Genomic DNA, 56,384 nt, shown 5'->3' on the forward strand with positions numbered 1-56,384 from the left:
GGGTGAGCTGGTCGACCATCCGCAGCTACGCCGAGCAGGTCATCCCGGTGATCCGGGCCAACGACCCGGACGCCGTGGTCATCGTCGGCACCCGGGGCTGGTCCTCGCTCGGCGTGTCCGACGGCGGCAACTCGGACGAGGTCGTCAACAACCCGGTGCGGGCCGAGAACATCATGTACACGTTCCACTTCTACGCCGCGTCGCACAAGGACAACTACCGCAACGAGGTGCAGCGTGCGGCCTCCCGGCTCCCGCTGTTCGTCACCGAGTTCGGCACGGTGACCTACACCGGTGACGGCGCGGTCGACACGGCCAGCAGCAACGCCTGGCTCGACCTGCTCGACCGGTTGAAGATCAGCTACGCGAACTGGACGTTCTCGGACGCGGCCGAGGGCAGCGCGGCGCTGCGGCCGGGCACCTGCGCGGCCGGCAACTTCTCCGGCACGTCGATGCTCACCGAGTCCGGCGCGTACATGCGTAACCGGATCCGCACCCCGGACAACTTCCCCACCTCCTGACCGGGCGGCCGGCGGCGGCCCTTCCCCCCTCGGGTCGCCGCCGGCCCGCCCTCCCCGAAGGAGGGGCCCCTTTTTAACAGACGTCTGTTAAAAAGGGGCCCCTCCTCACCTCTGTCAGGGGTAGCTCACCACGTTCACCGGCACCGTGTTCGTGCCCTGCGCGGTGGCGCCGGTGTCGTTGATGACGTGGGTGATCGACCCGTTGCCGCCAAGCGACACGGTGAGCAGGTCGTGGAACCGTACGCCGGCCCGGGTAGGCGCCTCGAAGCTGTGGTAGGCCGCGATGCTCGGATCGACGTTGAAGTAGCAGTAGCTGCCCATCCCCCAGCCCTCGAACGAGGTGACCGCGTCCGCGACCTTGAACGCCGCGTAGCCGACCCGGGAGCCGTTCATCCACGCCGCCGCGTTCGGCGGGTCGTACGGCAGCTCGTTCTGGAAGAAGATGGTCCGCCCGTTCTCGCCGTTCCAGATCACCTCGTGTTTCTGGTAGTGCTCGACGAAGAGCCCGAGCGCGGTGACCCGGTCGCCGTTGACGATCAGGCCGGTGTCGGCGGTGTTCACGGTCCAGCCGATGCCGGTGCCGTGGTCGCCCCGCCAGGCCCAGATGTGGTCGATCAGCGCGTCGTCCTGGTTGACCACCAGGCTGGTGGTGGCCTTCCCGGCGTGCGCGCCGCCGATGCGGAAGAAGACGTCCTGCACGGAGGTGGGGTTGGTGGCGTGACTCGCGGTCGAGCCGGCCGGGCCGACCTGCAACAGCACCGGCGAGTTGACCGCACCGGCGTCGAACAGCAGCCCGGCGAGGCGGACCCCGTCGACGTCGGCGACGGTCATCGGCACCACGCCGTTCTGCGGCACCAGCGTCGGGTAGCCGACGCCGAGCACCACCGTGCCGGCCCGGTTGACCGCGATGGTCTGGTCGACGGTGTAGACGCCCGGGGTGAAGAGCAGGTTCAGTCCCTGGGCCAGCGCGCTGTTGATGGTGGCGGCCGAGTCGCCGGGCTTCGCGACGTAGAACTGGCTCAGCGGGATCGACGTGCCCGGGGTGGAGCCGCCCAGCCAGGACGCCCCGCTGGCGTTGGTCCGGGTGGACGGCACGAAGACCTGGTAGGCGCCGGCGCTGTCGAGGTAGAGGTAGGGCACGTCGCGGCTGACCGGGGTCTGCGCGAGCGTGGTGTACGGCGGGTTCGGGAAGCTGGTGGCGGGCGCGCCCACCACCCCGGAGTTGGTGACGTTCCAGACCGCGTTGAGGTAGCCGCCCACGTTGCTGTCCCGGGTGTACCACTGCTGCTGCGAGTACGGCTGGACCACGCCGGTCACCCGGCTGTCCGCGATGTAGCCGCCGCTGGCCCAGCCGTAGCCGTTGGGGGCCAGGTTGAGGTCGCCCTGGATGTCCATCCGGCGGAACGGCGCGGCCTGCGACACCGCCCAGCGGGTGAACCCGGCGGACGGGAAGACCTGCATGTTCGACGCCGAGCGCCAGAAGTTCTGGGTGGCGTTGCCGCCGAACCAGCCGGCGTCGACCGTGACGTCGCCGTGGATGCGCACGTCGCCGGGGTTCCGGCCGAGTCCCATGATCGAGGTGTAGAAGCCGATCTGCGCGTTGATGCCGGAGTAGTCGCCCGGCTTGAACATCAGCGCGTACCGCTGGGTGCCGAACTGGTTCGACTCCTGCGTGCGGAAGACGGCGTCGAGTTGGGCCTGGATGCTGGCGGCGGACATCGACGGGTCGAACGTGATGACGTTGGGTCCGAGCGACCCGCCGCCGGGCACGGTGCCGCCGCCTGTGGTGTTGACGGCGACCTCCCACAGTGAGTAGCCGTAGCCGGTGGCCCGCACGGTGCCGTACACCCGCAGGTAGCGGCCGGAGCCGTTGACGGTGAGCGCGTCGGTCCCGCCGTCGCCGCTCGTCGTGCTGGACACGGTGGTCCAGGTGGTCCCGTCGGTCGAGGTCTGCACCTGGTACGCCCGCGCGTACGCGGCCTCCCAGCTCAGCACCACCCGGCAGATGGTCCGGACGCTGCCCAGGTCGACCCGGAGCCACTGCGGGTCGGCGGCGGCGCTGGCCCAGCGGGTGCCCGGGTCGCCGTCGACCGCCGCCGAGGCGGGGGTGCCGGCGTTCTCCGTCGACGAGGCGGTGGCCGGTCGTCCCCGGGCGGCGTTCGTCGTGGTGTCACAGCCGCCGCCGGCGCCGGCGCTGCCGTAGACCTGGAACTCCCAGAGCGAGTAGCCGTAGGCGGTGCCCCGCGCGGTGCCGTACACCCGCACGTAGCGGCCGGAGCCGCTGACGGCCAGGTCGTCGGTGCCCCCGTCGCCGTTCGTCGTGCTGAACACGGTGGTCCAGGTGGTTCCGTCGGTCGAGGTCTGCACCTGGTACGCCCGGGCGTACGCGCCCTCCCAGGTCAGGTTGACCCGGGAGACGGTGGCGGTGGCGCCGAGGTCGACCTGGATCCACTGCGGGTCGGCGAAGGCGCTCGACCAGCGGGTGCCGGTGTTGCCGTCGGTGGCGTTGGACGCCGGGGTGCCGGCGTTCTCGGTCGAGGAGGCGGTGGTGGGGCGGCCTTGGGAAATCAACGGGTCGGCGGCCCTGGCCGGGCCGGGTGGCGCGACGAGCGCCACGGTGGCGAGCAGGGCGGCCAGCGCGGCGAGCAGTCGCCGTGGGGTCCACGACATCGGTACGGGTGACATGGGCATCTCCGGGACGGGTGGAGTGCGGGGCGGGGGAACGGGTCCGGACGGGTCGGCGTGCCGACCCGTGCGGTGGACCCTCCCCGGGCGCAGTGGCGTGTGTCAATTCCCGAGCCCGCCTCGGAGGGCTTTTTTCGCGCCTTGTGAAAAGTCCGGAACAAAGCGTAAGCCGGGGTGCCCCGCCGGGCGGCGGGGTCGGCGTCAGTCCGGCGGCACCGCCGCCGCCGTCCGGCGGACCCGGCCCGAACGGGTGAGCACATCGTGCGCCGACGCCGCCCCCGCCGCGTACGCCGGTTTCCCGCAGGGTGCCGCCTTCCCCAGATCGTCAGAGGGGTGTGCCACGCTGGGCGGCGTGGCACACCGACGTCCGATCCTGCTGATCGACTCCCCCAGCCTCTACTTCCGCGCCTACTTCGGCATCCCCGAGTCGGCCGCGAAGACGGCCGACGGCCAGCCGGTCAACGCCGTCCGCGGCTTCCTCGACATGCTCGCCCAACTGGTGCGCACCCGGCGGCCCGACCGGATGATCTGCGCGCTCGACCACGACTGGCGGCCGGCGTGGCGGGTGGAGCTGCTCCCCTCGTACAAGGCGCACCGGGTGGCGCCGGAGGGCGGCGAGGTCGTGCCGGACACGTTGTCCCCGCAGGTGCCGATGATCCTGGAGGTCCTCGACGCGCTCGGCGTCCCGGCGGTCGGCGCCACCGGCTACGAGGCCGACGACGTGCTCGGCACGCTCTCGGTGACCCAGCCCGGCCCGGTCGAGGTGGTCTCCGGCGACCGCGACCTGTTCCAACTGGTCGACGACGCCCACCCGACGCGCCTGCTCTACGTCGGCCGGGGCGTGGCCAAGCTGGACGACTGCGACGACGCCGCGGTGCGGGCCCGCTACGGCGTCCCCGCCGACCGCTACGCCGACTTCGCCGCGCTGCGCGGCGACCCGAGCGACGGCCTGCCCGGGGTGCCCGGGGTGGGCGAGAAGACGGCCGCCCGGCTGATCGAGCGCTACGGCGGGCTCGACGGCATCCTCGCCGCGCTCGACGACCCCGCTTCCGGCTTCGCCCCCGGGCTGCGCGGCAAGCTCGACGGCGCCCGCGACTACCTGGCCGTGGCGCCCAAGGTGGTCCGGGTCGCCACCGACGTGCCGCTGCCCGAGCTGGACCCGGCACTGCCGACGTCCCCGGCCGATCCCGACCGGTTGCTCGAGCTGGCGCAGCGCTGGAACCTGGCCGGCTCGTGCCGCCGCCTGGTCGACGCGCTCGCCACCCCCCGCACCTGACGGGTGGCGCCGCCGGCCGTCGGACACCCCGGTTCCACCAGGCCGCCGGCCGATGAGCACGCGCTCGCCACCGGGTCCAGCCATGAGCCTGTTGGAACGCGTCACCGTCACGCCACGCCTCGCCTCCCTCCGGCGCGGAAGCAGGACCGACTGCTCCGGCCCAAACGGGCGGCAGTTTCCCCAACGTGCCCGGACCCATCGGTCGAGGATCAAGGCAGCGGCAGATCTTGGTACGAAATGGCCCCCACGGGGGCACTTTCGTACCAAGATCTCTGGCGCTTCCACAGATTGGAAGATCGATCTCGGAGTGCGGGAGCACCATGATCACGCCGCTACATCGCCACGCCGCACCATCGGCGCGGCGACGGACAGCGCAACGCGCGGATGGCCTAGCGACGGGGGTCGGTCCCACGGCGGGAGGGGAACTGCGCGCCGGGCTGCGCCAGCGTCGAGCGCGCCCGCAGCCCCACCGGGTCCGGCAAAGAGGAGTCCGACGCCGAGCGGGCACGCAGGCCCACCGGGTCCGGTGCCGGCTCGGCCTCGGCCGCCGGGGACACGCCGTCGAGCCGCGATGCCACGTAGGCGGCACCGGCACGGTCGTCGTCCGACGGTGCGGCGAGCAGCGCGTAGACCAGCCCCACCACGCCGAAGACCACGGCGAGCACGATCGGCACCAGCAGGCCGCTGACCTCGGTACCGGTGTTGGGGGGGCCGGCACCGTCGTGCAGGTGCACCGACAGCGCGCTCATGCCGGTGAAGTGCATGCCGTTCACGGCGACGCCCATGACCAGTGCCGACGCCATGATCGCGACACCCCGCCGGACGGTCATCGCCAGCCACAGCGCCACGGTGGCGGCCACCAGCGCGACGACGACGGAGAGCGTCACCCGCAGCCGGTCGTAGCCGAGTGTGCCGTCCAGCCGCATGGCCGCCATCCCGGTGTAGTGCATGGCGGCGACCCCAGCGCCGGTGAAGAGGCCGCCGGCGAGCAGCCGGGGCGCGGTGAGCCGGCCGGTGCCCACGATGGCCAGGCCGACGCCGACGGCGCCCACGGCGATCACCGTGCTGGCGGCGGTCAGTGGCACGTCGTAGCGGATCCGGGTGCCGCTGACGGCGAAGCCGAGCATGGCCATGAAGTGCATCGCCCAGATGGCGGTGCCGCCCAGCGCCCAGGCCGCGAGCAGACCCCACCACATCCGCTGACCGGCGCCGGCGGCGGTCCGGATCCGCCCGGCACAGACCAGACCGAGCACGGAACCGAGCACGGACAGCGCGTAGCTGAGCGCGGGTGTGATCCACCCGTACTCAAAGTGATTGATCTCGCCCACGGTGACCATCCTCGATCCGCTACCGACGCGTAGACATCGCGCCCCGCAATGATCCGGCAACGCCTGATCAGGCACGACACCGCCCCCCGGGTATCCGGGCGGTGGTGTCGTGATGACGCAAAGCTGCGTCGATTCTTGACGGATGGTGACCGAAAGTGATCGTCAGGCGGAGGCGTGGTAGGCCAGCACGCCCCGGTTGACGGCCGAGATCGCCTGCCGCGCGGTGGCGCGCAGCTCGGTGGAGGCGCCACCGGAGTCGGCGAGCTGGCCGAGCAGGTCGACCACCTGCCGCGACCAGCGGACGAAGTCACCGGCCGGCATCTCGCCGTCGATCTGGTGCCCACTGGCGAGCACCTTGGCGAGCGCCTCCCCACGCGCCCACCGGTAGATCGGCCAGGCGAAGCCGAGGTCCGGCTCCCGGGTGGCGGTCAGGCCCCGCGCCGCCTCGTCCGCCTCGATGTCGCCCCACAGCTTGAGCGTCTCGTCGACCGCGTCGCCGACCGCGCCGCGCGGCAGCGACGCCCGCTCGTCGACGTCCCGCCGGGCCTCGAAGACCACCACCGACACGGCGGCGGCCAGCTCGGCCGGGGAGAGCCCGTCCCACACCCGGCGCCGCAGGCACTCGGCGACGAGCAGGTCGGCCTCGGTCCAGATCCGCGCCAGCATCCGGCCCGCGTCGGTGACCTCACCGTCGGGGGCCAGGTAGCCGCGCGCGGTCAACAACGCGACGATCCGGTCGAAGGTACGCGCGAGGGAGCCCGTCCGCCCGCTCACCCGCTGCCGCAGCTCCTCGGTGTCGCGCTCCAGCCGGCGACGGCGCTCGGCCCAGCGGGCGTGTTCCTCCCGGTCCGGGCAGGCGTGGCAGGGGTGCCCGCGCATCTCGACGCGGAGCTGGCTGAGCCGGTGGTCCTCCCCGACCGCCTGGCGGGACCGCCCGCCGCGCCGGCCGCCGTGCCGGTCCAGCCCGGTGCCGCTGACCGCGGCGGCCAGGTCGCGCCGCGCCGCCGGCGACCGGTGGTTGAAGTGCTTCGGCACCCGGATCCGGGCGAGCACCTCGGCCGGGGTGGTGAAGTCGCCGGGGCTGACCCGGCCGGCCCAGCGGTCCTGGGTGAGCACCAGCGGGCGGGGCTCGCCGAAACCGCCGGTCGCCGGGTCGAGCACCACGGCCAGGCCGGCCCGCCGCCCCGACGGCACCCGGATCACGTCGCCGACCCGCAGCCGCTCCAGCGAGGTGACGGCCGCCGCCTTGCGCTGGGTCTGCCCCTGCCGGGCGATGGCCCGTTCCCGGTCGGCGATGGCCACCCGCAGCGCGAAGTATTCGTCGAAGTCGCCGTGGTGGCAGGCGGCCTCCGCGCCGTACGCCTCGATCGTCTCGGTGTTGCGCTGCACCTGCCGGGCCAGCCCGACCACCGACCGGTCCGCCTGGAACTGCGCGAAGGAGGACTCCAGCAGCGCCCGGGCCGGCTCCGCGCCGACGCTGCCGACCAGGTTGACGGCCATGTTGTAGGACGGCCGGAAGCTGGACCGCAGCGGATAGGTGCGGGTGGAGGCCAGGCCGGCCACGTGGCGGGGGTCGGTCTCCGGCGACCAGACCACCACGGCGTGGCCCTCGACGTCGATGCCGCGCCGGCCGGCGCGGCCGGTGAGCTGGGTGTATTCGCCCGGGGTGAGGTCGACGTGCGCCTCGCCGTTGAACTTCACCAGCCGCTCCAGCACCACGCAGCGGGCCGGCATGTTGATGCCCAGGGCCAGCGTCTCGGTGGCGAAGACCGCCTTGACCAGGCCGCGGACGAACAGCTCCTCGACGACCTCCTTGAACGCGGGGAGCATGCCGGCGTGGTGGGCGGCCAGGCCGCGCTCCAACCCGTCGAGCCACTCCCAGTAGCCGAGCACGGTCAGGTCCTCGCCCGGGATGGCGGTGATCCGCGCCTCGACCACCTGGCGGATCTCGGCGCGTTCCTCCGCCGAGGTCAGCCGCAGCCCGGCGGCGAGGCACTGCTGGACCGCCGCCTGGCAGCCGGCCCGGCTGAAGATGAACAGGATCGCCGGCAGCAGGTTCTCCCGGTCCAGCCGTTCGACGATGTCCGGGCGCATCGGACCGCGCCAGCGGGGACCGCGCCGCCCGCCGCCGGGGCCGGCGCCGCGCCCCTCGCCCAGCTCCAACCGGCGCACCGTGTCCCGGGTGTAACGCAGCAGCTCGGGGTGGACGTCGTGCTTGCGGGCCGCGTCGGCGTCGTGGAACAGGTCGAACATCCGCTTGCCGACGAGCATGTGCTGCCAGAGCGGCACCGGCCGGTGCTCGGAGACCACCACCGTGGTCTCGCCGCGCACGGTGACCAGCCAGTCGGCGAACTCCTCGGCGTTGGAGACGGTGGCCGACAGCGACACCAGCGTGACCGACTCCGGCAGGTGAATGATCACCTCTTCCCAGACCCCGCCACGGAACCGGTCGGCCAGGTAGTGGACCTCGTCCATCACCACGTAGGCCAGGCCCGCGAGGGTGGCCGAGCCGGCGTAGAGCATGTTGCGCAGCACCTCGGTGGTCATCACCACCACCGGCGCGTCGCCGTTGATCGCGTTGTCGCCGGTGAGCAGCCCGACCCGCTCGGCGCCGTAGCGGTCGACCAGGTCGTGGTATTTCTGGTTGGACAGCGCCTTGATCGGCGTGGTGTAGAAGCACTTGCGCCGGGTGGCCGGGGCGTCGCCGTCGACTGACCCGCCGCGCAGCGCCAGGTGCACGGCGAACTCGCCCACCACGGTCTTGCCGGCGCCGGTGGGCGCGCAGACCAGGACGCCGCTGCCCCGCTCCAGCGCCTGGCACGCCTCGCGCTGGAAGTCGTCGAGGTCGAACCCGAGATCGTGGGAGAATTCGTCCAGGGCCGGGAAGGCGGAGGCCTGCGCGGCCCGGCGGCGCGCCGCGGCGTACCGCTCGGCGGGGCTCGACATGCATCCAAGATTAATCGGTACCGCCGACGACCACCGGTCAAGGCCGTCCGGCAGGGGGGTCGGAGGGGGTCGGTAGGGTGCACCACGTGCCGGACCGTACCGAACTCCCCCACGCCTCGAACGGTGCCGACGACGCCGTCCGCCCGGGCCCGTCCCGCCGGCCGGTGGAGGCGGTGCTCTTCGACTTCCACGGCACCCTCGCCCAGGTGGAGGAGCCGCTGGCCTGGGTACGCGCCGCCGCCGCGGCCTGCGGGGTCGAGCTGGACCGCATCCGCGCCACCTCGCTCGCCGACCGGCTGCTCACCGCCGGTCGGGCGGGCGGGCCGCGGCCGACCCGCGTGCCGCCCCGGCTGGCCGAGCTGTGGGCCGACCGCGACCTCTACCCGCACGCCCACCGGGGTGCCTACACCGGGCTCGCGGAGACCGTCGACACCGGCATCGACGGGTTCGCCGACGCGCTCTACGAGCGGGTGCTGGTCCCGGAGGGCTGGTTGCCCTACCCGGACGCCGCCCCGGTGCTCGGCGCGCTGCGGGCCGCCGGGGTGAAGGTGGCGGTGGTCAGCAACATCGGCTTCGATCTACGGCCGCTCTTCGCCGCCTGGGACCTCGACGCGCTCGTCGACGCGTACGCCCTGTCGTACGAGGTGGGGCGCTGCAAACCGGACCCGGGGATCTTCCTGCGCGCCTGCGGCATGCTCGGGGTCGACCCGGAGCACACGCTGATGGTGGGCGACACCCCGGCCGACGCCGGCGCGGTGGCGGCCGGGTGCGGGGTGCTGGTGCTGCCGTGCGCCGACGCCGGCCGGCCGAACGGGTTGGGGGCGGTGCTCGACCTGGCCGGGGTCGGGTGAGCGACGGCACACCGGGACGCGCGCCGGGCCGGCTCGGTGGCGTCGCGCTGGTGCTCGGCGGCGCGCTGTCGGTGCAGTTCGGCTCCGCGCTGGCCGCGCTGCTGTTCCCGCGTACCGGGGTGGCCGGCGCGGTCACGCTGCGCCTGACCCTGGGCGCGCTGCTGATGCTCGTGGTGTGCCGGCCCCGGCTGCGCGGGCACGGGCGGGGTGACTGGGCCGCCGTGGTCGCGTTCGGGCTGGCGCTGGCCGGGATGAACTCGATCTTCTACCAGGCGATCGAGCGGATTCCACTCGGTCCGGCCGTGACGCTTGAGGTGCTCGGCCCGCTGGCGCTGTCGGTGGTCGGGGCGCGCCGGGTCGCGGCCTGGTGCTGGGCCGGGCTGGCGCTGGCCGGGGTGGCGCTGCTCGGGCAGGGCGGGTTCGACCGGCTCGACCCGGTCGGCGCCGCGCTGGCGTTGGCCGCGGGCAGCATGTGGGCCGCGTACATCGTCTGCTCGGCCCGGGTCGGCGCGCGGTTCCCCCGGGCCGACGGGCTGGCCCTCGCCCTCGCCGTGGCGGCGCTCGTCACCCTGCCGATCGGGCTGGTCGGCGCCGGTGGCCGGCTGGCCCACCCGGCGGTGCTGGGGCTCGGCGCGGGGCTGGCGCTGCTCGCCTCCGTGCTGCCGTACAGCCTGGAGTTGGCGGCGCTGCGGCGGCTGCCCACGGCGACGTTCGCGGTCCTGATGAGTCTCGGGCCGGCGATCGCCGCGCTGGCCGGCTGGCTGGTGCTCGGCCAGGCGTTGCGCCCGGTCGAGGTGCTCGCCATCGCGCTCGTGGTGGCCGCGAGCGTCGGCGCGGTCCGCGCCGCGGCGCCCCCACCGTCGACGCCGGGACCGCCGACGCCGCCCGTCCCGCCGACGGTGGTCAGCGCAGCAGCCGCAGCGCCGCCGGCACGGCGGTGACGGTCACCGGCAGGTCGAACGCCCGCTCCCCGTCGGCGTACGTGGTGATGCCCTCGGCGGCCAACTCCACCGTCCGCGCCCGGTAGGTCCGCACCAGCGGGTGCGTCACGTGGGTGCCCCGGTAGATCCGCGGCTTCACCCGCATCAGCGTGCGCCTGTCGAACCGACCCCCCACCACCACGTCCAGCAGGCCGTCGGTCGGTTCGGCGTCCGGGCAGATCCGCATGCCGCCGCCGTAGCCGGCCGTGTTGCCGACCGCGACGAGCACCGCGTCCACCTCCTGCGGCACACCGTCCAGGGACAGCCGGTAGCGACGGGGCCGCAGCCGGGCCAGCTCGACCAGGATCGCCAGGTCGTAGCGACGTGGTCCGCGCGGCCAACGCATCCGGTTGGCCCGCTCGTTGACGATCGCGTCGAAGCCGGCCGCGAGCACCGCGCCGTACCAGCGCCCGTCGCCGTCGGGCCGGGACATCCGGGCCAGGTCGACCGGACGGCTGCGACCGGCGGCCAGCGCGGCGGCGATCACGTCGGCGGCGGCGAGGGGATCGGCCGGGAAGCCGGTGTCGGCCGCGAAGTCGTTGCCGGTGCCGGCCGGGACCGGCCCGAACGGCACGGCGGTGCCGGCGACCGCCTGTATCGCACGGTGCACGGTGCCGTCCCCGCCCATTGCGACGAGCGCCCCGGCGCCGCCGGCCACCGCGGCGTGGCACGCCGCCTCCGCCTCCCCGGGGGTACGCGCGCGCAGCAGTTCCACCTGGCGACCGGCCGCGCCGAGACGCTCCAGAATCGCCGGCAGCAGACCGCGGCGCCGCCCCCGTCCGGCGACCGGGTTGGCGAGCACGGCCACGGGGCCGGACGGAACATGATCGGACGCGGTCACGGCGAGCACGGTACGACACGAGGCGCGCGACCCACCAGGGACGACGCCCGCCGGGCCGGAACTCGACCCGGTCGTCCGGGTCGCCGGGTCAGCGCACCACCAGCCGCTCGCTCATCGAGGGGACGCCGTCACCCTTGACCTTCAACGTCCAGGTGCCGGCGGCGCCGAGCGCCACCACCGTCTCGGCGGTGCCGTTCGGCTCCGCCTTCAGCTCGGCGACCCGCTTGCCGTCGGGGTTGAGCAGGTAGAGGGTCCGGGCGCCGGCGGTCTTGTTCGTCACCTTCAGCGCCAGCTTCTCGCCCGGCTCGGCGATCAGCCCGTCGACGCCGGTCAGCGTGTCACCGCTCAGCTCGATGGCGACCGCCCGGTCGTACTCCGTCTCGGCCGCGGCGCTGGCCACGGCGCCGTCGTCGGTGACGGTGATCCTGGTCCGCACCCCGTCGCCCTGCCGGCCCGGCTTGCAGGCCACCTCGTACGTGCCGGTGGCGAGCGTGGCGCGCAGGTCACCGGTGCGGCCCGGGGGCACGTCGGCCACCTCGCCCACCATCTTGGTGAACTTCTCACCCTCCCGGCCGTAGACGTAGACCCCGGTGGCCTGCTCCCCCCGGTTGGTCACGCTGAAGGTGACCGTGCCCGGCGTGAACAGCGTGGTGGTGACCTCGCAACTGGTGTCGGTGGCGGTCACCGGGACCTGCTCGCCCTTCGGCGCGGGCTCGTCGTCGCCGCAGGCGGTGAGCGCGGTGGTGGCACAGAGGACGGTCAGGACGACGGCGGTACGGCTTCTCATCGGGCTCTCCGGAGCGGAGGTCAGCGCGCTGACCGGGACGGGTGGGACTCGGCGGAGTCAGCAGAGTCTAAGCGGGCGGCCGGCCCCGACAAGGCCCGAGGGCGGTTCGGTCGTCCGGCTTCGGTGCGGCGATGATGGCGGGATGCGACTGGTCTCCCTGCTCCCCTCCGCCACCGAGATCGCGTACGCCCTGGGCCTCGGCGACGAGTTGGTCGGGGTGACGTTCGAGTGCGAGGTGCCCCCGTCGTACCGGGCCGGCACGACCGTGGTGGTGGGCGGCCGGGACACCGGTGGCATGAGTCCCGGCGAGATCGACACGTACGTGCGGGAGCGGCTGGCCGCCGGCGCGGACCTCTACACGCTGCACGCCGGCGCGCTGGCCGGGTTGGATCCGGACCTGATCCTCACCCAGGACCTGTGCCGCGTCTGCGCGCTGCCCGCCGGCCGGGTGACCGACGCCGTCGACCATCTCGGCGCCCGGGCGGACGTGGTGTCGCTCGACCCGTACACCCTCGACGACGTGCTGGGCACGATCCGCGCGGTGGGCGCGGCGGCCCGGGTGCCGGACCGCGCCGAGGCCCTGGTGGACGGGCTGCGCGCCCGGCTGGCGGCGGTCGGCGCGGCGGTGGCCGGCCGGCCCCGACGGCGGGTCGCCGTGGTCGAGTGGGTGGACCCGCCGTTCGGTGCCGGGCACTGGATCCCGGACCTGGTCGACGTGGCCGGCGGCACGCCGGTGGCCACCCACCCGGGCGCCAGGTCCACGCCGACCACCTGGGCGGACCTGCGCGCCGCGCGCCCGGAGGTGGTGCTCGTCGCGCCGTGCGGTTTCCGGCTGGAGGGCGCCGCCGGGCAGGCGGCCGAGGTGGCCTGTCACTTCCCGGGCGCGCAGGTGTGGGCGCTCGACGCGGACGGTCTGGTCGTGCGCGCCGGCCCCCGCCTGGTCGACGGCGTCGAGGCGATCGCCGCCATCCTGCACCCCGACGCCGTCCCACCCGTCTCCCCCACCGCCGCCCGCCGGGTGGCCTGACCCCCGTCTCGCCCCGGCCCGCCCTCGCCTCGTCGATCTTGGACTTGTGGTCGTTCACAAAAGTCGCCTAACCGGCATTCGAGGCGCCACAAGTTCAAGATCGACGGGGACGAGGGGGCGAGGGACGGGCCCGAGGACGGGAACGCCGCCCTCGCGAGTGCGGGGGCGGCGTTCGGGTGGAGGTGCGGGCGGGGATCAGGTCATGTCGTCGTAGCGGCGTTCGATCGGCGCCGGGGCGGCGATCGGCTCGGGCGCCTCGACCGGGGCGGACGCCTCGATCCGGGCGCCGGTCGGCACCGGCTCGTCCGACAGGTCCAGCGGCGACACCTCGTCGTCGGCGAGGCCGGCGTAGACCTCGCGGCCACGCCCGCGCCGCCGGTCGTTGAGGAACGCCAGCCCCACCGCGCCGAAGTAGAGCGCGGAGAGGCAGAACGCCAGCGCCGTCATGCCGAACGGGTCGGGCGTCGGCGTGACCACCGCGGAGAACGCGAAGAACACGAAGATCGCCACCCGCCACCAGCTCAGCAGCCGCTTGGCGCTGGCCAGGCCGACGAAGTTGAGCATCAGCACGATCAGCGGAAACTCGAACGCCACCCCGAACAGCAGGATCAGGTTGGTGACGAAGCCGATGTAGCGGGTGATGTCGAGCGTGGTGGTCACGTCGCCGCCGCCGGAGATGTCGAGCAGGAACTCCAGGCCCTTGGACGTGACGAAGAACGCCAGCACCGCGCCGGCCGCGAATAGTGGAGCGGCCAGGGCGGTGAAGAAGTAGGCGTAGCGCCGCTCGTGCCGGTGCAGGCCGGGCGCGATGAACGCCCAGAGCTGGTAGAGCCAGATCGGCGCGGCGACGATCAGGCCGACCCAGAGGGAGACCTTCATCTGCAGCAGGAACAGGTCGGCCGGGCCGAGCTGGACGAAGTTGCAGTTGCCGTTGACCAACCGCGCCTTGTCCAGGTCGCAGTAGGGCTTCTGCAACAGGTGCATCACCGGCCCGGAGAGCCAGATGCCGAAGCCGAAACCGACGAGGATCGCCAGCGACGCCCGGAAAAGGCGGTTACGCAGCTCGCGGATGTGCTCCATGAGCGTCATGGAGCCGTCCGCCGCGCGCGCGAACGTGCTCGGTCCGCGCTTCTTCAAACCCAAGGCCACGGTGGTGGAGGCCCTTTCGGATCAGTTCTCGCGGACGCGCTGCACCGGGTCGGCCGGCGGGGCGACCGGCTGCTGCGGCTGCGGGGCGAACTGCTGCTGCGGCTGGGCGTACTGCTGCTGGCCCTGGACGTACTGCTGCTGCGGCGGGAGCGGCTGGTAGCCGGCCTGCGCGTCGGCCTTCTCGGCCAGGTCACGGTCGTCGTCCTGCAGGCTCTTGGTCTCGGCCTTGATGATCCGCAGCGAGCGGCCGAGCGAGCGGGCCGCGTCGGGGAGCCGCTTCGCGCCGAAGAGCAGGATCAGCACGACCACGAGTACGGCGATGTGCCACGGCTTGAGGGCACCCATGGGAAGCTCCAGTCGCTCTGTGTCGGTGTGTGGGTGGGTCGCCGCCCATCGTACGTGCGTCGCGGCGGCTTGCCATCCCCGCCGGGCCTGCTGGTGCGGCCCGGTCGGTGAAGTCTCGACCAACCCGAAGTGTCCCGTCAACCGCCCATCGCGGCGCATTCGGGCGCGTTACCGCCCAGAGACGACGGGCGTCGATCACTCCCCGCGCTTGGCCTTGATCAACACGATCCGCTCCTGCGCCACCGCCGCCCGCTCCTGGAGCGTCTCGGCCCGCGCCTGCAACTCCTCGGCGGCCGAGCGCAGCGCCTCCGCCTCGGTCGCCCGCCGCTGCAACGCCACCGCCGCGCGGCGCAGCCGGGGCAGCCGCGCCACCACCGGGCGGACCGCCAGGGCCAGCACGACCAGCGCGAACAGGACGACCCCGAGCACGATCCAGATCACCACGGCGGTCAGCCTATCGGGTGCCGCCGGCCGCCGCCGGGTCGGCGGTGCCGGTCGGGACCGCGTACGCGTCGAGCGCCGCGACCGCTTGGGCGCGGACCTGCTCGGCCAGCTCGGCCGGGGCCACCACGGTCGCCTCCGGGCCCAGCCCGAGCACGAACCGGCGGGCCCAGCCCAGGTCGGTGACCCGCAGTGACACCAGCCAGTGCTCGCCGTCGGCCTCGACCCGCTCGCACGGATAGTATTCGGTGATCCACCGCTCGCCCCGGCCGATCCGCAGCGTGATCAGCGGCAGGTCGGCCGACGGCCGGAACACGCCGTCGCTGAGGTCGTGCGGGCGGGCCTGCGGCGGCACCACGGCCCGCTCCGGCAGCTCGGTGACCGCGTCGATCCGGTCGGCCCGGAACAGCCGGACCGCCTCGGCCCGGCGGCACCATGCCTCCACGTACGCCCGGCCGGCGACCATCAGCATCCGCAACGGGTCGATGGTGCGCTCGGTGGTCTCGTCCCGGGCCGGCGTGTAGTAGGTGATCCGCAACGCCCGGCCCCGCTCGACGGCGGCGCGCAGCTCGCGGACCCGGGCGTTGTCGCCGGGCAGCCGCACCTCCACCGGCGCGCCGGCCAGGTCGCCGGCCGCGCCCTCGATCTTCGCCAGGGCCCGCTCCACCGCCTCCCGGTTGGCCACCCCGGGCGTCTCGGCGAGCATCCGCAGCGCCACGACCAGGGCCAACGCCTCGTCCGGGGTGAGTCGCAGCGGCCGGTCGATGCCGGCGTCGTAGGTGATGGTCACCCGGTCGCCGTCGAACGCCATGTCGATCAGGTCACCCGGCCCGTAACCGGGCAGCCCGCACACCCAGAGCAGCTCCAGATCCTCCCGGAGCTGCTTGTCGGTCACGCCGAGGTCGTGCGCCGCCTCGGCGATCTCGATGCCGGGGCGGGCCAGCAGGTAGGGCACCAGGTTGAGCAGCCGGGCCAGCCGGTCGGCGGAGGCGCGGCCGGCGCGGGCCGACGGCCGGGTCACCGGGCACCCCCGGCCACCGCCAGCTCGTCGTGCCGGGTGGCGACCTCCTTCAACCGCTGGATGACCGCCTCCCGCACCTCCGGTGGCTCCAACACCCGCACGTCCGGGCCGTAGCCGACGATCTGACCGGCGAGGAAGTCGGCGTCGGCGTACGGCAGCACCAGCCGGTCGCCGTCCGGGCCGGCGTCACTCTCCACCGCCCAGCGGCGCAGCCCGGCGGCCCGGCCCGGCGCCACCAGCACGGTCGCCCGGCCGGTGCGCTCCACCGGCCCCGACCAGCGGGCCACGTGGCTGATCAGGTCCACCCCGGCGGGCGGCTCGTAGGCCCCCGGCTCCCCCGTCGACCGGACCGCGCCCACCACCCGGGACAACCGGAAGCAGCGGGTCGCCGCCCGGTCCAGGTCGTGGGCGACCACGTACCACCGGCCGCGCCAGCAGACCACGCCCCACGGCTGCACCCGGCGTCGGGTCGGCGCGTCCCGGTCCGGCACCCGGTAGTCGAAACTGACCTCCCGCCGGTCCCGCGCGGCGGCGGTCAACGGGGCGAACGCCGGGTCGACCGTCACCATCGGCTCCAGGCCGAGGGTGGCCTGCGGATCCACGTCGATGCCCGCGGCACGCAGCTTCGCCAGCCCGGACGACGCGGCGGCGGCCAGGCCGGCGTGCTGCCACAGCCGCGCCGCGATGCCCACCGCGGCGGCCTCGTCCGGTTCGAGGGGGATGTCGGGCAGCGCGTACTCCCGGTGGGCGATCCGGTAGCCCGGCTCGGCGTCGAAGACGCTTGCCGTCCCGGTCTCCAACGGCACGCCCAACTCCCGCAGCTCGGCCTTGTCCCGCTCGAACTTGCGCTGGAACGCCTCGTGGTCCTTCGCGTCGTCCGGGTCGTGCTCGTAGCCGGGCACGGTCGCGGCGATCTGGGCGGCAGTCAGGAAACGCCGCGTGGACAGCAGGCAGATCACCAGGTTGACCAGGCGTTCGGTACGGGTCCGGGACACGTACCGAACGCTAGCAGCCCGCACGTCCGACGCGGGCACCCGCGCGGGCGCGGCGCGGCTCCGGCTCGACGGGCGGCCCGCCGGGACCGGCCATAGGGTGAGGGCGTGGCGGAAGCGGAAGTCAAGACCGAGAGCGTCGGCACCGTCGTGGTGGCCGGCGCGGCGAACCTCGCCATCGCCATCGCCAAGCTGGTCGCGGGCCTGCTCTCCGGCTCCGCGGCGATGCTCTCCGAGGCCGCCCACTCGATGGCCGACACCACCACCGAGCTGCTGCTCTACCTGGCACTGCGGCGCGGCGCGCGGCCCGCCGACCCCCGGCACCCCTTCGGGTACGGCAAGGAGAGCTACGTCTGGGCGTTCCTCGCCGCGCTGTTCACGTTCGTGGCCGGCGCCGGCTTCGCCATCACCCACGGCGTCACCACCATCCTGGTGCACGAGCACACCGGCGACTACCTGGTCGCGTACGTGGTGCTGGCGGTCTCGTTCGTCATCGAGTCGGTGTCGCTGGCCCGGGCGGTGCGGCAGGTGCGCGCCGAGTCGCGACGCTGGCGTACCACCCCGCGCCGCTACCTGCGGCTCACCGCCGACACCACGGTCAAGGCGGTCTTCCTGGAGGACAGCGCCGCGCTGGTCGGCCTACTGCTCGCCGCCGCCGGGCTCACCCTGTCCCACCTCACCGGCGACGAGCTGTACGACGGGATCGCCTCGATCCTCATCGGCGTGCTGCTGCTGGTGGTCGCCGCCATCCTGGCCCGCAGCAACATCTCGCTGCTTGTCGGTCGCGCCGTCTCCGAGCGGCTGCACGGCCAGATCGAGCAGGAGCTGACGCGGCTGCCGACGGTGGACCGGATCGACACGCTGATGACCATGTTCCTCGGCCCGCAGGACATCCTGGTCGCCGCGAAGGTCGACTTCCGCGACGACGCCACCGGCGCCGAGATCGAGGCCGCCTCCGACGAGGCCGAGCGCCGGCTCACCGGGCAGTTCCCGGAGATCGCGTACGTCTTCCTCGACCCGACCCGGTCCCGCTCCACCGGCCGGCCGGCCCGGACCACCCAGGACGAGACCGGCCGGCCGGTCGACCAGGAGACCTGACCCGGCCGGCGCCCGCCCGGACGTCGGCCGATAGCGTGCCGGTCATGGTGCGATGGCGGTCCGGCACGGTCACGGCGGTACGGCGACGATGGGCCGGCGCGGTCGAACTCGACGTCGACCTGCCCGGCGGCGACCGGATGCGGGCCCTGGCCTACCCGGCGCTCGTCGGCGACCCCGAGCCCGGCGACCGGGTGCTGCTCAACGCCGGCGCCCTGCTGATGGGCCTCGGCACCGGCGGGTACGCCCTCGTCGTCGCGCTGCCCGACCGGCTCCCCGCCGACCCGCCGCAGGCCGGCGACAGCCGCGACGCCGGGCATCTGGTCAAGGCCCGCTACACCCCGCTGCAACCGATCCTGCTCGGCGTGGACGAGGAAGCCTCCCCGCACCACGCGCGGCTGGCCGCCGCCGAGTCGCTCGACGGGATGCCCGTGGTCACCGCCGACCTGCACTCCGCGCTGCCGGCGATCCTGGCCGGCGTGCACGCCGACGCCCCCCACACCCGGGTCGCCTACCTGCTCACCGACGGCGGGGCGCTGCCGGCCTGGTTCTCCCGCACCCTCGCCGGGCTCGCCGGCCACCTCGCCGGCACGGTGAGCGTCGGCCAGGCGTTCGGCGGCGACCTGGAGGCCAGCACGCTGCAAAGCGGGCTGCTCGCCGCCCGGCACGTGCTCCACGCCGACCTGGCGATCGTCGCCCAGGGACCGGGCAACCTCGGCACCGGCACCCGCTGGGGCTTCTCCGGGGTGGCCGTCGGCGAGGCCGTCAACGCCGTCGCCACGCTCGGCGGGCGCCCGGTCGGCTCGCTGCGCGTCTCCGATGCCGACCCGCGCCCCCGGCACCGCGGCGTCTCCCACCACAGCCTCACCGCGTACGGCCGGGTGGCGCTGGCCGCCGCCGACCTGGTGGTGCCGGAGGGCCTCGACCCGGAGCTGACCGCGGCCGTCACGGCGGCGCTGACGCCCCTGGCCGACCGGCACCGGATCGTCACCGTGCCCACCGACGGCCTCGACGCGGCCCTGCGCGCCAGCCCGGTCGGGCTGTCGACGATGGGCCGCGGCCTCGACGCCGACCACGCCTACTTCCTGACCGCAGCCGCCGCCGGCCGGCACGCCGCCGGCCTGCTCGGCTGACCGCCGCCGCTCAGCCCGCGCGGTAGCCGTGCGCCACGATGCGCTCGGCGGCCACCGCGTACACCTGCGGGTCCTGCGGTGCCCACGTGCCCAGCCCGTCGACGTACCGGTTGAACATGCAGAACGCGGCGGCGATCAGCACCGTGTCGTGGATCTCCAGATCGGTCGCGCCGCGCGCCCGGGCGGCGTCCACCAACTCGACGGTGACCTCCCGGCCGTCGCGCCGCACCGCCGCGGCGATGTCGAGCAGGGCGCGTAGCTTCGCGCTCACCGGCGCCGAGGACACGTCCCGCCGCACCTGATCCACGAGCGTCATCCCGGTCGGCAGCTGGGCGGCGGCGAACGCCGAGTGCGCCGCGCAGCAGAAGACGCACTCGTTGAGACTTGAGACGTACGCGGCGATCAGCTCCCGTTCGCCCGGCGTCAGCGTGGGATGCGGGGCTCGCAGCAACTGCTCGGCGAGCGCGTTGAGCGGCCCGGCCGTCTCGGGCCGGAACCGCATCGGCCCGTTGATGCCCGGATGCGCCTTCTCGTCCAGACCAAGATCGATGTGCGCCACGGCGGTGCCCTCCCTGCGTCGAACCGCCCGGCCCGGCCACCCGGCATGCCCGACCGGGCCGCGACGTCCCGCCCAAGATATCCGCGACCACCGATGCCCTCCATGGTGTGACCACGAGAAGCGCAAGCTGGAAGACCGCACGCCGACCCACCGGTCCTATCCTTTCCCTGTCCCGGACGCACCATCCCGGCACGCTTCCCCCACCCCCGCCGCGGCCCCGGGCCGCCGCGTCCCCGCAACGGAAGGTGAGGCGCCATGTCCCTGCGACAGCTTCCGGAAACAGGCCGCCGGCCGGACGTCCCGCCGCCCCGCGCCCGGCGCCGCGCGCGGGTCGTCCTGCTCAGCGCCGCGACCGGCGTCCTGCTCGCCGTCCTGTGGTCGTTCGAACTGGTCGACAAGGTCATCGGCGACAACGTCGCGAACACCGTGCTCGGCCACGACGCCAAGGGCACCGCGATCACCGGCACCGCCGCCGGGCTGCTCTTCGCGTTCGTCTCCGGCTTCGCCGGCACCTTCACCGCCTGCAACGTCGCCATGGCCGCCTCGGTCGGCCCGATGAGTCAGGCATCCGGCACCGACGCCACCACCGCGCCGCTACGGGCCCTGCTACGCCCGGTCGGATGGCTCGCCCTCGGCATGATCACCGTCTCGGCCAGCTACGGCGCCATCGGCGTCCTGCTCGGCGACCGGCTCCCCCAACTCTCCACCGCCGACGTCGACGGCATGCCGGTCCGCCTCGTCCAGTCGTCGGTCGTGTTCGGCGTCATCGGCCTGGCGCTGATCTACCTCGGGCTCGCCGCGCTCGGCCTGCTCCCCGACGTCTTCGCCCGCCGGCCCGTCGGCCGGGTCGTGACGATGGGCGCGCTCGTCGGCGGATTCCTCATCGGACGCCCCTACCCGATGTTCAACAAGCTGTTCCACTGGGCCGCCGACACCGGCAACCCGCTCTACGGCGCGCTCGCCTTCGCTCTCCAGTCGCTGGGTAACATCCTGCTCGTCACGCTGATCTTCGGCATCGTCGTCATGGCCAGCCGGGGACGCTTCCTGACCTGGATGGCCGACCCTCGCCGCGCCGCCGTGGTGACCGGCGCGCTGCTCGTCGCGCTCGGCGTCTTCACCGTCGTCTACTGGGACGTGCGCCTGCCCGCCCGCTTCGGGATCGGCTGGTTCCCCACCATGCCCTACAACTGACGCGACGGGCGGGGCGCGACCGGCGGGGCGCGACCCGGCTCAGCCGGCCAGGAAGACGAACGACAACCAGCCGACCACGATCAACACCAGCACCGCCGCCAACACCCAGGTCGGCACCCTGTGCTCGCCACGACGGTTCCGCTCGATCTCGGCGCGGATCTTCTCCCGGCGACGGTCGATCCAGTTGAGCTTCTCCGCGCCGGAATCGCGGCCAGCCGAATCGGAAGTGTTCATGGCACCGCCAGCGTACCCGTGCTCCGGTCCGCCGGAGCACGGGCCCGCCACCGGCCTCACATGCTGGCGATCAGCCGCTCCACCCGCTCGTCGTACGCCCGGAACGGGTCCTTGCACAACACCGTGCGCTGCGCCTGGTCGTTCAGCTTCAGGTGCACCCAGTCGACGGTGAAGTCGCGTCGCTTCTCCTGCGCGTGCCGGATGAACTCACCCCGTAGCCGCGCCCGGGTGGTCTGCGGCGGCGTCTCCTTCGCCTCGAAGATCTCCGGGTCGTTCGCGATCCGGTCCACCTCGCCCCGGCGCTCCAGCAGCCCGTACAGGCCCCGGCCGCGCCGCACGTCGTGATAGGCCAGATCCATCTGCGCCACCCGCGGATGCGACAGCGGCAGGTCGTGCTTGCGCTGGTAGCGCTCGATCAACTTCAGCTTCGACACCCAGTCGATCTCCCGCGCCACCGGGTCCAGGTCGCCGGTCTCCACCGCGCGCAGCACCCGCCCCCACAGCTCCACCACCCGCTTGGCGGTCTGGTCGCCGCCCCGACGCTCCACGAACTCCGTCGCCTTAGTCAGGTATTCCTGCTGGATGTCGAGCGCCGAGACCTCCTTGCCGGAGGCCAGCCGAACCTTGCGCCGACCGGTGATGTCGTGCGACACCTCACGGATCGCCCGGATCGGGTTCTCCAACGTCAGGTCCCGCATCACCACGCCGGCCTCGATCATCCGCAGCACGATGTCGGCGGTGCCGACCTTCAGCAACGTGGTGACCTCATTCATGTTCGAGTCACCGACGATCACGTGCAGCCGCCGGTAGCGCTCCGCGTCCGCGTGCGGCTCGTCCCGGGTGTTGATGATCGGCCGGCTGCGCGTCGTCGCCGAGGAGACACCCTCCCAGATGTGCTCCGCCCGCTGCGACAGGCAGTAGACCGCGCCGCGCGGCGTCTGCAACACCTTGCCCGCGCCGCAGATCAACTGCCTGGTGACCAGGAACGGGATGAGCACGTCGGCGAGACGGCCGAACTCGCCGTGCCGGGACACCAGGTAGTTCTCGTGGCAGCCGTACGAGTTGCCGGCCGAGTCGGTGTTGTTCTTGAACAGGTAGATCTCGCCCGCGATGCCCTCGTCGTGCAGCCGCTTCTCCGCGTCGACGAGCAGACCCTCCAGGATCCGTTCGCCGGCCCGGTCGTGGGCCACCAGGTCGGTCACCGAGTCGCACTCCGGCGTCGCGTATTCCGGATGCGAGCCCACGTCCAGATAGAGGCGGGCGCCGTTACGCAGAAACACGTTGCTCGACCGGCCCCACGACACCACCCGCCGGAACAGGTACCGCGCGACCTCGTCGGGGGACAGTCGGCGTTGCCCGCGATAGGTGCAGGTGACGCCGTACTCGGTTTCGAGGCCGAAGATTCGCCGCTCCATGATGAGACATTAGCCGCCCGGAGCCCGCAATGGGCAGCGCCGACGGTCAGCGTCACGCGCGAAGGCCGCCGGTACGGCGAGGTGGTGCCATCGCACAGCAGCGGACCCCGCCACTTCGGCGAAGTGGCGGGGTCCGAAAGCACGTCTCACTCGGTGGGCTTGTCCTCCGCGTGACCCTCCAGATCGGCGGAACCCGCCGAGGTGGTCGGCTTCTTCGCCTCCTCGGTCGGCACCGTCGGGGTCTTCGCCCGGCCCGGCGCCGGCGACGTGTCGGCAGCCGCGTCGCCGTCCAGCAGCCCGGACAGCGCCGCCCCGGTGATCCGCCGGAACGTCCGGCCCACCCGGGCGCGGTCCAGGACCGCCACCTCCAACTGGTTGGCGGCGATCGTGCGGGCCGCCCCACCCTCACCGCCGACGCTGCTCAACGCCTTCATCGCGGCGCGGACCGCCTCGGCCAGCGACATCTCCGGACGGTGCTCGTTCTTCAGCACGCCGGCGATCGCCTCGGACTGGCCGCCCATCGCCATCCGGCCCGGCTCGTCGTTGACCGAGCCGTCGTAGGTCACCCGGTAGAGCGAGTCGTCCTCCGCCGTCGCGCCCACCTCGGCCACGCAGATCTCCACCTCGAACGGCTTCGACTGCTCGGTGAAGATCGCACCAAGCGTCTGCGCGTACGCGTTCGCCAGGGCCAGGCCGTTGACGTCCCGCCGGTCGTAGCTCAGGCCGTTGAGGTCGGCCATCCGCACGCCCGCGCGCCGCAGGTTCTCGAACTCGTTGTACCGGCCCACGGCGGCGAAACCGATCCGGTCGTAGATCTCGCTGACCTTGTGCAGGGTGCTGGAGAGGTTCTCGGCGACGAAGAGCACCCCGCCGGCATAGCTCAGGACCACCGCGCTACGCCCCCGGGCGATGCCCTTGCGGGCCAGCTCGGAACGGTCGCGCATGATCTGCTCGGGCGAGGCGTAGAACTGCATGGCCACGGCGGCGGTTCTCCTTCTTCGGGACTGCTGGCTCGGTGACGGGTGGACGGCGTCAGCCGCCGGGATTCTCCATCCGGCCGGACACCACGCCCTCGGCGAGCGCCGCCGTCTCGGCGTCGGTGAGCCGGTGGGTGCCCTCGGCCGTCGCGGTCATCACGACCGGGTAGATCCGCCGGGTCAGGTCGGGGCCGCCGGTGGCGGTGTCGTCGTCCGCCGCGTCGTAGAGCGCCTCGACGGCCAGCCGCGTCGCGTCCTCGACCGACAGGCCCGCCCGGAAACGCTTCTTCAGCGCCGACTTGGCGAACAACGAGCCGGAGCCGATCGCGTCGTAGCCGGTCTCCTCGTACGGGCCGCCGGTCACGTCGAAGCTGAAGATCCGGCCGGCCCGCGCCGGGTCGCTCGCCGCCAGGTCGAAGCCGGCGAACAGCGGCACCACGGCCAGGCCCTGCATGGCGGCGCCCAGGTTGCCCCGGATCATCGAGGCCAGCCGGTTGGCCTTGCCGTCGAGCGAGAGCATCGCGCCCTCGATCTTCTCGTAGTGCTCCAACTCCACCTGGAACAATCGCATCAGCTCGATGCCGATGCCCGCGGTGCCCGCGATGCCGACGAGCGAGTACGCGTCGGCCGGGTGCACCTTCTCGATGTCACGCTGGGCGATCAGGTTGCCCATGGTGGCGCGGCGGTCACCGGCCATGACCACGCCGTTCGCGGCCGAGATGGCCACGATCGTGGTCGCGTGCGGCGCCATGTCGGCGGCCATGCCCGGCGGCAGCGGCCGACGGCCGGGCAGCATCTCGGGGGCCACCTTGCTCAGAAATGTGGTGAAGGAGGACGTCCCCGCGTTGGTGAACACATCTGGAAGACGCCCGGATGGATCAAAACCCGCTGCCACGTGGTTCCTCTCAGGTACGTGATCGCCCCGGCCAGGTTGTCGAGGTCATCCTTGAACTGGCCGAGACCACCGTTGCAGTTGAAGCAGAGTATCCCGCGCACCCATCCGGTGCGATGATCGTGGTCCAGGTGTTCCGGATCGGGGCGCCGGCAGATCGCGCACACGCCGCCCTGCTCGGCCAGGAGCTCCTGGAACTCCTTCTCACCGACCCCGTACCGGCGCCGCAGGTGATACTCGCGATCACCGCCGTAGAGCCGTTGCTTGGATTCCGTGGTCCGCTTGTTGTGGCAAGGCTTGCAGTAGCTGCCGCGGCCGGTGGGACGCTTGCTGCTTGCACAAAAATCTTCGAGCGGCTTGCATTCCCCGCAGTCGCGGCAACGGCGTCGGCCGTCCTGATCATCCAGCGGGAGCGCCATGTCCGTTTTAACCCGTTATATTCACTGACCTCCCTTTTGTACGTATCCTCTCACGAATTCCTCTGCGTTCTCCTCCAGGACGGAGTCGATCTCGTCGAGCAGGTCGTCGACGTCCTCGGTGATTTCGGCGTGCCGCTCGGCAACCTCGGGGTTGGCCTCAGCGGTGACCTCCTCGACCTCCTCGCGGGACTTGCCGGACTGGGTCTGCCCACCCTCTTGCGTCGCCATGGTGGTGCCTCCTCCACGATCGCCTGCGATCAACTTACCTCGCGCGGGCGACGAAAGGCCCGCCGCGCGCCGGGTTCCGGCACTCGGCGGGCCTTCCGGCATCCGGGTCAGCCGCCGGTCAGCATCTCCAACAGGTCCTTAGCGCTCTCGCACCTGTCGAAGAGCTGGCCGACGTGCGCGCGGGTGCCCCGCTCGGGCTCCATCATCGGCACCCGGACCAGCGACTCCCGGCCCACGTCGAAGATGACCGAGTCCCAGCTCGCGGCGACCACCTCGGAGGCGTACTGCGCCAGGCAGCGGCCCCGGAAGTAGGCCCGGGTGTCCTCCGGCGGCTCGGTCATCGCGGTGCGGGTCTGCTCGTCGCTGAGCAGCGTCTTCATCGAGCCACGCTGCACCAGCCGGTGGTAGAGGCCCTTCTCCGGCCGCACGTCGGAATATTGCAGGTCGACCAGTTGCAGCTTGTGCGAGCCCCAGCCGAGCTTCTCCCGCTCCCGGTAGCCCTCCAGCAGCCGCAGCTTGGCCACCCAGTCCAGCTCGTCGGCGCACTCGAAGGCGTCGCGGCCGAGCCGGTCCAGCACGCTCTCCCAACGACGCAGCACGTCGGCGGTCTGCGCGTCCACGTCCTGGCCGTAGCGGTCGTCCACGAAGGAGCCGACCCGTTCCAGGTAGGCCCACTGCACGTCGAGCGCGGTGAGCCGGCGGCCGTCGCGCAGCCGCATCAGGTGCTTCAGCGACGGGTCGTGGCTGACCGCACGCAGCTCGCCGACCGGGTCGGCGATGCCCAGGTCCGCGCCGAGCGCCTTCTCCTCGATCATGGCGAGGATCAGCGAGGTGGTGCCGACCTTGAGGAACGTGGAGATCTCGGACAGGTTGGCGTCGCCGATGATGACGTGCAGCCGGCGATATTTGTCGGCGTCGGCGTGCGGCTCGTCCCGGGTGTTGATGATGGGCCGCTTCAGCGTGGTCTCCAGGCCCACCTCGACCTCGAAGAAGTCGGCCCGCTGGGAGACCTGGAAGCCGCTCTGGCCGCCGTCCTGGCCGATGCCGACGCGGCCGGCGCCGCAGACGATCTGCCGGGTGACGAAGAACGGCGTCAGGTACGCCACGATGTCGGCGAACGGCGTCTGCCGGCGCATCAGGTAGTTCTCGTGGGCGCCGTAGCTCGCGCCCTTGTTGTCGGTGTTGTTCTTGTAGAGGTGGATCGGGTGGGTGCCCGGGATCGTGGCGGCCCGGCGGGACGCCTCGGCCATCACCCGCTCCCCCGCCTTGTCCCAGCGCACCACGTCGAGGGGGGTGGTCACCTCGGGGGTGGAGTATTCGGGGTGCGCGTGGTCGACGTAGAGCCGGGCGCCGTTGGTGAGTATCACGTTCGCGAGCCCGAGGTCCTCGTCGGCGAGCGCCTCGGCCGGGTCGTACGCCGCCCCGGAGTAGGTGAACCCGCGGGCGTCGCGCAGCGGCGACTCCTCCTCGTAGTCCCAGCGGGCCCGCCCGCCCCGGTTGAGTTCGGGTCGTGCTCCGTAGGCGTTGACCACCTGCGAGGAGGTGACCATCGGGTTGGCTCCGGCCTGGCCGGGCACGGAGATGCCGTACTCGACCTCGGTGCCCATGATCCGTCTGACGCTCATCGACCTGCCCGCTCCGCTCGCCGTCGGGGTCCCCGTCATGTCGAGCGTAGTCGGCGCGTCGACGATAGGTGGCGCGCCGGGCCCCGGGTGGGCGGTACGGTCCGGCACCGGGGGTGGCCGGAGCGGTGTCTTCCGCTCCGGCCACCCGCCGCGACAGGTCAGAAGAAGCGGTACATCTCGGCCGACGCCTCCTCGGTGTCCGACGCCTTCGGTGCGGTGATCCGGACCGGCTCGCCGAAGCTGTGCATCTTCATCTCGTTCTCGATGGTCCCGGCGGCCGTGTCGAACGTGTAGGTGAGCAGGGTGAGCCGGCCCTCGGGATCCAGGGTGGCCTCGAACGGCACCGACTTGTTCTTGAGGACCTTGAACGCGTTCCGCAGCGTCGTCCGCTCGCCCTCGGTGGAGGCCGCCGCGACGGCCTTGTCGGCGTCGGCGACGCCGGTGTAGCGGCCGTCGCCGGCCGGCTCGGCGGACTCCACGCCGCCGAGGATGCCGGCCTGCGCCCGGACGTCGAGGCCCTGGGCCAGCGGTCCGTCCGGCCGGAGCCGCTTGCGGTCGAGCTTGACCCAGGGCTTGCCGTCGGACTCGTCCTGCTTGAGGTAGAGGGCGTCGGCGGTGAGGACCATGCTGACCGGGTCGGGTGTGGTCATGTCCAGCATCATCGCGCCGGTGGCGGGTTCGATGGCGGACCGCATGGTGATGGTCTGCTCTCCCGCCTTGATGGTGACGTCCATCTTGGCCGTCTTCTCCAGGCTGCGGCCGAGGCCCTGGCGGATCGCGTCGACCGGGTCCGCGGCGGCGGTGGACGCCGACGACGGGCCGGCCGGCTCGGTGCCGCCGCCGTCGGTGGTGGTGCCGCAGGCGGCGAGCAGGGCGGCGAGGCAGACGGCCAGGAGCGGGGTAAGTGATCTACGCACCGGCAGACACTAGCGGGGATGCCGCGTTTTCGTGGCCCCGGAAACGACCGATCGGGGCGGCGCCGACGCGGCGCCGCCCCGATGGGCCGACCTCAGAGGTACTGGCCGGTGTTGCTGGCGGTCTCGATGGACCGGCCGGCCTCGGCGCCCTTGCCGCCGGAGACGAGCGTGCGGATGTAGACGATCCGTTCGCCCTTCTTGCCGGAGATGCGCGCCCAGTCGTCGGGGTTGGTGGTGTTGGGCAGGTCCTCGTTCTCGCGGAACTCGTCGACGCACGCGTCGAGCAGGTGCTGCAGCCGCAGCCCCTTGCGCCCGGAGGTGAGGAACTCCTTGATGGCCATCTTCTTGCCCCGGTCGACGATGTTCTGGATCATCGCGCCGGAGTTGAAGTCCTTGAAGTAGAGGACTTCCTTGTCCCCGTTGGCGTAGGTCACCTCGAGGAAGCGGTTCTCCTCGGTCTCCGAGTACATCCGCAGGACCACGGCGTCGATCATCGCGGCCACGGTGGCCTGGGGATCGGTGCCGTGTTCGGCCAGGTCGTCGGCGTGCAGGGGCAGGCCGGCGAGGATGTACTTGGAGAAGATGTCCTTGGCCGCCTCGGCGTCCGGCCGCTCGATCTTGATCTTGACGTCGAGTCGGCCGGGTCGCAGGATCGCCGGGTCGATCATGTCTTCCCGGTTGGAGGCGCCGATGACGATGACGTTCTCCAGGCCCTCCACGCCGTCGATCTCGCTGAGCAGCTGCGGGACGATGGTGTTCTCCACGTCCGAGGAGACGCCGGAGCCGCGGGTGCGGAAGACGGAGTCCATCTCGTCGAAGAACACGATCACCGGGGTGCCCTCGCCGGCCTTCTCCCGGGCTCGCTGGAAGATCAGCCGGATGTGCCGCTCGGTCTCGCCGACGTACTTGTTGAGCAGCTCGGGACCCTTGATGTTGAGGAAGAAGCTGGTGTGCTTTTCCTCACCGCGACGCTCAGCGATCTTCTTGGCAAGGGAGTTGGCCACCGCCTTGGCGATCAGCGTCTTGCCGCAGCCGGGCGGGCCGTAGAGCAGGATGCCCTTCGGCGGCCGGAGCTGGTGCTCGCGGAACAGGTCGGCGTGCAGGAAGGGCAGCTCCACCGCGTCGCGGATCTGCTCGATCTGCGACTGGAGGCCGCCGATGTCCTCGTAGTTGACGTCGGGCACCTCCTCCAGCACCAGCTCCTCGACCTCGCTCTTCGGGATCCGCTCGTACGCGTACGCCGAGCGGGGCTCGATCATGAGCGAGTCGCCGGCCCTGATCGTGCTGCCGATCAGGGTCTCGGCGAGGTGCACGATGCGCTCCTCGTCGGAGTGGGACACCACGAGCGCCCGGTCACCCGGGGCGCCGTCGGGACCCACCAGGATCTCCTTGAGCATCACCACCTCACCGACCCGCTCGTAGCCGAACGCGTCGACGATGTTGAGCGCGTCGTTGAGCAGGACCTCCTGGCCTCGGCGCAGCTCGTCGACCTCCAGCGAGGGCGAGACGGCGACGCGGAGCTTGCGCCCGCCGGTGAACACGTCCACCGTGCCGTCGTCGTGCCTCGCCAGGAAGACGCCGTAGCCGCTGGGCGGCTGGGCGAGCCGGTCGATCTCCTCCTTCAGCGTGACGATCTGCGCGCGAGCCTCCTTGAGGGTGCTCACGAGCCGCTCGTTGTTCTCGGTCAGCCGGGCCAACTGTGCCTGGGTGGCCGCCAGCCGCTCTTCGAGCTGCCGGACGTGTCGGGGGCTTTCGGTCAGCTTGCGTCGCACCAGAGCGAGTTCCTCCTGAAGGAACGCGACCTGCGTGGAGAGATCGTGGGCTTCCTTCTCCCACCGTGCGGCGCGCGAGTCCGCGTCGTCGCTGCGTGCCACGTCCCACCTCCCCGGGGGGCTTGAACGTTCTGAGCTAACACTAGCCGCTATGAGCCCGATTCGGTCCTCCGCAACGCGCTCGTCACCGAAGCTTGATCGCCAAGGGCTGGTTGACGGGCGGGTACGGGCGTTCGGGTACCGTCGGAGTCCGGTACGGGAGAACATGGGGGGTGCTTCGATGACCGACGTCGCGACGGACCAGGTGCAGGTCTGGGTGGACCAGGACCTCTGCACCGGCGACGGGCTGTGCGTGCAGTACGCGCCGGAGGTCTTCGAGTTCGACGTCGACGGCCTGGCGTACGTCAAGGGGCCGGACGGCGAGCTGCGGCTGAGCCCCGGCGCCCGGGTGGACGTGCCGGAGCACCTGCGCCTCGAAGTGATCGACTCGGCGAAGGAGTGCCCCGGCGAGTGCATCCACGTGGTGCGGGCCGGCGACGGCGTCGAGGTGGCCGGCCCGGAGGCCGAGGGCTGAGCGGACGAGCGGGGTGGGCCGGGGACGGGTCCCCGGCCCACCCGCGTATCAGAGCATCGGACGACCGACGACGGAGGCCACCAGCCGGGCGAACTCCTCCAACCGCCCGATCTGTCCGGCCCCGCCGTCGTCGAGCGTCTTGCCGAAGCGCAGCGCGTCGTGCCGCGGCGTGCCCGCCACCTCGTCGCTCGGCGGCGCCTCGTCCAGCGAGCTGAGCAGCAGGTAGACGTCGATGCTGTCGACCCGGACCGTGCCGTCCTCGGCGCGGGTGAGCCGGCGCCGGCAGCCGACCTCGGTGACGGTGGAGACCGGCACCACCCGCAGCGAGGAGGTCATCGCGCCGGGCGGCCCCTCCCCCGGCGGGACGTCCTCGCCGTGCCAGAGCACCAGTCGGCTGCCGTCGCAGACGACGACCTCCTGCCACACGCCGTTCACCTCGTTGACGAAGCGTTCCAGCGTGAAGCCGAGCACCGAGGCGCCCCGCAGCACCCCGCCGAGCGCCTCCAGGGCGATGTCGGGGTCACGCAGGTAGGCCCGGGCGGCCGACTCCAGGTCGGCGTAGGGCGACCAGTCGGGGAAGACGGCGGGCATCTCGCCGTTGCCGTAGCCGGGACTGCTCACGCCACCTCCCGCCCCGCTCCGCCGGGACGGGCTGCCCGCCCGTCACGCGCCCCGATCCACTCCCTCATGCTTACCGTCTCCGGTGTCGTCGTCCCCACGGGCACACATGATCCGCCCGTCCGTGGGGCTTCGCGCGGCGGGGGTCAGGGCTGTTCCGGCTCCGCCACCGACCGGGCCGCCGCCGCGGCGCGCAGGGCGTCGCGGCGCTGGGCGTACGCCTCGGCGCCCTTGCTGGGCTTGCGCCGGCGCGGCGGGGCGGTGACCCCCGGGGCGAGCTTGCGCGCGGAGACCAGGAACGCGGTGTGCGCGATCATGCGGTGGTCGGGCCGGACCGCCAGCCCCTCGGCGTGCCAGTCGCGGACCATCGACTCCCAGGCCCGCGGCTCGGTCCAGCCGCCGCGCTCGCGCAGCGCCTCGACCAGCTCGGACAATTGGGGCGTGGTGGCCACGTAGCCGATCAGCACGCCACCGGGTACGAGCGCCCGCTCGACCATGTCGAGCATCTCCCACGGGGTCAGCATGTCGAGGATGATCCGGTCGAAACCGGTCTCGGCGCACCCGGCGACGTCGCCGACGTGCAGCCGCCAGGCCGGGTGCGGGCCGTTGAAGAACGCCTCGACGTTGCGCCTGGCGATCTGGGCGAAGTCGTCGCGCAGCTCGAACGAATGCAGCTCACCGTCGGTGCCGACGGCCCGCAGCAGCGAGCAGGACAGCGCGCCGGAGCCGGCGCCGGCCTCCAGCACCTTGGCGCCGGGGAAGATGTCGCCCATCGCGACGATCTGCGCGGAGTCCTTCGGGTAGATCACCTGGGCGCCGCGCGGCATGGAGAGCACGTAGTCCGACAGCAGTGGCCGCAGCGCCAGAAAGGCGGTGCCGCCGCCGGTGGTGGTGACCACGCTGCCGTCGGGCAGGCCGATCAGGGTGTCGTGGCTGAGGATGCCCCGGTGGGTGTGGAACTCCTTGCCGGGCTCCAGCGTCACGGTGTGCATCCGGCCCTTCGGGTCGGTGAGCTGCACCCGGTCGCCGGGCCGGAACGGCCCGCGGTGCACGGGAGGCAGCGCCGGGACGGTGGAGATCTCTGCGGTCACGTGTTCGTCTTCCGTTTCGGTTCGAGGAGCTGGGCGAGATCCGCGACGTGCAGCACGCCCACCACATCTTCGCCTGCCGTCACGAGGTACTGCGCGCCCGGGTGGGCGCGCACGGTCTCCAGCACCCGCTCGCCGTCCGCGCCGACCGGCAGGACGGGCAGCGTGGCCAGGCCGCGGGCCACCTCGTCCACCGCCAGCCAGGGCCGGCGGTCCCGGGGTACGGCGGCGGCGCGGGCCGGGTCGACCAGCGCCACGGTGCGGCCGGTCGAGTCGACCACGGCCAGCGCCGCGTCCGGCGGGCCCGCCTCGTCACGGCGGCGCTGCGCCTCGGCCAGCGGAGTGCCGGTATGCACCGGCAGGAGCGGGCGGGCCAGCCGGGCCAGGTCGACCAGGTGCAGCCGGCGGCCGATCCGGGCCAGCCGGATGGACTGCCCGGCGCCCCGCCACAGGGTCAGCGCGACCAGCAGGAGCAGCGGCAGGGCCAGTGGGACGAGCGCCCGGCGCAGGGTGAGCGCCACCACCAGGGCCACCGTGCCCAGCGCGACCGCCCGGCCGACCCAGCCGGCCACCTCGGTGCCCCGGTGCCGGTCCCGGGTGAGCGCCCACACCGCCGCGCGCAGCGCCCGCCCGCCGTCCAGGGGCAGCCCGGGCAGGCTGTTGAAGATCGCCACCACCGCGTTGCCGACCGCGAGTTGGAAGGCGAGCTGATGGCCGAGCGTGCCGGCGGGCAGCGCCAGGGTGGCGGCGACCGCGCCGGCGCCGAGCACGGCGGACACCGCCGGGCCGGCCAGCGAGATCAACAGCTCCACCCGGGGAGTGGGCGCGTCGGCGTCCATCTCGGTGTAGCCGCCGAGCAGTTCCAGCGTGATTCCCCGCACTCCGATGCCGAACCGGCGGGCGGTGAGCGCGTGTCCCAGCTCGTGCAGCAGCACCGAGCCGAGCAGCGAGACGACGAAACCGAGCCCGATCAGGTAGCTGCCGGGGCCGCCGAGGTCGAGCTGGCGGCGCGCAAGCGCCGCGTAGAGCACGGTGACCACGACGGTGAGCAGCAGCATCGAGGCGTCGGCCCGCAGCGGCACCCCGAAGACCCGGCCGAGGCTCAGCCCGGGCCGGCGCGGTCGTCGGGTCCGCTGCTCCATTCCGGCGATGCTACGCGGGGGAGATCATCGACCGGTGCGGCGACGGCGGCGGTGTCACACCGGTGGCCTAACCTTCCGGGCATGACGGCGAGACCGGTGATCGACACGCAGGGCGACCCGACGGCGGAAGCGGCGCCGGTCACGGTGCGGGCGTCGCTGTCGCCGTCGCGGGCGGCCGACTTCAAGACCTGCCCGCTGCTCTACCGGTTCCGCAGCATCGACCGGCTGCCCGAGCGCCCGACGGTCGAGCAGGCCCGGGGCACGCTCGTGCACGCCGTGTTGGAGCGGCTGTTCGACCTGCCGGCGCCGGCGCGCACCCCGAAGTCGGCGGGTGACCTGGTCGCCCCGCAGTGGGACCGGCTGGTCACCGCGGAGCCGGAGCTGTCGACGCTGTTCGCCGACGACGACACGGCCGGCCTGGAGGGGTTCCTCCGCTCGGCGGCGGCGCTGCTGGAGGGCTACTTCGCGGTGGAGGACCCGCGCCGGCTGGAACCGGCCGAGCGCGAGGCGCTGATCTCCGCGGTGGTCGACGACGAGTTGCTCATCCGGGGCTACCTCGACCGGCTCGACGTGGCGCCCGACGGCGCGTTGCGGGTGGTCGACTACAAGACCGGCGGCGCGCCGCGGGAGGCGTTCGAGGCACGGGCGCTGTTCCAGCTGAAGTTCTACGCCCTGGTGCTGTGGCGCACCCGGGGCGTGGTGCCGCGGGTGCTGCGCCTGCTCTACCTCAAGGACGCCGAGGTGTGCGACTACGCCCCCGACGCCGAGGAACTGGTGCGTTTCGAGCGCACGGTGGTGGCGTTGTGGCGGGCGATCGAGCAGGCCACCGTCCGGCAGGATTTCCGGCCCCGGCCGAGTCGGCTCTGCGACTGGTGCAGCCACCAGTCGCGGTGTCCGAGCTTCGGCGGCACCCCGCCGCCGTTCCCGGTAGCCGCCGCCGCGCCCGACCCGCTCGTGGACGCCCGGTCCCGCCCCGCCACCCCGGGGGCCGACGAGTGACGCTCCTCCTCGAGGAGGAGGCCGGGTTCGGCTCCGGCGACGACGAGAGGCGCGCCGGGTCGGCCTAGCGTCTCCAGGCATGACCGACCGGCTACCGGCCCGCCGGATGCTCGACACGTTGCTCACCGCCGCGGTGGCGTACGCGGTGGGTCGGGCGGCGCGACCCCGGCCCGTCCGCGCCCGCACGGGCGCCGACGGGGACGTCCCGGCGCGGACACCGCCCGTCGCGGACGGCCCCGGGGCGCCGACGTCGACCGCCGGGGGCGCCGCCACCGGTGCGGCGACGCCGGCCGTTCGGGGCGCCGCCACCGGTGCGGCGGGGCCGGACGCTGGTGACGCCGCCGCCGGCGCGGCGGTGGTCGCCGACGAGCGTCGACGGATCGTCGGCGAGTTGCACGACCTGGTGGCCCACCAGGTCGCCGCGATCGGGGTGCTGGCCACCGGGGCCCGCCGGGCGCTGCCCCGGGATCCGGCGGCGGCGGACCGGGCGCTGGCCGCGGTCGAGGAGACCGGCCGGGCGGCCCTTCGGGAGCTGCGCCGGCTGCTGCGGGTGCTGCGCGCCGACGCCGGCCCGGCCGCCGAACTGGCGCCGCTGCCCGGCCTGGCCGGCGTCGTCACGCTGGTGCGGCAGGCCCGCGACGCCGGGCTGCCGGTCACGCTGCGGACCGAGGGCTCGTTCGCGCCGGTGGGCGACGGCGTCGCGCTCGCCGCGCACCGGGTCGTGCGGGAGGCGCTGCGCAACGTGCTCCGGCACGCCGGTCCGGCCACCGCGTCGGTCCGGCTCACCGCCGCTGACGGATTCCTGACCGTGGAGGTGACCGACACCGGACGCGGCCCGGCGTCGCCCGACCGGATCGGACCCGGCCTGGTCGGCATGCGGGAGCGGGTCGCCCTCTACGGTGGGATCCTGCGGACCGGACCGGCGCCGGGCGGCGGCTTCCGGGTGTACGCCCGGATCCCGCTGGACCCGGCCGGCACGGTCGGCGGACCGACCGCCGACCGGCACGACGAGGGGAAGACATGACCGACGCCGCCGCGCCCCGACCGGTGCGGGTCCTGCTCGCCGACGACCAGCCGTTGCTGCGTACCGGGTTCCGGATGGTCCTCGGCGTCGAGGGTGACCTGGACATCGTGGGCGAGGCCGGCGACGGGGTGGAGGCGGTGGAGCTGTCCCGGCGGCTGCTGCCGGACGTGGTGCTGATGGACATCCGGATGCCGCGGATGGACGGGGTGGCCGCCACCCGGGCGATCGTGGACGCCCGGCTGCCGGTGCGGGTGCTCGTGCTGACCACGTTCGAGCTGGACGAGTACGTGGTCGGGGCGTTGCGCGCCGGCGCGAGCGGTTTCCTGGCCAAGGACGTGCCGGCCGAGGACCTGGTCACCGCGATCCGCACGGTGGCGGCCGGGGAGGCGGTGGTGGCGCCGCGGATCCTGCGCCGGCTGCTGGACCGCTTCGCCGACGTGCTGCCGGATCCGGCCGCCGCGCCGCCGCGGGTGCTGGATCCGCTCACCGAACGCGAGCGGGAGGTGCTGACCCAGGTGGCGCGCGGCCTGTCCAACGCCGAGATCGCCCGGGAGTTGTCGGTGAGCGAGACCACGGTCAAGACCCACGTCGGGCACGTGCTGACCAAGCTGGGGCTGCGCGACCGGGTGCAGGCCGTGGTCCTGGCGTACGAGACGGGGTTGGTGCGGCCGGGCGGTTGAGGTGGCGGCATCCACGTACCGTGACCAACGGCGGCGGCGCGTAGTTGACCCTCACGCGACGTGGGGTCCTACCGTCGACGCCGCCGCCCGGTCAGGGATCACCCCGAGCCGGCCTGGGGGGCGACCCCCACCAGAAATTCGGCACGGATTCCGCCCGGGGTCGGACGGATCCGCGACCGGCGGCGCCGAGGATGGGAACTGCCGCACCGGCCAGCGGGGGCGGTGCGGATCTCCGAGCACGACGGAAGAGGTAGATGACGTGACCGCGACGGTAGGCCAGCAGGCGCAGGCCGCGGCCCGGGCGAACGACGTGTGGAAAGTGTACGGCAGCGGTGAGGCGCAGGTCATCGCGCTGCGGGGGGTGAATGCCGAGTTCGAACGCGGCCGGTTCACCGCGATCATGGGCCCGTCGGGCTCCGGCAAGTCGACGCTCATGCACTGCCTGGCCGGCCTGGACTCGGTGACCCGTGGCACCGTGATGATCGGTGAGACGACGGTGACCGGGCTCAACGACTCGGGTCTGACGAAGCTGCGCCGGGACAAGGTGGGCTTCATCTTCCAGCAGTTCAACCTGCTGCCGACGCTCACCGCGCAGGAGAACATCCTGCTGCCGCTGTCGATCGCCGGGCGCAAACCCGACCCGGCCTGGTACGACACCGTGATCGACACGGTCGGCCTGCGGGAGCGGCTCGGGCACCGACCGGCGCAGCTCTCCGGTGGCCAGCAGCAGCGGGTGGCGTGCGCCCGGGCGCTCGTCGCCCGGCCCGAGGTGATCTTCGCGGACGAGCCGACCGGCAACCTGGACTCCCGCTCCGGTGCCGAGGTGCTCAACTTCCTGCGCGACTCGGTGCGCGAGCACGGCCAGACCATCGTCATGGTCACCCACGACCCGACCGCCGCGGCGTACGCCGACCGGGTGGTCTTCCTCGCCGACGGGGAGATCGTCTCTGAGCTGGTCGAGCCGACCGCCGAGACGGTGCTGGACACCATGAAGAAGCTCGACGCGCCGGTCGAGGTGGGCAACTGATGTTCCGGGCGACGCTCAAGAGCCTGCTGGCGCGCAAGCTGCGCCTGGTGTTGTCCGGCCTGGCGGTGGTGCTCGGCGTCATGTTCGTCTCCGGCGCGTTCGTGCTCACCGACACGCTGGGCCGGTCCTTCGACGCGGTCTTCTCCGACGCCTACGCCGCCATCGACGTGAACGTGGCGGCCAAGCCGAAGGTCGAGGTCTCCGAGGCCGAGGGCGAGCCGGTGGCCGCCCCGGTGCCGGCGTCGGTGGTCGACCGGGTCGCAGCGGTGCCGGGCGCCACGGACGTACGCGGGGCGGTCGCCGCCGACGGCGCGCGGCTGATCGGCAGCAACGGCAAGGTGGTCACCTCGTTCGGGCCGCCGCAGCTCGGGGAGAACTGGCTCGGCGAGGACGACCTGATGAAGCTGCGCGAGGGCCGCGGCCCGCGGGCCGACGACGAGATCGCGGTCAACGCCGCGCTGGCCAAGGCGGCGAACGTGAAGGTCGGCGACCGGGTCGGTGTGCTGACGTTGTCGCCGAAGGAGGAGTTCACCCTGGTCGGCGTGTTCGGCTACAGCGGCGGCCGGGACTCGATCGGCGGGGTGAACGAAATCGCCTTCACCACGCCCGTCGCCCAGCGGTTGATGCTCGGCAAGCCGGACGTGTTCACGCACGTCAGCGCGCGGGCCGCCGACGGCACCACGCCGGAGGCGCTGCGCGACGAGGTGTCCCGCACGCTCGGCGCCGACTACGACGTGAAGACCGGCGAGCAGCTCGCCGACGACGCCTCGGCCAGCCTGAAGGAGGGGCTGTCGTTCTTCAACAAGATCCTCCTCGGTTTCGCCGCGGTGGCGCTGTTGGTCGGCACGTTCCTGATCCTCAACACCTTCTCGATCATCGTGGCCCAGCGCACCCGTGAGCTGGCCCTGATGCGGGCCATCGGGGCCAGCGGCCGGCAGGTCATCGGCTCGGTGGTGCTGGAGGCGGTGGCGGTCGGCCTGGTCGCCTCGGTGCTCGGACTCGCCGCCGGCATCGGGGTGGGCGCGCTGCTGGCGTACCTGTTCGGCACGCTCGCCGGTGGTCTCACCCTGGCCGGGCTGGGCGTGCCGCCCGCGGCGGTGATCGGCGCGTTCACGGTGGGTCTGCTGATCACGGTGGTCGCGGCGCTGCTGCCGGCGCTGCGGGCCGCGCGGATCCCGCCGATCGCCGCGATGCAGGACGTGGCCACACCGGACCGGCCACTGACCAAGGTGACAGTCGGCGGCGCCGTGGTCACCACGATCGGGGCGGTCCTGCTCTTCCTCGGGCTCAGCGGCAACGCCGGCGGCAACACCCTGGCCACCATCCTCGGCGGCGTGCTGTTCGCGTTCATCGGGGTGGCGCTGCTGACCCCGGTGATCAGCCGGCCGGTGGTGGCCCTGCTCGGCACCCTGTTCGCCTGGTCGGTGCCGGGGAAGCTGGGCCGGCTCAACTCGGGCCGCAACCCGCGCCGGACCGCGATCACCGCCGCCGCGCTGATGGTGGGCATCGCGTTGGTGACCGGCGTGACGGTGATCCTGGACTCGGCCAAGGGCAGCATCAGCGCCCTCGCCGAGGACCGGATCAAGGCCGAGCTGGTGATCGCGGGCAGCATGTCCGGGCCCCGCCCGGCGAGCTTCGACCCGGCGGTGCTGGCCCAGGCCGCGGCGATCCCCGGGGTGCGGCTCGTCGACGGCGAGTACGGCGACATGGCCACCGTCGGCGGCAAGCGGACCTGGGTGGCGGCGTCGAGCGACGTGTCCGCGCTGGAGCGGATCTTCGGGGCGAAGGCCACCGCCGGTGACATCAGCCAACTGGCCCCGGACCAGATGCTGCTCAGTTCGGACACCGCGAAGTCCCGCAACCTGTCGGTCGGCTCGACCGTGCCGGTGCAGTTGTCCCGCGGTGACGCGCGCACCTACACGGTCAGCGGCATCTACGAGAGTTCCCAGCTGACCAACCCGGTGGTGCTCCCGCCGCAGGCGGTCACCGACTTCGCGATCCCACAGCCCAGCCAGGGCTTCGTGCAACTCGCGCCGGGCACGCCGGTCAGCGCGGTGCAACCGCAGATCGAACGGCTGCTGGCGGACAGTCCGGAGGTGTCGGTGGCGGACCGGGCCGCGTTCATCAAGCAGCAGACCAGCCAGTTGGACACCCCGCTGCGGATGATCCAGATCCTGCTGGCGCTGGCCATCGTGATCGCCGTGCTGGGCATCATCAACACCCTGGCCCTGTCGGTGCTGGAGCGGACCCGCGAGCTGGGTCTGCTGCGGGCGATCGGCCTGCGCCGGGCGCAGACCATGCGCATGATCACCGTCGAGGCGGTGGTGATCTCGGTCTTCGGCGCGCTGCTCGGCGTCGTGGTCGGCACCGGTCTCGGCGCGGCCGTGGTGCGGGCGCTCAAGGACGAGGGCATCACCGACCTGGTCCTGCCCTGGGGTCAGATGGTGACGTTCCTGGTCCTGGCCGCGATCATCGGCGTGGTGGCGGCGGTGCTGCCGGCCATCCGCGCCGCCCGCATCAACGTGCTGGGCGCCATCGCCCACGACTGAACCGTTAGGCGGGGGCCCTTCTTATCGCCTGGGCGATAAGAAGGGCCCCCGCCTAACGGTTCAGCAGGGCGGCGAGCAACTCCAGGTCGACGGCGGTCAGGCTCTCCGACTGGTGCACGCCGTCGGTCGGCGGCAGCGGCACCTCGGCCGGCACGGCCAGCACCGCCGCCCCGGCGGCAAGCGCGCTCGCCACGCCGGTCGGTGAGTCCTCGATCGCCACGCACCGCTCGATCGGCACGCCGAGCAGCTTCGCGGCGGTCAGGTACGGCTCCGGGTGCGGCTTGGCCTCGCCCACCTCGTCGCCGCAGACCACCGCGTCGAAGCTGTCCCGGCCCAGCGTGTCCAGGGCGACCTCGACGAGTGACCGGCCGCTGGAGGTGACGAGCGCGGTGGGGATGCCGGCGGCCCGCACCGCCCGCAGCAACGCCAACGCGCCCGGCCGCCACCGCAGTCCGGTGCGGAACAGGTCGAGGATCCGCGTGCTGATCCAGTCGGCGCTGGCCTGCGGATCCCGTTCCGGCTGGCCGAGGTCGTCGTGCACGATCCGCATGGCGTCGGCCATCGAGGTCCCGATGATCGCCTGCCGGGCCGCCTCGGACAGCGTGCCGCCGTAGACGGCGGCCATCTCCTGCAACGCGACGTCCCACAGCTTCTCGCTGTCGACCAGGGTGCCGTCCATGTCGAAGAGCACGGCGGCGGGGTGTGGGCTGCTCAGCGGGGGCCTCCTTCGGTACACCTACCGGGGCGATCCTGCCAGCCGCCCGCCGCCCGCACGGCATCGTCCCCTCCCGGGGTGACCTGTGGCATCAACCGAGGCCGCAGGCGTCGAGCGAGTTCTCGTAGCCGGCGAAGAACTTCTCGCTGCGCTGCTCGGCGGTGCCGTGCGCGCCCTCGGCGAACCAGGGCTGGTCCGGGTCGTCGCCGACCGCGAGCAGCCCCTCCCGGAACTCGTCGAGGTCGCCGTCCTCCAGCTTCAGCGTCCCGTCGCGCACGCTGTCGCCCAGGTACGCCCCGGCCATGCAGTCGGCCTGCAACTCCTGCTGGATGGTGAAGTTGTAGCGGATGCCGAGCCGGGTCTGCACGCCGTGGGCGTACTCGTGACCCAGCAGGTAGAACAGGAACGCGTCCCCGACCTGCCGGAACGCCGAGACCGACCAGTTCACGTCGTAGGCGATGAAGTCGCCGGCCGAGCAGTAGACGGCGTTGTTGCGCGGCAGCCCCTGACCGCCGCAGGTCACCTCGCCCGCACGGGTGTAGGGCACCACCCGCCGGATCGGCTGGAACCGCTGCCCGGAGGCGCGGAACCGGGCGGTCCAGTACTGCTCGGCGACGGCGACGGCGTCGGCGAAGTCCTGCTTGAACTCGGCGACGCTGGTGGTCCCGTCCGCCCGGGTGGTCACCGCGTCCGGTGACGCCGGCTCCCCGCTCGGCCGCGGGGCGGGCTGCTGCGGCCCCCCCTGGTCGAGTCCACCACCCATGCAGCCGGCGGCCACCACCACGGCCACCAGCAGCCCGGCCAACGGCCCGAGCCGCCGGCGTTCCACCCTGTCCCCCACGACTACCTCCCGGCTGTCCGACCCGTGTGAGCGCTTGTACCCCTACGCTCACCGGCTTGCACGTACCGGCGTCGGGAAACGTTCAGGTGTCGCGGGCGCGACGATGCCGTCAGCCGGTGAAGCCGTGCCCGCCGCTGTTCCAGCCGTCGTGCTGGGCGCGGGCCTGCTCGGCGGCCCGCCGGTGTCGCTCGGCCCGGGCCGCCCGGACCGCCGTGGGATCCTCGTCGATGGTCCGCCGCCGGTCCCGCCAGGAGACGTAGCCGACCACGCCCGCCACGAGCAGAACCACGATCACCGTCGCCAGCGCCGCCGTCATATCCGCCACGATAGGGGGCGCGGGCGAGCGGATGTACGCCTAGTCCAGGCCGCGCATGATGTGCGGCTCGCCGTCGTCGTCGCCGAAGCAGCGGTGCAACACCTGGGCGCGGGCCCACAGGTCGAGGCTGCTGGGCGGCCCGACCTGCGGCGGGCGGGGAAGCGCGGTCAGCACGGGGGCCGGGTCCGGCGGAACCTTCGACGTCACCTCGTCGGTCATCTCCGCCCCTTTCGTCGTGCTCATGCTCGCCCCTCGGCGTCTCGGCCGCGTCAACCGGACGGCGCGGGTGGGGACGCGGCGCTCGGCGTGCCGTACTCCGGACGGTAGCCCGCCGGGCCGGACCGCACACCCCTTATTCCGGACCCCGGCGCAGGTAGGGGTGGGATCGTCAGCGGATGTTCACGGAAGTTGAACTGGACCATCGCTTCCACGTCTGTCTATATAAGAGGGCACCGGTAAGAGCCAATCCCGCTTGGATGGAGTCCCATGTCCCGCACCCTGCGCGCCACGGCCATCAGCCTCGCCGCGATCACGGCCGCCACCCTCGGCCCCACCCAGCCCGCCCGCGCCGCCGGTTACTCCGCCCCGCTCACCACCGCGGTCGCCGGCCTGAGCGTCGCCACCGAGGTCCGCACCGGCTACAGCCGCGACCTGTTCCCGCACTGGATCGACGCGGACGGCGACGGCTGCAACACCCGCAACGAGGTGCTCTACGCCGAGGCCACCACGAAGCCCACCATCAGCGGCACCTGCACGCTCTCCGGCGGTCGCTGGTACTCCTACTACGACAACGCCACCTGGACCGCCACCGGCGACGTGGACATCGACCACATGGTCCCGCTCGCCGAGGCATGGGACTCCGGCGCGCGCACCTGGACCACCAGCCGACGGCAGGCGTACGCCAACGACCTGGGCGACGCGCGGGCGCTGGCCGCGGTCACCGACAACGTCAACCAGTCCAAGGGCGACCAGGACCCGGCGACGTGGCTGCCGCCGTACGCCTCGGCCCGCTGCCGCTACGTCGGCGAGTGGGTGGCGGTGAAGATCCGCTGGCGGCTGACCGTGGACAGCGCGGAGAAGAGCGCGCTGACCAGTTGGGCGAACAACTGCCCGGCCGCCACCATCTCGGTCACCTACGCGTACTGACGCCCTCCCGGTGCCCGGGCCGGACCGGCCCGGGCACCGGCTGGAATGATGAACGGCGATGGGAGAGCACGAGGAGCTGACCACCGCACGGCTGCGCCTGCGCCGCCCCACCCACGCCGACGTCGACCTGCTCCACGCCCTGCACACCGACCCCCGGGCCTGCGCGCACAACCCCTCCGACCTGCTGCGCGACCGCGCCGAGGCGCAGGAGCGCTTCCGGCGCTGGGACGGGCACTGGCGGGTGCACGGCTTCGGCTACTGGGTGGTGTGCCGCGACGACCGGCGGCTCGGCTTCTGCGGCCTGAAGATCATGCGGCTGCACGAACGCGACGTGCTGAACCTGTTCTACCGCCTAGACCCGGCCGCGTGGGGTGACGGCGTGGCCGGCGAGGCGGCCACCGCCGTCGTGGGCTGGGCCGGCACGCACCGGCCCGACCTGCCGGTGGCCGCCCGGATCCGCCCGGCCAACATCGCCTCCCGGCGGGTCGCGGAACGGGCCGGCCTGCGCCACGCCGCGCACCTGGACGTGCCGGGCGAGGACGGCCTCGACTGGATCTTCATCGCGGATGGTCCGCGTCGCTGACCGACGGCTCACGGCCGACCGGCACGCCGCAGCAGGAGCAATCGGAGCCGCACGAGTGGGCGTCCTCGGCCGCTCCACCGGAGGCCGGCGGAACCGCGCAGCAGGTTTCGCCACGCCAGGCGTCCCGGCCCTCCCGCACCGCGACCACGGCGATCACCAGTGCCGCGACCGGGTCGGCCCACGACCAGCCGAACAGGCCGTTGACGGCCAGCCCCACGAGCAGAACCACCGACAGGTACGTGCACAGCAACGTCTGCTTCGAGTCGGCGACCGCCGATCGGGAACCCAACTCCCGACCGGCCCGCCGCTGCGCGGCCGACAGCACCGGCATCACCGCCACCGACACGCCGGCCAGCACCAGCCCGACCGTGGAGTGCGCGGCCTCGGCGCCGCCGAGCAACGCCCGGACCGCCTCGACGGTGACGTACCCGGCGAGCGCGAAGAACGAGATCGCGATGACCCGCAGCGCGATCCGCTCCCGCGCCTCGGGGTCCCGGCCGGCGAACTGCCACGCCACGGCGCTGGCCGAGGCCACCTCGATGACCGAGTCCAGACCGAAGCCGATCAGGGCGGTGGACGACGCTACGGTGCCGGCGCCGATCGCCACCACCGCCTCGACGACGTTGTAGGTGATCGTCGCGGCGACCAGCAGCCGTACCCGGCGGGCGAGCACGGCGCGGCGGGCCGGCGCGGGACCGGCGGCCGTCAGCGGGACGAGTGGCAGGTGCGTCATCAGCAACAACCTGAGGCGGCGTCGGCGCACACGGCCGGGTCGACGGCGAGCACGACGCCGAGCAGGTCGCCCAGCGCGTGGGCGAGCCGGGCGTCGGCCAACTCGTAACGGGCGCGCCGGCCCTCGGGCACGGCCACGACCAGGCCGCAACCGCGCAGGCAGGCCAGGTGGTTGGACACGTTCTGCCGGCTGGTGCCGAGCAGGTCCGCCAACTGCGCCGGATAGCCGGGTCCGTCGCGCAGGGCCAGCAGCAGCCGGGCGCGCATCGGCTCGGAGAGGGCGTGACCGAAGCGGGCCAGCACCTGCGCGTGCGGGAGCGTCTGCATGCGACGACAGTACATCATTGACTGTATCGTTGTGGACGGGCTTGCCTCCGGTAGCCCACCGACAAGATCGTGACGATACGGTCGGACGCATGACCGTCGCCCGTTCCATCCTGCTGTTCCTGGTCGCCGCGCTGGCCGAGATCGGCGGCGCCTGGCTGGTCTGGCAGGGCTGGCGGGAGAACCGCGGGCTGCTCTGGATCGCGGGCGGGATCATCGCGCTGGGTCTCTACGGCTTCGTCGCGACGTTCCAGCCCGACCCGAACTTCGGGCGCATCCTCGCCGCCTACGGCGGCGTCTTCGTCGCCGGGTCGCTCGCCTGGGGCATGCTCGTCGACAGGTTCCGGCCCGACCGCTACGACCTCGCCGGCGCGGCCGTCTGCCTGGTCGGCGTCGCGATCATCATGTACGCGCCGCGCGCGAGCTGACCTGCCCGACGCGGTCATCCCGGCTCAGCATGAGGCGGGCGGGATGCTCTGCTCGTACTGGAAGACGTTGTGCGGGTCGTACCACGCCTTGACCCGGCGCAGGCGCTCGACGTTCGGCCCCCAGTACGCGGTCTCCCACTCCTGCATGCCGATGTTCGGCACGTTGACGTAGGCGCCGTCCACGTACGGGCGCAGCGCCTGGCTGAACTCGGCGATCCACGCCTGGGCGGCCGGGGTGAGGGCGTCGCCGCTGTCCGGCACGCCCCGGGTCCCCCAGCCGGCGCCCGGCTCGGAGTAGAAGATCGCGTCGCGGTGCGGGAACGCCGAGCCGCCGGCCGGCTGCTTCGCCTGCGCGCCGACGCCGAACGCCTGGGTGAAGAAGTTGCTGTCGTCGGTGGGCGCGACCGCCATGAACGAGCGGATGATCTCGATCGCCTCGGGCGGGAACGGCCGGCGGGTGAACTGGGAGAAGAACTTCCAGTTCGCGGGCTCGTCCTCGATCGGCACCTGGAACCCGGCGTAGATCTCGCCCCACCCGCCGATCTGCACCGTGACCTGCGGGCTGCCGACCGACAGGACCGGCGCCAGCAGCCGCCGCACCTCCGCCTCGGTGCCCTCGACCAGCACGCCGAACAGCAGGATCTGCGACTTGTGGATCTCCAGTTGGGAGCCGAGGCGGACGTCGGTGAACGGCGCGGTGCGCTGCCACCTGTCGAAGACGCCCGGCAGGTCGTCCAGGCCGGACCAGGTCGCCTGAAGGTAGGCGACGCCGCGCAGCGGGGCCACCCGGTAGGTGAGCGAGGTGACGATGCCGAAGTTGCCGTTACCCGCCCCGCGCAACGCCCAGAGCAGGTCCGCGTGGTTCCGCAGGTCCACCTCGACCGCCCTGGCGCCGTTCGCCCCGGACGCGACGACGATCTCCGCCCCGATCAGGCTGTCGCAGGCCATGCCGAGCCACCGGGTGAGGAAGCCGAAACCCCCGCCCAGGGTCGCGCCGGACAGACCCACGCTCCCCTCCGTACCTGTCGTCACCGCGAGACCCTGCTGGGCGAGCGTGGTGACCGCCTCCAACTGGTTGAGCCCGGCACCGACGCGCGCGGTGAGCGCGGGCCGGTTGATCTCGGCGGACTTCAGCTCGCTGACGTCGATCACGATGCCGTTGTCCACGTTGGACCAGCCTTCGAGGCTGTGCCGGCCGCTGCGTACCCGCAGCGCGACGTTGTTCTGCCGGGACCAGGCGAGGGCGTTCACCACGTCCTGGGTGTTCTGCGCGAACACGATGACAAGCGGGTTGTGCACGAACAACTCGTCCCACCCGACGCTCGCGGTCGGGTAGTCGGGATCACCGAAGCGCACGATCCGCCCGGTCAGTTCCACCGGCGGGCACTCGGCCCAGATGGGTGCTCCGGAGCCGTCGGTGCCGGTCGTCGCCAGGGCGGGTCCGGTGAACACGGCCGGGGCGACGACCGCACCGGCGCCCACGGCGGCGGTCGCCTGGAGCAGCTTTCGACGCGAGATGTCGGGCATGGTCATGGCCTCTCGATCGGGTCACACCGTCCGCTGGCGTGCGACATTCACGCTAGAACCAGACACCTACTCACATAACCGGAAGGCGATGCGAAAACCCTTCCGGGTGACGCAGACAAGTGCCGATGGGACAAACGCGCTCCGTCAGGAGCCGGGCGTGTCCACCACCCGCGCTCAAAGATGGAGACGGAGCCAGCCACCCAGGCAGAGAAGCAGCCAGCCGGTCACCGCGGCGACGAATCCCGCCAACGCCGGAAGCTGCCACCTTCGCACCAGGTACGCACACAGCGGCACCGCCACGAGCAGGGTCGGCACCAGAATCACGATCATGTCGTACAGCTCCGCGCCGACATCCACCGGCGCGGTCGGGCACCCGAACTTGCCGGTGCACTCGACGCTGCGGCCGTTGACGTACGAGTAGCCGGGGGTGGTGCCCCCTTGCGGCCACCGGACTATCACCAGCAGGCCGACCGGCAGGACACACGCCAGTGTGTACCAGAACGCGAGCCAGGCGAAGGCGCGCCCGAGCACCCCCGACGCCAGCCCCCCGCTCATGATCGTCATCATATTCCGACCGAGACCACGCCCCTTGATCCACACCAGCTCGGTGAAGTGGCGCCATCCGGGCAAGCCGGTTACCGCCACCTCGGCGTAGTGGAGTGGATCAAGCGCGGGCTATTTGGCGTTGAAGTAGTTCGCGTCGGGGTGGTGGACCACGATGGCGTCGGTGGCCTGCTCCGGCACGAGCTGGAACTCCTCCGACAACTCCACCCCGATCCGCTCCGCGCCGAGCAGCCCCACCACCTTCGCCCGGTCTTCCAGGTCCGGGCAGGCCGGATAGCCGAACGCGTACCGGCAGCCCCGGTAGTCGGTGCGCAGCAGGCCGGCCAGGTCGGCCGGGTCGTCCTCGGCGACCGTACGCCCACCCGGCAGCACCAGCTCGGACCGGATCCGCCGGTGCCAGTACTCCGCAAGGGCCTCGGTGAGCTGCACCGACAGACCGTGCACCTCCAGGTAGTCGCGGTATTCGTTCGCCGCGAACATCTTCGCCGTGTACTCGCTGATCGGCTGCCCGACGGTGACCAACTGCAACGCCACCACGTCGAGCTGGTCGCCCTTGGGCCGGAAGAAGTCGGCCAGGCACAGCCGGCGCTCCTGCCGCTGCCGGGGGAAGGAGAACCGGGCGCGTTCGCTGTGCCCGTTCTCGTCCAGCACCACCAGGTCGTTGCCCTCGGAGTAGGCCGGGAAGTAGCCGTACACCACGGCCGCCTCCAACACCTGGTCGGCGATCAGCCGGTCCAGCCAGTAGCGCAGCCGGGGCCGGCCCTCGGTCTCCACCAGCTCCTCGTACGACGGGCCCTGACCGCCGCGGGCGCCCCGCAGCCCCCACTGGCCCAGGAACGTGGCCCGCTCGTCGAGCAGCGCCGCGTAGTCGGCAAGCGGCACGCCCTTCACCACCCGGGTACCGAAGAACGGCGGCGTGGGCACCGTGGCGTCCGGCGCCACGTCGGAGCGGACCGAAGCGTCGTCCAGCTCGGGCAGCGCCTCCCGGACCTGCGCCCGCTGCCGCTCCCGCCGCTCCCGGCGGGCCGCCAGCGCCGCCTCCCGCTCCGGGTCGACCACCGGCGCGCCACCCCGCTTGGCCGCCATCACCCGGTCCATCAGGGACAGCCCCTCGAACGCGTCCCGGGCGTAGTGCACCTGGCCCGGGTAGATCGACCGCAGGTCGTCCTCCACGTACGCCCGGGTCAGCGCCGCCCCGCCGAGCAGCACCGGCCAGCGCTCGGCGACGCCGCGCGTGGCCATCTCGGCCAGGTTCTCCTTCATGATGACCGTGCTCTTGACCAGCAGGCCGGACATGCCGATGGCGTCGGCACGGTGCTCCTCGGCCGCGTCCAGGATCGCGGTGATCGGCTGCTTGATGCCGATGTTGACCACGTCGTAGCCGTTGTTGGACAGGATGATGTCGACCAGGTTCTTGCCGATGTCGTGCACGTCGCCCTTCACCGTGGCAAGAACAATCTTGCCCTTTCCGGCAGCGTCTTCGGAGTCGGCCTTCTCCATGTGCGGCTCCAGGTAGGCCACCGCGGTCTTCATCACCTCGGCGGACTGGAGCACGAACGGCAACTGCATCTGGCCCGAGCCGAACAGCTCGCCGACCACCTTCATGCCGTCCAGCAGCAGGTCGTTGATGATGGACAGCGGCGTGCGCCCCTGCGCCATCGCGGTGTCCAGGTCGGCCTCCAGGCCGTTGCGCTCGCCGTCGATGATCCGGCGCTTGAGCCGCTCCTCGAGCGGCAGCGCGGCCAACTCCTCGGCGCGGGTGGCCCGCGCCGACGCCGCGTCGACGCCCTCGAAGACCTCGATGAACCGCTGCACCGGGTCGTAGCCCTCGCGGCGGCGGTCGTAGACCAGGTCGAGCGCCACCTCGCGCTGCTCGTCCGGGATCTTCGTCATCGGCAGGATCTTGCTGGCGTGCACGATGGCCGAGGTCAGGCCGGCCTGGACGCACTCGTGCAGGAACACCGAGTTGAGCACCTGCCGGGCCGCCGGATTCAGGCCGAACGACACGTTCGAGATGCCGGCGGTGAAGTTGACCCCCGGGTAGCGGGCGGTGATCTCCCGGATCGCCTCGATCGTCTCGATGCCGTCGCGGCGCGTCTCCTCCTGCCCGGTGGCGATCGGGAACGTCAACGCGTCGATCAGGATGTCCGACCGGCGCAGCCCCCACCGGCCGGTCAGGTCGTCGATCAGCCGGGCGGCCACCCGTACCTTCCACTCCCGGGTGCGGGCCTGGCCCTCCTCGTCGATGAGCAGCGCCACGACGGCGGCCCCGTGCTCCTTCACCACCGGCATCACCCGCGCGTAGCGGGAGTCGGGGCCGTCGCCGTCCTCGAAGTTCACCGAGTTGACCACGCAGCGACCGCCGAGCATCTCCAGCCCCGCCTCGATCACCGCCGGCTCGGTGGAGTCCAGCACGATCGGCAGCGTGGACGCGGTGGCGAACCGGCCGGCCAGCTCCCGCATGTCCTGCGTGCCGTCCCGACCGACGTAGTCGACGCAGAGGTCGAGCAGGTGCGAGCCGTCCCGGGCCTGGTTGCGGGCGATCTCCACGCAGGCCTGCCAGTCGGCGGCCAGCATCGCCTCGCGGAACGCCTTCGAGCCGTTGGCGTTGGTGCGCTCCCCCACCATCAGGACGCTGGCGTCCTGGGCGAACGGCACGTGGTGGTAGATCGAGGAGACGCCCGCTTCCGGCTCCGGCGCCCGGGCCGCCGGGCGACGCCCGCCCAGCCGCTCCACGAGCGCCCGGATGTGCTCCGGCGTGGTGCCGCAGCAGCCGCCGATCAGCCCGACGCCGTAGTCGTCGACGAACTGCTCCAGCGCGTCCGCCATCTCCTGCGGGCCGAGCGGGAAGTACGCGCCGTCGGCGGTCAGCACCGGCAGGCCGGCGTTCGGCATCACCGACACCGGGATCCGGGAGTGCCGGGACAGGTAGCGCAGGTGCTCGCCCATCTCGGCCGGGCCGGTGGAGCAGTTGAGCCCGATCAGGTCGACCCCGAGCGGCTCGATCGCGGTCAGCGCCGCGCCGATCTCGCTGCCCAACAGCATGGTGCCGGTGGTCTCCACGGCCACCTGACAGATGATCGGCACGTCCCGGCCGGCGGCGTCGCGGGCCCGCTTCGACCCGACCACCGCGGCCTTGACCTGGAGCAGGTCCTGGCAGGTCTCGATGATCAGCGCGTCCGCGCCGCCGGCGATCAGGCCGGCGGCGTTCTGCTGGTACGCGTCGCGCAGCGAGGCGTAGCTCGCGTGACCAAGGGTCGGCAGCTTCGTGCCCGGCCCCATCGACCCGAGCACGAACCGCGGCCGTTCCGGGGTGGCGTACGCGTCGGCGGCCTCCCGGGCGATCCGCGCCGCCGCCTCGGACAGCTCCCAGATCCGGTCGGCGATGCCGTACTCGGCGAGGTTGGGCAGGTTGGCGCCGAACGTGTTGGTCTCCACGCAGTCCGCGCCGGCGGCCAGGTAGGCGTCGTGCACACCACGGACCACGTCCGGCCGGGTGACGTTGAGGATCTCGTTGCAGCCCTCGAGGCCGTCGAAGTCGTCGAGCGTGAGGTCGGCTGCCTGGAGCATCGTCCCCATCGCCCCGTCGGCGATGAGGATCCGGTCCGCCAGCAGGTCGCGCAACGAAGTAGACACAAACCCAGGTTAGTGCGGCGACGGACGCGAAGGGCACCCCAACGGTCCCTTCCCACATACTGTCGGCTGGATCACCGCGTACCCTCATCGGCTTCGACCGGGTGGTCGGGCCGGGCGACCGGCGCGGCCGACGGGCCGGCTCCGGCGGCGGCACGTAGGCTGGCGGACGTGAAGGACATCAGGGACGCGACCGGGCGACGGGGCCACGCCGCTCCCGACGAGCAGGGTGAGGTGACGGCGTGACCGAGTTCGACGGGCTGCCGGTTCTACGCTCACCGGTCGCCATCGCGGCCTTCGAGGGCTGGAACGACGCCGCGGACGCCTCCACCGCCGCCGTGGAACACCTGGAACAGGTCTGGCAGGCCCGGCAGGTGACCGAGCTGGATCCGGAGGAGTTCTACGACTTCCAGGTGAGCCGACCGACCATCACCATGGCCGACGGGGAGACCCGGCGGGTGGAGTGGCCGACGACGCGCTTCATGGTGGCCAGCCCGGAGGGCACCGAGCGGGACGTGGTGCTGATCCGCGGCATCGAGCCGAGCATGCGCTGGCGCACGTTCTGCGAGCAGGTGCTGGAGATCTGCCACAGCCTGGAGGTCGAACGGGTGGTGCTGCTCGGTGCCCTGCTGGCCGACGTGCCGTACACCCGGCCGCTGCCGATCAGCGGAAGCGCGTCGGACGCCGACGCGGCCCGGCGCTACCAGCTCACGCCCACCCGCTACGACGGCCCGACCGGCATCGTCGGGGTGCTGCACGACGCCAGCTCCCGGGCCGAGGTCGACGCGGTGTCGTTCTGGGTGCACGTGCCGCACTACGCCAACAACCCGCCCTGCCCGAAGGCGACCCTGGCGCTGCTGCACCGGGTCGAGGAGGTGCTCGACCTGCCGGTGCCGATGGCCGACCTGGCCGAGGAGGCCGCCGAGTGGGAGCAGCGGGTACGCAGCGCCGCCGAGCAGGACGCCGAGCTGGGTGAATACGTGCGTGAGTTGGAGGAGCGCGTCGGCGACGCCGGCATCACCCCGTTGACCGGGGACGAGATCGCCCAGGAGTTCGAGAAGTACCTGCGCCGTCGGGGCGGTTCCGCCGGTCCCACCGCCGGCTCCTGGTAGTTCGCTTCGCGGAAGGCCGGGTCCTCGTCGGGCCCGGCCTTTTCGTGTGTCCGGGGTGGCGCCGTCACACCCTCTAGGGCATCCTAGGAACCTAGCTGTTCTGAGGAGGCGGGCAATGCAGATCAACCCGGGCGCGGCCGAGTTCCCGCACCGGCAGATCGCCGCGCAGCTCAAGGCGCAGGTGCGGCGCGGCGACTGGGGGCCGGGCGAGCGGCTGCCGTCCATCCCGGCCATCGCCGAGATGTTCGGCGTCGCGAAGCAGACCGTCCAACGCGCCGTCGACCAGCTCCGCGTCGAGGGCATCCTGATCACCAAACCCGGCTCCGGTACGTACGTCCGGGGCACCCGGCGCCGACTCAACCGCCTCGCCCGGGGCCGGTACGGCGGGTTCCGCGGCTACCACACCGACCTGGCCGCCCGATACCGGCAGCAGCTCGTCTCGGTCGGCCGCGCCGCCGCCCCGCCCGAGGTCGCCGACGTGTTCGGCGTCACCGACGGCACCGAACTGCTCTGCCGGCGGCACCTGGTCCGCACCGACGACTCCCCGGTCGAGGTCGGCGCCTCCTGGTTCCTGCCCGCCGACACCGCCGGCACCTCCCTGGAACGGGCCGAGGCGTTCGGCCGCCCGCTCTATCAGGAGGCCGAGGAGGCGACCGGCCGCCGGTACGTCACGGCGGCCGACACGATAAGCGCCCGCCAGCCCAGCCGGGAGGAGGCGGAGATCCTCCAGATCCGCCCGGACACCCCGGTGCTGCACCTGCTGCACGTCGCGTACGACGAGCGGCGCAAGCCGATCGAGGTCGCGCAGGCCACCTGGCCGGGACCGATGACCACGCTCACCGAGGAGTACAAGATCCCCGCGCCGGCACCCGACCCGGACCCGGACCCGGGCCTCGTCCTCGGCTGAGCGCCGCCCGCGGGGGCGGCCCGGTCCGTGCCCGGCTGTGGTTAGGCGGGGCCCCTTCTTAACCGGCACCTGTTAAGCGGGGGCCCCGCCTCTACCGAAAGCGTTAACAAGGGCCCCCTCCTTACAGGCGGATGCCGAGGAGGGCGTCGACGGTGTCGGCGAACAGGTGGGGGGCGGTCGGGTCGGCGCCGTCGCCGGCCAGCGTGCGCTCGGCCCAGGCGTCGGCCACCGCCAGAGCGCCGGGAGTGTCGAGATCGTCGGCGAGGCGTTCGCGTACCCCGGCCAGCAGCGCCTCCCCCGACGGGCCGGACGGCGCGGCGGCGGCCCGCCGCCAACGGTCCAGCCGCCGCAGCGCCTCGGCGAGCAGCTCGTCGGTCCAGGTCCGGTCACTGCGGTAGTGGCCGGTGAGCAGCGCCAGCCGCACCGCCATCGGGTCGACCCGGTCGGCCCGCAGGCGGGAGACGAAGACCAGGTTGCCCTTCGACTTCGACATCTTCTCGCCGTCCAGGCCGATCATGCCGGCGTGCACGTAGTGGTCGGCGAACGGCGCCGCGCCGGTGAGCCGCTCGGCGTGCGCGGCGGAGCACTCGTGGTGCGGGAAGACCAGGTCGTTGCCGCCACCCTGCACGGAGATCCGGTCGCCGAGCAGGTGCAACGCGATGACCGTGCACTCGATGTGCCAGCCGGGACGGCCCGGGCCCAGCTCGCCGCCGGGCCAGGACGGCTCGCCGTCGCGGGCGCCGCGCCACAGCAGCGGGTCGAGCGGGTCGCGTTTGCCGGCCCGCTCCGGGTCGCCGCCGCGCTCCGGGAAGATCTCCAGCATCTCGGCGCGGGACAGGTTCGACTCGTAGCCGAACTCGGGGGCGGCGGAGATGTCGAAGTAGACGTCGCCGGTGCCGTCGTCGAGCCGGTACGCCGCGCCGTCCTTGAGCAGCACGAGCACCTTGTCGGCGATGTCCGGGATCGACTCGACCGCGCCGACGTAGTGCGCCGGCGGGATCATCCGCAGCGCCTCCATGTCCTCGCGGAACAGCGCGGTCTCCCGCATGGCCAGGACCTTCCAGTCCTCGCCGTCGCGCTCGGCGCGCTCCAGCAGCGGGTCGTCGATGTCGGTGACGTTCTGCACGTAGCTCACGGTCAGGCCGGCGTCACGCCACATCCGCTGCACCAGGTCAAACGTGATCATGGTGGCGGCGTGGCCGAGGTGGGTGGCGTCGTACGGGGTGATGCCGCAGACGTACATCGAGGCGACGCCGTCGGGCCGGCTGGGGTGGAGACCCTGTCGCGCCGAGTCGTACAACCTCAGTGGCGCGCCCTCGCCCGGCAGCCGTGGCACCTCGTGTCCCGCCCAAGACTCCATGACCGCCAGCCTAACGAGCCGTCCGGCACGCGGATGCCGCCCCACGGGTGATCAACGCGACAACGGCTCACATCGGCGGCCAGGGCATGGCCGGCCACTCCTCCGGGGGCAGCGGGAACCGGCCGGTGTCCCGCAGCCGCTCCACCCGCGCCGTCACCGCGGCGACCTCGCCGATGGTGAGATGGTCGGCCAGCTCCTCGCCGAGCGCGCCGCCGAGAAGGCCGGCCAGGCCGTCGAGCATCTCCACCGCGTCCGGCGGGAGCAGGCGCCCGGCCCAACCCCACAGCACCGTACGCAGCTTCTCCTCCACGTGGAAGCTGACGCCGTGGTCCACGCCGTAGATCCGGTCGTCCGCGCCGACGAGCACGTGCCCGCCCTTGCGGTCGGCGTTGTTGATCACGGCGTCGAGAACGGCGAGCCGGGCCAGCCGCGGGTCGTCGGCGTGCGCCAGCGCGTAGGCCGCCCCGTCGTCGTCGCGCGCCGCGGCGATCGGGAACCAGCGCGGCGGCACCGACTCGGCCGGCACGAACCCCACGAGCGGCTCGGCGTCGGCCGGCTCGTCGATCCAGAGCTGGCAGGAGCCGGGACCGAAGGGGCCGTCGCGCAGCACGGTCGGCGGCACCAGGTCCCACCCGGTGGCCCGGGAGACGAGGTAGGCGGCCACCTCCCGGCCGGCGAGCGTGCCGTCCGGGAAGTCCCAGAGCGGGCGCTCGCCGCGCACCGGCTTGTAGACGCAGTGCGCGCGGACCTCGCCGAGGGCGATGACACCGCGCAGCGTGGTGTTGGAGGCGTCGACGAGGCGCCCCTCCAGGGTCAGCTCACCGTCGGCGAGCAGCCGCAGCGCCTCGGCGCCGTCCTGTCGGGGCTGCAACTCCGACGAGGTCACCGGTGATAGCCGTTGTGCCGGGGGCAGAGGTGGCCGGCCGGGTCGAGCGGCTGGCCGCAGAGCGGGCAGGGCGGCCGGCCGGCGTTGACCACCCGCTTGGCGCGCTCGATGAACTCGCGGGTCGCCTCGGGGGTCAGCCGCACCCGGAGCCGGTCGAGGTCCTCGTCCGGCTCGTCCGGCTCCTCGTCGATCTCGACCTCGACCTCGTCGTCCGCGTCGCCCAGCTCGACCTCGACCTCCGCCTCGCCCACGGCGATCGCCTCGATCACCACGGTGGCGGTGTCCACGTCGAAGGCCAGGCCCAGCGTGCCGACCCGGAACTCCTCGTCGACGGGGGTGTCGAGCGGCTCGTTGTCGCCGAGCACCACCGGCGCGGCCTCCGGCAGTTTCACCCCGAACCGGCGTTGCGCCTCGGAGAGCAGCTCCTCCAGCTTCTCGGCGAGCAGCGACACCTGGACCTTCTCCAGCGCGACGCTGACCAGCCGGCCGCCGCCACGCGCCTGGAGGAAGAACGTGCGCTCCCCCGGCGGGCCGACCGTCCCGGCGACGAACCGCTCCGGCGGCTCGAAGGCGTGCACCTGGTGCGTCATACCCACGACCCTATCCGGCGGGCGGAAGCACCGCGCAGCCCACCGACGCCGAATCCGCCCAGAGCGCAACCCGCCCCGCCGCCCCGGCCGCCGGCGGTCGCGACGGCACCGCTCACCGGGCCGCCCCCGCGCCACCACCCACCGCGGCGTCCGACTCGGTGCTCCGGGCCGCCCGCCGGCGCCGCTTGCCCGGCGGCGGGACCAGCGCCGACAGGTCCCCGCCGGTGTCGTTGAGCCGGACCAGGAACGGTCGCAGCGACGTGTAACGGATCGCCGTCACCGACGCCGGGTCGGCCACGATCCGCTGAAAAAGATCCAGGTGTACGCCGAGCGCGTCCGCCACGATGGCCTTGATCACGTCACCGTGGCTGCACGCCAACCAGACCGCCTCGGGCCCGTGCTCGGCGGTGACCCGCGCGTCCCACGCGCGTACCGCCGCGACCGCCCGCGCCGACATCCCCGCCATCGACTCCCCCTCCGGGAAGGCCGCGGCGCTCGGGTGCTGCTGGACCACCGGCCAGAGCGGCTCCTTGGCCAGCTTCTTCAGCGCCTGCCCCTCCCAGGTGCCGTAGCCGCACTCGATCAACCCGTCCTCGACCACCGGCTCGGCTCCGGGCAGCGCCAGCGCCAGGGTCTGCCGGCAGCGGATCAGCGGGCTGGTCACCACCGCCGCGAGCGGCAGCCCGGCGAGCCGCCCGCCGACCGCCGTGGCCTGGTCCCGCCCGGTGTCGTCAAGCTCGACCGGTTGCCGGCCGGCCAGGCCGCCGTCGGCGTTCGCGGTGGTCCGGCCGTGTCGCAGAAGCAGAAGGGTCGCCACACCCACCACCCTAGGCCGTGCCACGGCGACGCCCGCCCCCGCTCGGTGATCACGTGCGGAGGCGGGTCGGTCCGGCGGCGCCCGCACGTCACGAACGCACAAAACAGACATATCGCCCGACGGGTCGGCCTGGAGATTCCTCGGGCACCCTGCCTGCCATCGCCCCTCCGCACGGGCTACGAGCTCCCCGGCCCCCACCACAGCGCCGGGCCGCCGCCGCCAACCAGGTGGTACGGCGGAGGTTCGGCGGTCGCGTGGTGCGGAGATGCGGCCCATCAGGGGGCGCTCTCGTGCCGACATGCCCGAGCGCCCCACAAGATGGGAGATAACTCCCAAACTGCGAGATGCCCTGGCTAGATCGACTCCAGGTCGCCGAGGTGGCGCTATCAGGTGCACCGGGATACCGCCACCTCGGCGAACCGGCGGGCGTTTCGGCCGGGCCGGGGGCCGGGCGAGTGGGGTGGGACGTTGCCGGTCAATCCGAGGCGGGTGAGATGTCGGGTTTCCGGGTGGTGGGCGACACCCGCTCGACGGAATCGGCACCGGGCCGGGGGCGTT

Annotated in this window: 55 protein-coding genes (1 of these 55 running past the window's edge); 19 read left to right on the forward strand and 36 right to left on the reverse strand. The window is 72.8% G+C overall.

Annotated features, from left to right (window positions below):
- Positions 1 to 518, forward strand: the end of a protein-coding gene (locus O7602_RS14805) for a cellulase family glycosylhydrolase (protein WP_281589740.1). Its footprint begins 919 nt before the window's first position; only the last 518 of its 1,437 coding nucleotides appear in the window; its start codon lies off the left edge, out of view; the stop codon is at positions 516 to 518.
- 114 nt (positions 519 to 632) lie between these two features.
- On the opposite strand, the gene O7602_RS14810 is transcribed toward O7602_RS14805, so the two are convergent.
- Positions 633 to 3,203 carry a discoidin domain-containing protein gene (locus tag O7602_RS14810; RefSeq protein WP_281589741.1) on the reverse strand — a complete coding sequence of 857 codons (2,571 nt, stop codon included), beginning with the start codon at positions 3,201 to 3,203 and terminating at the stop codon, positions 633 to 635.
- A gap of 352 nt (positions 3,204 to 3,555) precedes the next feature.
- On the opposite strand from O7602_RS14810, the gene O7602_RS14815 reads away from it, so the two are divergent.
- A complete protein-coding gene (locus O7602_RS14815) occupies positions 3,556 to 4,479 on the forward strand; it encodes a 5'-3' exonuclease (protein WP_281589742.1) in 924 nt (307 codons plus the stop codon).
- A gap of 389 nt (positions 4,480 to 4,868) precedes the next feature.
- Here the strand turns inward: O7602_RS14815 and O7602_RS14820 are convergent, their stop codons facing one another.
- On the reverse strand, positions 4,869 to 5,807 hold the full coding sequence (locus O7602_RS14820; protein WP_348651322.1) for an MHYT domain-containing protein: 939 nt from the start codon (positions 5,805 to 5,807) through the stop codon (positions 4,869 to 4,871).
- Between the two features lie 162 nt (positions 5,808 to 5,969).
- Positions 5,970 to 8,753, reverse strand: a complete 2,784-nt coding sequence (locus tag O7602_RS14825; RefSeq protein WP_281589746.1) for a DEAD/DEAH box helicase — start codon at positions 8,751 to 8,753, stop codon at positions 5,970 to 5,972.
- A gap of 164 nt (positions 8,754 to 8,917) precedes the next feature.
- Here O7602_RS14825 and O7602_RS14830 point away from each other — a divergent pair, with 164 nt between their 5' ends.
- Both O7602_RS14830 and O7602_RS14835 read left to right on the forward strand, forming a co-directional pair.
- Positions 8,918 to 9,604: an HAD-IA family hydrolase gene (locus tag O7602_RS14830; RefSeq protein WP_281590314.1), complete on the forward strand. Its 687-nt coding sequence runs from the start codon at positions 8,918 to 8,920 to the stop codon at positions 9,602 to 9,604.
- Complete coding sequence (locus O7602_RS14835) at positions 9,601 to 10,545, forward strand: EamA family transporter (protein WP_281589748.1); 945 nt, start codon at positions 9,601 to 9,603, stop codon at positions 10,543 to 10,545. The genes O7602_RS14830 and O7602_RS14835 overlap by 4 nt, the downstream gene beginning before the upstream one ends.
- Here O7602_RS14835 and O7602_RS14840 read toward each other — a convergent pair.
- Complete coding sequence (locus tag O7602_RS14840) at positions 10,508 to 11,434, reverse strand: diacylglycerol kinase (RefSeq protein WP_281589750.1); 927 nt, start codon at positions 11,432 to 11,434, stop codon at positions 10,508 to 10,510. The genes O7602_RS14835 and O7602_RS14840 overlap by 38 nt on opposite strands.
- Positions 11,435 to 11,513: 79 nt before the next feature.
- Positions 11,514 to 12,212 carry a hypothetical protein gene (locus tag O7602_RS14845; protein ID WP_281589752.1) on the reverse strand — a complete coding sequence of 233 codons (699 nt, stop codon included), beginning with the start codon at positions 12,210 to 12,212 and terminating at the stop codon, positions 11,514 to 11,516.
- A gap of 142 nt (positions 12,213 to 12,354) precedes the next feature.
- Between O7602_RS14845 and O7602_RS14850 the strand changes: the two genes are divergently transcribed.
- Positions 12,355 to 13,239 carry an ABC transporter substrate-binding protein gene (locus O7602_RS14850; protein ID WP_281589754.1) on the forward strand — a complete coding sequence of 295 codons (885 nt, stop codon included), beginning with the start codon at positions 12,355 to 12,357 and terminating at the stop codon, positions 13,237 to 13,239.
- A gap of 195 nt (positions 13,240 to 13,434) precedes the next feature.
- Here the strand turns inward: O7602_RS14850 and tatC are convergent, their stop codons facing one another.
- The 5 genes from tatC to O7602_RS14875 form a co-directional block, all read right to left on the reverse strand.
- Positions 13,435 to 14,388, reverse strand: coding sequence for a twin-arginine translocase subunit TatC (gene tatC / locus O7602_RS14855; protein WP_281589757.1), 954 nt, complete (start codon positions 14,386 to 14,388; stop codon positions 13,435 to 13,437).
- A 21-nt stretch (positions 14,389 to 14,409) separates the two neighbouring features.
- Complete coding sequence (gene tatA / locus O7602_RS14860) at positions 14,410 to 14,733, reverse strand: Sec-independent protein translocase subunit TatA (protein ID WP_281589759.1); 324 nt, start codon at positions 14,731 to 14,733, stop codon at positions 14,410 to 14,412.
- A 195-nt stretch (positions 14,734 to 14,928) separates the two neighbouring features.
- Positions 14,929 to 15,177 carry a hypothetical protein gene (locus O7602_RS14865; RefSeq protein ID WP_281589760.1) on the reverse strand — a complete coding sequence of 83 codons (249 nt, stop codon included), beginning with the start codon at positions 15,175 to 15,177 and terminating at the stop codon, positions 14,929 to 14,931.
- Between the two features lie 10 nt (positions 15,178 to 15,187).
- Positions 15,188 to 16,195 carry a YafY family protein gene (locus O7602_RS14870; RefSeq protein ID WP_281589762.1) on the reverse strand — a complete coding sequence of 336 codons (1,008 nt, stop codon included), beginning with the start codon at positions 16,193 to 16,195 and terminating at the stop codon, positions 15,188 to 15,190.
- Positions 16,192 to 17,190 carry a WYL domain-containing protein gene (locus O7602_RS14875; RefSeq protein ID WP_281589763.1) on the reverse strand — a complete coding sequence of 333 codons (999 nt, stop codon included), beginning with the start codon at positions 17,188 to 17,190 and terminating at the stop codon, positions 16,192 to 16,194. The genes O7602_RS14870 and O7602_RS14875 overlap by 4 nt, the downstream gene beginning before the upstream one ends.
- Before the next feature lie 105 nt (positions 17,191 to 17,295).
- Here O7602_RS14875 and O7602_RS14880 point away from each other — a divergent pair, with 105 nt between their 5' ends.
- Positions 17,296 to 18,285 carry a cation diffusion facilitator family transporter gene (locus O7602_RS14880; RefSeq protein ID WP_281589764.1) on the forward strand — a complete coding sequence of 330 codons (990 nt, stop codon included), beginning with the start codon at positions 17,296 to 17,298 and terminating at the stop codon, positions 18,283 to 18,285.
- Positions 18,286 to 18,329: 44 nt separating this feature from the next.
- Positions 18,330 to 19,415 (forward strand): DUF3866 family protein, encoded by a 1,086-nt coding sequence (locus O7602_RS14885; RefSeq protein ID WP_281589766.1) that lies wholly within the window; start codon positions 18,330 to 18,332, stop codon positions 19,413 to 19,415.
- Positions 19,416 to 19,425: 10 nt separating this feature from the next.
- Here O7602_RS14885 and O7602_RS14890 read toward each other — a convergent pair whose 3' ends face one another.
- Entirely contained in the window at positions 19,426 to 19,974 is a 549-nt protein-coding gene (locus O7602_RS14890; protein ID WP_281589768.1) for a carboxymuconolactone decarboxylase family protein, read from the reverse strand.
- A 255-nt stretch (positions 19,975 to 20,229) separates the two neighbouring features.
- Here O7602_RS14890 and O7602_RS14895 point away from each other — a divergent pair, with 255 nt between their 5' ends.
- The gene (locus O7602_RS14895) at positions 20,230 to 21,165 is read left to right on the forward strand and encodes a hypothetical protein (RefSeq protein ID WP_281589770.1); all 936 of its coding nucleotides are present in this window, start codon (positions 20,230 to 20,232) and stop codon (positions 21,163 to 21,165) included.
- 39 nt (positions 21,166 to 21,204) lie between these two features.
- On the opposite strand, the gene O7602_RS14900 is transcribed toward O7602_RS14895, so the two are convergent.
- The 9 genes from O7602_RS14900 to arc all read right to left on the reverse strand — a co-directional run bounded on the left by O7602_RS14900 (position 21,205) and on the right by arc (position 29,746).
- Positions 21,205 to 21,399 carry a hypothetical protein gene (locus O7602_RS14900; RefSeq protein ID WP_281589773.1) on the reverse strand — a complete coding sequence of 65 codons (195 nt, stop codon included), beginning with the start codon at positions 21,397 to 21,399 and terminating at the stop codon, positions 21,205 to 21,207.
- Between the two features lie 56 nt (positions 21,400 to 21,455).
- Positions 21,456 to 22,814, reverse strand: coding sequence for a Pup--protein ligase (gene pafA / locus O7602_RS14905; RefSeq protein WP_281589775.1), 1,359 nt, complete (start codon positions 22,812 to 22,814; stop codon positions 21,456 to 21,458).
- Between the two features lie 146 nt (positions 22,815 to 22,960).
- Positions 22,961 to 23,794, reverse strand: a complete 834-nt coding sequence (gene prcA, locus O7602_RS14910; protein ID WP_281589777.1) for a proteasome subunit alpha — start codon at positions 23,792 to 23,794, stop codon at positions 22,961 to 22,963.
- 52 nt (positions 23,795 to 23,846) lie between these two features.
- Positions 23,847 to 24,686 carry a proteasome subunit beta gene (gene prcB / locus O7602_RS14915; protein WP_281589778.1) on the reverse strand — a complete coding sequence of 280 codons (840 nt, stop codon included), beginning with the start codon at positions 24,684 to 24,686 and terminating at the stop codon, positions 23,847 to 23,849.
- Entirely contained in the window at positions 24,605 to 25,102 is a 498-nt protein-coding gene (locus O7602_RS14920; protein ID WP_281589780.1) for an endonuclease VII domain-containing protein, read from the reverse strand. The genes prcB and O7602_RS14920 overlap by 82 nt, the downstream gene beginning before the upstream one ends.
- Positions 25,103 to 25,123: 21 nt before the next feature.
- Positions 25,124 to 25,330 (reverse strand): ubiquitin-like protein Pup, encoded by a 207-nt coding sequence (locus O7602_RS14925; RefSeq protein WP_013286106.1) that lies wholly within the window; start codon positions 25,328 to 25,330, stop codon positions 25,124 to 25,126.
- Positions 25,331 to 25,437: 107 nt separating this feature from the next.
- A complete protein-coding gene (gene dop / locus O7602_RS14930) occupies positions 25,438 to 26,955 on the reverse strand; it encodes a depupylase/deamidase Dop (protein ID WP_348651323.1) in 1,518 nt (505 codons plus the stop codon).
- Between the two features lie 158 nt (positions 26,956 to 27,113).
- Positions 27,114 to 27,872: a hypothetical protein gene (locus O7602_RS14935; RefSeq protein WP_281589781.1), complete on the reverse strand. Its 759-nt coding sequence runs from the start codon at positions 27,870 to 27,872 to the stop codon at positions 27,114 to 27,116.
- A 92-nt stretch (positions 27,873 to 27,964) separates the two neighbouring features.
- Positions 27,965 to 29,746 (reverse strand): proteasome ATPase, encoded by a 1,782-nt coding sequence (gene arc, locus O7602_RS14940; protein ID WP_281589783.1) that lies wholly within the window; start codon positions 29,744 to 29,746, stop codon positions 27,965 to 27,967.
- 178 nt (positions 29,747 to 29,924) lie between these two features.
- On the opposite strand from arc, the gene O7602_RS14945 reads away from it, so the two are divergent.
- On the forward strand, positions 29,925 to 30,218 hold the full coding sequence (locus O7602_RS14945) for a ferredoxin (protein WP_281589785.1): 294 nt from the start codon (positions 29,925 to 29,927) through the stop codon (positions 30,216 to 30,218).
- A gap of 48 nt (positions 30,219 to 30,266) precedes the next feature.
- On the opposite strand, the gene O7602_RS14950 is transcribed toward O7602_RS14945, so the two are convergent.
- The 3 genes from O7602_RS14950 to O7602_RS14960 form a co-directional block, all read right to left on the reverse strand.
- On the reverse strand, positions 30,267 to 30,839 hold the full coding sequence (locus tag O7602_RS14950; protein ID WP_281589787.1) for a hypothetical protein: 573 nt from the start codon (positions 30,837 to 30,839) through the stop codon (positions 30,267 to 30,269).
- 143 nt (positions 30,840 to 30,982) lie between these two features.
- Positions 30,983 to 31,927, reverse strand: coding sequence for a tRNA (adenine-N1)-methyltransferase (locus O7602_RS14955; RefSeq protein WP_281589788.1), 945 nt, complete (start codon positions 31,925 to 31,927; stop codon positions 30,983 to 30,985).
- Positions 31,924 to 33,066: a M50 family metallopeptidase gene (locus O7602_RS14960; RefSeq protein ID WP_281589790.1), complete on the reverse strand. Its 1,143-nt coding sequence runs from the start codon at positions 33,064 to 33,066 to the stop codon at positions 31,924 to 31,926. The genes O7602_RS14955 and O7602_RS14960 overlap by 4 nt, the downstream gene beginning before the upstream one ends.
- A gap of 81 nt (positions 33,067 to 33,147) precedes the next feature.
- Here O7602_RS14960 and O7602_RS14965 point away from each other — a divergent pair, with 81 nt between their 5' ends.
- The 5 genes from O7602_RS14965 (at position 33,148) to O7602_RS14985 (ending at position 39,345) form a co-directional block, all read left to right on the forward strand.
- Entirely contained in the window at positions 33,148 to 34,065 is a 918-nt protein-coding gene (locus tag O7602_RS14965) for a PD-(D/E)XK nuclease family protein (protein WP_281589791.1), read from the forward strand.
- A gap of 79 nt (positions 34,066 to 34,144) precedes the next feature.
- A complete protein-coding gene (locus O7602_RS14970; RefSeq protein WP_281589793.1) occupies positions 34,145 to 35,089 on the forward strand; it encodes a histidine kinase in 945 nt (314 codons plus the stop codon).
- Entirely contained in the window at positions 35,086 to 35,769 is a 684-nt protein-coding gene (locus O7602_RS14975; protein ID WP_281589795.1) for a response regulator transcription factor, read from the forward strand. The genes O7602_RS14970 and O7602_RS14975 overlap by 4 nt, the downstream gene beginning before the upstream one ends.
- Positions 35,770 to 36,028: 259 nt before the next feature.
- Positions 36,029 to 36,796: an ABC transporter ATP-binding protein gene (locus tag O7602_RS14980; RefSeq protein WP_281589796.1), complete on the forward strand. Its 768-nt coding sequence runs from the start codon at positions 36,029 to 36,031 to the stop codon at positions 36,794 to 36,796.
- Complete coding sequence (locus O7602_RS14985) at positions 36,796 to 39,345, forward strand: ABC transporter permease (protein ID WP_281589798.1); 2,550 nt, start codon at positions 36,796 to 36,798, stop codon at positions 39,343 to 39,345. The genes O7602_RS14980 and O7602_RS14985 overlap by 1 nt, the downstream gene beginning before the upstream one ends.
- Before the next feature lie 52 nt (positions 39,346 to 39,397).
- On the opposite strand, the gene O7602_RS14990 is transcribed toward O7602_RS14985, so the two are convergent.
- From O7602_RS14990 to O7602_RS15005, 4 genes are all read right to left on the reverse strand, one after another.
- Positions 39,398 to 40,036, reverse strand: a complete 639-nt coding sequence (locus O7602_RS14990; protein WP_281589799.1) for an HAD family phosphatase — start codon at positions 40,034 to 40,036, stop codon at positions 39,398 to 39,400.
- A 115-nt stretch (positions 40,037 to 40,151) separates the two neighbouring features.
- The gene (locus O7602_RS14995; RefSeq protein ID WP_281589801.1) at positions 40,152 to 40,901 is read right to left on the reverse strand and encodes a neutral zinc metallopeptidase; all 750 of its coding nucleotides are present in this window, start codon (positions 40,899 to 40,901) and stop codon (positions 40,152 to 40,154) included.
- Between the two features lie 109 nt (positions 40,902 to 41,010).
- The gene (locus O7602_RS15000) at positions 41,011 to 41,217 is read right to left on the reverse strand and encodes a hypothetical protein (protein WP_281589803.1); all 207 of its coding nucleotides are present in this window, start codon (positions 41,215 to 41,217) and stop codon (positions 41,011 to 41,013) included.
- 39 nt (positions 41,218 to 41,256) lie between these two features.
- The gene (locus O7602_RS15005; RefSeq protein WP_281589804.1) at positions 41,257 to 41,460 is read right to left on the reverse strand and encodes a hypothetical protein; all 204 of its coding nucleotides are present in this window, start codon (positions 41,458 to 41,460) and stop codon (positions 41,257 to 41,259) included.
- 243 nt (positions 41,461 to 41,703) lie between these two features.
- Between O7602_RS15005 and O7602_RS15010 the strand changes: the two genes are divergently transcribed.
- The gene (locus O7602_RS15010; RefSeq protein WP_281589805.1) at positions 41,704 to 42,363 is read left to right on the forward strand and encodes an HNH endonuclease family protein; all 660 of its coding nucleotides are present in this window, start codon (positions 41,704 to 41,706) and stop codon (positions 42,361 to 42,363) included.
- A gap of 58 nt (positions 42,364 to 42,421) precedes the next feature.
- A complete protein-coding gene (locus O7602_RS15015) occupies positions 42,422 to 42,946 on the forward strand; it encodes a GNAT family N-acetyltransferase (RefSeq protein ID WP_281589807.1) in 525 nt (174 codons plus the stop codon).
- Here the strand turns inward: O7602_RS15015 and O7602_RS15020 are convergent.
- Both O7602_RS15020 and O7602_RS15025 read right to left on the reverse strand, forming a co-directional pair.
- The gene (locus tag O7602_RS15020) at positions 42,921 to 43,679 is read right to left on the reverse strand and encodes a cation transporter (RefSeq protein ID WP_281589809.1); all 759 of its coding nucleotides are present in this window, start codon (positions 43,677 to 43,679) and stop codon (positions 42,921 to 42,923) included. The two genes, O7602_RS15015 and O7602_RS15020, sit on opposite strands and share 26 nt — an antisense overlap.
- Entirely contained in the window at positions 43,679 to 44,005 is a 327-nt protein-coding gene (locus O7602_RS15025) for a metalloregulator ArsR/SmtB family transcription factor (protein ID WP_281589811.1), read from the reverse strand. The genes O7602_RS15020 and O7602_RS15025 overlap by 1 nt, the downstream gene beginning before the upstream one ends.
- Before the next feature lie 89 nt (positions 44,006 to 44,094).
- Here O7602_RS15025 and O7602_RS15030 point away from each other — a divergent pair, with 89 nt between their 5' ends.
- Positions 44,095 to 44,430, forward strand: coding sequence for a YnfA family protein (locus tag O7602_RS15030; protein WP_281589813.1), 336 nt, complete (start codon positions 44,095 to 44,097; stop codon positions 44,428 to 44,430).
- Between the two features lie 24 nt (positions 44,431 to 44,454).
- On the opposite strand, the gene O7602_RS15035 is transcribed toward O7602_RS15030, so the two are convergent.
- From O7602_RS15035 to metH, 3 genes are all read right to left on the reverse strand, one after another.
- Positions 44,455 to 45,963 carry an FAD-binding oxidoreductase gene (locus O7602_RS15035; protein WP_281589814.1) on the reverse strand — a complete coding sequence of 503 codons (1,509 nt, stop codon included), beginning with the start codon at positions 45,961 to 45,963 and terminating at the stop codon, positions 44,455 to 44,457.
- 168 nt (positions 45,964 to 46,131) lie between these two features.
- Positions 46,132 to 46,512 (reverse strand): hypothetical protein, encoded by a 381-nt coding sequence (locus O7602_RS15040; RefSeq protein WP_281589816.1) that lies wholly within the window; start codon positions 46,510 to 46,512, stop codon positions 46,132 to 46,134.
- A gap of 120 nt (positions 46,513 to 46,632) precedes the next feature.
- A complete protein-coding gene (metH, locus tag O7602_RS15045) occupies positions 46,633 to 50,157 on the reverse strand; it encodes a methionine synthase (RefSeq protein WP_281589818.1) in 3,525 nt (1,174 codons plus the stop codon).
- Between the two features lie 239 nt (positions 50,158 to 50,396).
- Between metH and O7602_RS15050 the strand changes: the two genes are divergently transcribed.
- Positions 50,397 to 51,266, forward strand: a complete 870-nt coding sequence (locus O7602_RS15050; RefSeq protein ID WP_281589820.1) for a PAC2 family protein — start codon at positions 50,397 to 50,399, stop codon at positions 51,264 to 51,266.
- Positions 51,267 to 51,381: 115 nt separating this feature from the next.
- Positions 51,382 to 52,173: a GntR family transcriptional regulator gene (locus O7602_RS15055; protein WP_281589822.1), complete on the forward strand. Its 792-nt coding sequence runs from the start codon at positions 51,382 to 51,384 to the stop codon at positions 52,171 to 52,173.
- A gap of 121 nt (positions 52,174 to 52,294) precedes the next feature.
- Here O7602_RS15055 and mshC read toward each other — a convergent pair whose 3' ends face one another.
- From mshC to O7602_RS15075, 4 genes are all read right to left on the reverse strand, one after another.
- Positions 52,295 to 53,533: a cysteine--1-D-myo-inosityl 2-amino-2-deoxy-alpha-D-glucopyranoside ligase gene (gene mshC / locus O7602_RS15060; protein ID WP_281589823.1), complete on the reverse strand. Its 1,239-nt coding sequence runs from the start codon at positions 53,531 to 53,533 to the stop codon at positions 52,295 to 52,297.
- A gap of 67 nt (positions 53,534 to 53,600) precedes the next feature.
- Positions 53,601 to 54,419, reverse strand: coding sequence for an SCO1664 family protein (locus O7602_RS15065; protein ID WP_281589824.1), 819 nt, complete (start codon positions 54,417 to 54,419; stop codon positions 53,601 to 53,603).
- On the reverse strand, positions 54,416 to 55,009 hold the full coding sequence (locus O7602_RS15070) for a DUF3090 domain-containing protein (RefSeq protein WP_281589825.1): 594 nt from the start codon (positions 55,007 to 55,009) through the stop codon (positions 54,416 to 54,418). Before O7602_RS15070 ends, O7602_RS15065 begins: the two co-directional genes overlap by 4 nt.
- A 112-nt stretch (positions 55,010 to 55,121) precedes the next feature.
- Complete coding sequence (locus O7602_RS15075; RefSeq protein ID WP_281590317.1) at positions 55,122 to 55,835, reverse strand: histidine phosphatase family protein; 714 nt, start codon at positions 55,833 to 55,835, stop codon at positions 55,122 to 55,124.
- Positions 55,836 to 56,384: the final 549 nt, after the last annotated feature.

It is taken from the genome of Micromonospora sp. WMMD1128 (genome assembly GCF_027497235.1).
Lineage (GTDB): Bacteria > Actinomycetota > Actinomycetes > Mycobacteriales > Micromonosporaceae > Micromonospora.

Coding starts and splice junctions, on each gene's coding strand:
- O7602_RS15020 (WP_281589809.1), bottom strand. CDS start 43,679: ATGACGCACCTGCCACTCGTCCCGCTGACGGCCGCCGGTCCCGCGCCG.
- O7602_RS14810 (WP_281589741.1), bottom strand. CDS start 3,203: ATGTCACCCGTACCGATGTCGTGGACCCCACGGCGACTGCTCGCCGCG.
- O7602_RS14825 (WP_281589746.1), bottom strand. CDS start 8,753: ATGTCGAGCCCCGCCGAGCGGTACGCCGCGGCGCGCCGCCGGGCCGCG.
- O7602_RS14985 (WP_281589798.1), top strand. CDS start 36,796: ATGTTCCGGGCGACGCTCAAGAGCCTGCTGGCGCGCAAGCTGCGCCTG.
- O7602_RS15000 (WP_281589803.1), bottom strand. CDS start 41,217: ATGACGGCGGCGCTGGCGACGGTGATCGTGGTTCTGCTCGTGGCGGGC.
- O7602_RS15015 (WP_281589807.1), top strand. CDS start 42,422: ATGGGAGAGCACGAGGAGCTGACCACCGCACGGCTGCGCCTGCGCCGC.
- O7602_RS15030 (WP_281589813.1), top strand. CDS start 44,095: ATGACCGTCGCCCGTTCCATCCTGCTGTTCCTGGTCGCCGCGCTGGCC.
- O7602_RS14970 (WP_281589793.1), top strand. CDS start 34,145: ATGACCGACCGGCTACCGGCCCGCCGGATGCTCGACACGTTGCTCACC.
- pafA (WP_281589775.1), bottom strand. CDS start 22,814: ATGGAGCGGCGAATCTTCGGCCTCGAAACCGAGTACGGCGTCACCTGC.
- O7602_RS14850 (WP_281589754.1), top strand. CDS start 12,355: ATGCGACTGGTCTCCCTGCTCCCCTCCGCCACCGAGATCGCGTACGCC.
- O7602_RS15010 (WP_281589805.1), top strand. CDS start 41,704: ATGTCCCGCACCCTGCGCGCCACGGCCATCAGCCTCGCCGCGATCACG.
- O7602_RS14975 (WP_281589795.1), top strand. CDS start 35,086: ATGACCGACGCCGCCGCGCCCCGACCGGTGCGGGTCCTGCTCGCCGAC.
- tatA (WP_281589759.1), bottom strand. CDS start 14,733: ATGGGTGCCCTCAAGCCGTGGCACATCGCCGTACTCGTGGTCGTGCTG.
- O7602_RS14900 (WP_281589773.1), bottom strand. CDS start 21,399: ATGAACACTTCCGATTCGGCTGGCCGCGATTCCGGCGCGGAGAAGCTC.
- O7602_RS14895 (WP_281589770.1), top strand. CDS start 20,230: ATGTCCCTGCGACAGCTTCCGGAAACAGGCCGCCGGCCGGACGTCCCG.
- O7602_RS14885 (WP_281589766.1), top strand. CDS start 18,330: ATGGTGCGATGGCGGTCCGGCACGGTCACGGCGGTACGGCGACGATGG.
- O7602_RS14920 (WP_281589780.1), bottom strand. CDS start 25,102: ATGGCGCTCCCGCTGGATGATCAGGACGGCCGACGCCGTTGCCGCGAC.
- O7602_RS15025 (WP_281589811.1), bottom strand. CDS start 44,005: ATGCAGACGCTCCCGCACGCGCAGGTGCTGGCCCGCTTCGGTCACGCC.
- O7602_RS15055 (WP_281589822.1), top strand. CDS start 51,382: ATGCAGATCAACCCGGGCGCGGCCGAGTTCCCGCACCGGCAGATCGCC.
- O7602_RS14965 (WP_281589791.1), top strand. CDS start 33,148: ATGACGGCGAGACCGGTGATCGACACGCAGGGCGACCCGACGGCGGAA.
- O7602_RS14945 (WP_281589785.1), top strand. CDS start 29,925: ATGACCGACGTCGCGACGGACCAGGTGCAGGTCTGGGTGGACCAGGAC.
- O7602_RS15070 (WP_281589825.1), bottom strand. CDS start 55,009: ATGACGCACCAGGTGCACGCCTTCGAGCCGCCGGAGCGGTTCGTCGCC.
- mshC (WP_281589823.1), bottom strand. CDS start 53,533: ATGGAGTCTTGGGCGGGACACGAGGTGCCACGGCTGCCGGGCGAGGGC.
- O7602_RS14925 (WP_013286106.1), bottom strand. CDS start 25,330: ATGGCGACGCAAGAGGGTGGGCAGACCCAGTCCGGCAAGTCCCGCGAG.
- O7602_RS15040 (WP_281589816.1), bottom strand. CDS start 46,512: ATGAGCGGGGGGCTGGCGTCGGGGGTGCTCGGGCGCGCCTTCGCCTGG.
- O7602_RS15005 (WP_281589804.1), bottom strand. CDS start 41,460: ATGAGCACGACGAAAGGGGCGGAGATGACCGACGAGGTGACGTCGAAG.
- dop (WP_348651323.1), bottom strand. CDS start 26,955: ATGAGCGTCAGACGGATCATGGGCACCGAGGTCGAGTACGGCATCTCC.
- O7602_RS14960 (WP_281589790.1), bottom strand. CDS start 33,066: ATGGAGCAGCGGACCCGACGACCGCGCCGGCCCGGGCTGAGCCTCGGC.
- O7602_RS14845 (WP_281589752.1), bottom strand. CDS start 12,212: ATGAGAAGCCGTACCGCCGTCGTCCTGACCGTCCTCTGTGCCACCACC.
- O7602_RS15035 (WP_281589814.1), bottom strand. CDS start 45,963: ATGACCATGCCCGACATCTCGCGTCGAAAGCTGCTCCAGGCGACCGCC.